We start from the raw sequence: 57,671 nt of genomic DNA, 5'->3' as shown, positions 1-57,671 counted from the left end.
AAGCTATGTCTGAATTCTTGAAGAGTGTTGTCACATGACTCAGCAGTTTGATCGAGCCTTTCATTTAGGTCCTTACTATTTTCTTGAATATTAGTAATAAGAGAATTTAGTTTTAATTGTGCTTCATTTAAAGTTGCATTAATCGCCTCAGCACTTTCCCCACTTGTTGATGCAAGTTTACCAATTTCTTCAGCGACAACTGAGAAGCCTTTCCCGTGTTCACCTGCACGAGCAGCTTCTACTGAAGCGTTGAAAGAAAGCAGTTTCGTTTGAAAGACAATATCATTAATGAGCATAGCTTTAGATTCAACATCCGTAAAAGTAGATAAGAAACCATTAAGGTTAAGAACAATATCATTTAATGACTCAGTAATATCACGACTTGTTGTTAAGCTTGATTGAATATTTTTTTCTAATTTTGCTAAAGAGTGATCACTTCTACTTATTAGATTGTTGATCTCTTTAATGTTTGTTTCGAATGAATTAATCGATCCTGTCGTTTTAGTAATCATTGCACTAATTTCATCACTAGTGGCACTTGTTTGAATAACAGCACTTGCTTGTTCATCTGTACTTTCATCAAGTTGCTCACACGATTCAAAGAATTGAGCGTTTGTTCCAACTATATTCCGCTGTAGATAATCTAGTTTTTGTACAAAAGATTGAAGATTAACTCGATGTTTTCTTCTTTCCTTTACAGCAAAAAATGCAAAAGGAATGAGTGCACTAAAGAAAGAAAGTCCTTGCGTGAAACTCATGTGATTGTAGTAGATGCAAAGCCCTGTGATAGAGGTCGATAAAAATAATGGAGTAATTATATAGCTTAAATTTTTCATGCATTCATTATCGGATGAATGCGTTCCTACTAGAGCGAAATTTTAATGACAAATATCATGATTCAAGTAATCTGAACGATAGATATTATTGAAATTATTGGGTTTTTAAAATCATTTTATTGAACTTTTTAGTGGTTCTATAGATCCTGTTGAATATAGGCTCCAATATAGTTACTTCCACCTTTGATTCGGCCAAACATGGATGATGATTCAAAAATAGCTGAGCGATGATGAATCATAAGTCCAAGCCATGTGTACTTTAAACCTGCTTTTTCCAAGCTAAAATCGATAGAGAAGTCTAAGTAATTCATAAACTTACTGCTACGATAGCCCTTTCCGGAAATATCAAACTCTTCTATATAGGTGATTTGGTCGGCATAAGAAATTCCTTCTGCAAGGCCAAGCCTCCACTTTGTAGGCCAGTGAAACGGAATGAATATTTTAACAGCTAGTGCAAACTCATTACTTCTTTCCTGAACCGCACTTTTAAGATGTCCAACATATTGGGGTAGCAAATAAACTGGAATATTTGCACCTAGAAGTTTATCGGCCATTGGGATTCCATATGCAAAGGAAACCATATCGTTGTTATATTTATCTGTTGCAGTATGAAAAGCAAGGATATCGCTTAGATTTGACGGAGTCGCCATTGCATAGGCTGTTCTTATAAAAGCTTTCGACTTAAGTTTTGTACGTTTAGAAATTTCATATCCATTCTTTTGGGCCAGGTTCGGATCAATGAAGCCGATTCCTAAAAATGTTTCTGTGTTTACTTGGTTACGAATAGTAGAAGTATGGGCCGTTTCATTATCAAGGGCGCTTACTTTTATATGAGTAAGGATATTAAAATCTTTATACACTTTTATAGCGGCCTTAACACCGGTACCAATTTCATAGCCTGGACCAGGATTTGATACATCTAAACCATAGTACTTATTATTAAACTGAGCAGTTCTAATTGTTGCATAGGCATATGGGCGAAAGAAAACTTTCTTCCAAACAAGATCTGCTTCAGTATTTACTGTGAAGTATGTTCTTGTTGAATGGTCTGTGAGGATCTGGGCCCTGGTTCTCCACATTGTTGAGTGAATATACTGTGCTTCTAAACCATAATCAAAGCCAGCTCCTCGAACTGTATTTTGAGTATCTTTTGGAATATCAAAAAAGCGGTACTTTGACATAAGGTTGATATTTAACTTTTTAATAGGTCTATAAAAAGTGAAGTGAGCAGATAGGCCATCGAGTTGAAAATCTCCACGCTTATAATAGAAGAGTGGGATAATGTCAGAAACTTTTTTATCTTTTACTTGAAATGGTATCGATGCATTACGATAACCAAACCCAATACCCCAATATTCTGGACTGTAGTTACTCGCAAAAGTAAATGTAGAGATAAAAATAGTTGTTAAAATTTTTTTCATTATAACCAATCTGTAAATGCGACCCCGAGCCCAACTCGGGTCATATTATAATTGTAATCAATCATCGTTTCACCATAACCAGTAAAGACTTGAAAGTAACCCTTTAAACGTGTTTCCGGTAAAGGGAAAGACCAGTTAACTTCGAGTGCACCCTTGTTATCTTTCTTTAAATTATTTCTAAGCATCCAAGAAAGAGTATGGCCATTAATTTTATGAATTCCTGTTAGTTCAAAGTATCCAAGATAGTCAGTAATATCGGGATTGTCATCACCTGTATAATCAGTCGGTCCATCTTTAGCTTCTTCTTTTATACGATACCAGACCTTGAGCATGAATAGAGTTTTTTGCCATTCAAAAAAGGTTGTTGCAAAGATTCTGTTCCAGCTTCGAGATAATGGTAAATCTTTACCATTCGATTGATGAACAAAACCGAAGTGGTAGTAGTTTTTAAAAATTCGCCAGTCTTCATTAAACGGCTCTAAAGAGATAAATAACTCCGGCTCATAATTAGTATCTCTAAATGCTGCCGAATTTTTCTTATTGTAAAGCTGCCATAATGACTTTTGAGTATAGGCAAAATTTAAATCTGTTTTCGATCCAAAGACATGTGACAATACTGTGAATTTGAAGCTAAGTTGAAATTTTGTTTCGATATTCTTTAACTCATCATCTGATGGGTAGGGCTCCTCATTTGGATCGTGCATATAAGTAATTGGCAAAATGTAATTTGGCCTATGTGCAGTAACTAAAGAGGAAGTACTATTTGAATGATTGTCTTCTTTGATTCTTTGTTCAAGGGATTTTTGTATCTCACTGCTTTCACTAGCAAGAGTTAGCAGGGGTAGAGTAAGAAATATAAGAAAAATCTTGTTCATGTATTTGACTGGTAAAAAATTAATAAATTGAGCCTATTGTCCAATTTTTTAAGGCCCTCTGACAAATATTTCCTTGAATGCAAGAACGCATTGACAATATGAGTAGTTAGGGGCTATAAATAACTCCTACATGCGCACTCGTAGCTCAGCTGGATAGAGTGTCTGACTACGGATCAGAAGGTCGCAGGTTCGACTCCTGCCGAGTGCGCCATGTTTCTCAAGCACCTGTTTTTACAAGCCTATGTCAAATCACGAACAAAGATTTAATGGAATAGCGGCCCTTCTTGGAGCTGAGGCTTTTTCTTTTATAAAAGACTCACATTTTATGATTATCGGTCTTGGTGGAGTTGGGACTTGGTGCGTTGAATCTATTGCGCGCCTTGGAGTTAATAAAATTACTTTGGTCGATCTCGACGATATTTGTGTTTCAAATACAAATCGTCAACTACATGCCCACGATGGGAATTATGGAAAGATGAAGGCCGATGCCCTAAAGGATAGAATCGCTATGATTAATCCTGATTGTGAAGTTATATGTCATTATTGTTTTTTTAATGAAAAGAGTATGGCCAAGATATTTGCTGAGCGCCCGTCTATTATTATCGATACGATTGATGCACCTCGTGAGAAGGCGGTTTTAATTAATGAGTGCTATAAGCGCGATGTTAAAATTGTAAGTTCTGGGGCAATTGGTGGAAAAGTAGATCCAACAATGATTACAGTTGCTGAGCTTTCTAAGACAAAGCAAGACATGCTTTATCGAAAAGTAAGGCAAGAGCTTAAAAAGAAACACCTTTACCCTCTTGGCCGTTCTAAGGCGAAGGTTCAATGCGTCTATTCTCCAGAGCCATCAAAGAAGATTAAAAAGTGCGATATTGATAATACTTCAAAAGCACTTAAGTTAGATTGTGATGGAGGGCTGGGTACCGCAACATACATGACAGGAACAGTAGGCTTCTTGCTAAGCCATATTGCCGTTAAGGAATTATTAAAATAATTTTTCATTGATTATATCTCACCGTAAAGTAAAATTAGTTGACTTGAAAAAGTCCACTGAGGTTATTTTTTAGGAGATATCATGACAAAGTTTTTCTCATTTTTTCTAATATCAATTGCGATGATTTCTTGTGCTTCTGGAAAGAAAGCAAGAGAGTTTGAAATCGATTATAAAATTCTAAATGCTTCAAATAAAATTGAACCAGACTGGTTAGAGAGTGTTGATAATTATAAAGGTGATAAAGATTATCACTACTTCTTATCGCAATCAGAAAATAGAAATAGAAGACTTTGTGTAAAGTCTGCTACCGCCAGATCAACTGCAGTTATTGCTTCTGAAATTTCACAAGAGATTGCTAATGATTATACAGAAGTCACGAATCTTGATGAGGATTCACAAGAAATTAAAACATTTTCTGAGACTCTTACTCAGTCAATAAGAACAAAAGTTTCTGGGGTTCGTGTAAAAGAGCAGTATTGGGAAAAAAGACAAAAAATGAAAGATGAAAAGCTTATTGGTGACCCGTACTATACTTGCTATTCCTTAGTTGGTATTAAAGAAGATACTCTACAAAGAGCAATTCGATATGCACAAGAAAAAGCAATTGCTGTTGCTAATGATTCACACAAAGAAGAGTTGAGACAAAAATTTGAAGACTAAGATCCTTCTGATTTCAATTTTAAGTCTTTATTCATTTGGACAAATAAAGTCGTGTCCTAAGGACTACCTATGTGCAAAGACATGTAGTCTAAGTGAAAAAGAGGCAAGTGAAGACGCTCGAGTCGAGATAGCCAAAAGCTTTCAGGTAAAAGTAAAAGCGAAGTTCGTATCTATTGAAAGCTCGAACGGAAAATTAGATGAAGGTGAGTATTCTGATTTTGTCAGTGAAGAAGTTTCGGAAAACTTATTTGGCGTTGAAATGATTGAATCATTTGTTGATGAGGAATCATACTATTGCGTTTTAATGGGACTTAATACTAAAAAATTTGTTACTAAATTAAAAAGTGATATTTCTGGACTTAAAAAAGATAACGAAGATTTATATAAGACTGGTTATAATCTAGTTCTCTCTAAAATTAGGGCCAATAATAGTGTGATTAAAAAATTAGAGCTATATATGATGACTTTAGCCGATAATTATAAGTCTAAAGTTAAAAAGTATGAATCACGTCCTAAAAAAGAAATTACCTTGCACGTTTATTCACAACCTAAGTTTAACATTGTTGATAAGCTGTTAATAAGTGAGCTTAATAAGAACAATGTATTCTCTGGTAATAGTGATGAACGCTTGAATATAGCTATCGCTTTGATCGATGAATTTTTAAAAGTTGATGGTTTTGTAAAAAAAACATTGGAGATTAACTTCAATAAGAAAAAATTAAATATAACAAAAAGATATACACAAACAGGTCGCTCTGAAAAGGCCATCATTGAAGAAGTCGTTAATGAGTTGATGGATGACTTACCTGATATTTTTGTTGATTTAAAAATTTAATGGAGGATATATGAAAAAGATTTTAACTCTTACACTGCTTTTTACTTTAATTTCATGTGGGGGATTTCAAGCTGAGCGTGTTTCGGGAGATACATCAGATGAGAAGTCATTAGAGATTACTGATGCATGGGTTACACGTGATACTGAAAATTCAGTTGAAACAGTGATTCAAAAAATGAAACAACATAAAGGATTTAAAAATTACCTACTTAAATTAGGAAGGCGTCCTAAAGTATTTGTTGCTGAATTTAGTAATCAAACGGCCGAACCATATTTCCCGTCAGATGATATTTCTGATGAGTTTTTAACTCAATTAAGTGAGTCTGGAGAATATATCTTAATTGATGCTTCTGCTCGTGAGGCCTTATTAAAAGAAATTCAATATCAAAATGATGGAATGGTTAGTCCTGCCGAAGCAAAGAAAATTGGAAATGCTGCCGGTGCTGATATTATGATCTTTGGTAATGTAAGAATGCAACCACGTTCAAGAAGTGGGAAAACATTAAAAGAATACACGATGAATATTCGTATGACTGACATTTCTAGAGGTATCGAAGTTATGAGAACGAGAACACGTGTAAATAAGTACTCTGAAAAATCGAAAGTAGGTTGGTAATTAGTTGAATATTACTAATTTAAAAAAGATTTTAACTCTTTCATTCCTTATTGTTCTTGTCTCATGTGCAGCAAGAAAGGTAAGGGATGAAGGGGATCTCATTTCATCTTTATATAAAAGTAACGATTACAAAAGTGTTGTTGAAAAAATTAACAAAGGTGAAGTCTATAAGCGAGAGGAAGATCGCTTCCTAAAGCAAGCTGAGCTCGGTATTGCTTATTTTAATTTAAAAGATTATGACAATGCTCTTTTGTACCTTAATAATGCTAAAGAGATTGCAAATGAATTATACAAAATTAGTATTACAAATAAAGTAGAGTCTCTTTTTATTGGAGAGGCTACTGACATCTATTACCCAAATCAATTCGAACAGGCCAATATTCGTTTTTATGAAATTCTAGCTCATTATATGAAGAGTAAAGAAGTTACTTCAGATAAGAAAAGGAGATTTCATCAACAGGCAATGGTATCAACTCTAAGAGATTGGAGTGCCTATATCGAAAACTTTAAGGAACAAAATAGAGGACGTGCAATCTATAAGGGATCAACCTTTATTGATCTGATGGGAGTTGTTGTTCATGATACCTATGGTAGGGCCAAAGACCGATCGATCGTAAATAATTTCAAGAAAATAGGAAAGAGAGATCTTATTCAGCAGATGGGATTATATCCTAGCTACAATTCATCACATAAAAAATATCAAGAGGATTATAAGAAGCTACACTTAATGAGTCAGAGTGAGCTTTCAAAGTATATAACAAAAACAGAGACTTATAAGAGCACATACGACTTCTTTAATAGTAGAAAATCATTTAATACTTATATCATTATTTTAAATGGTCACGTCATTAAGAAGACTGCTAAAGTTTATGATTTCCCATTGGGCCTTCCAGTGGGAGTTTATATTTCAAATGACGAGGGAATGGATGACTTTGTAACTTTCTCTCTAAATATGCTCGCTCTCACTAGAGGGGCAGAACCAAAGATTTATTTTGAGTTACCAAAAATCGATTCAACGACTGTCTCAACTCCTAAAAAGATTATAATCAAAAATGCTAACGGTGAGGAACAAGAAAGCGGTTCTTCTGTGCTTATGACCAATACTTCTGAAGTCTTAAGTAGTTCTTTAAAAAATGATGTGGCACTTTTAGAAGCAAAAGTAGGGGCAAGGCTTGCGGCCAAGCATATTGCCCTTTTAACTTCGGCCTACCAGACTTACCGTAGTCTCTATAATAATGGGAACCTTATAGCATATCTCTCCGCAAGTGCAGCTTACGCTGCTGGTAACCGAGCAATTCAAGAATCAGAATTAGCTGACCTACGTTCTTGGTATGGTATTTATGACCATATCCACCTTTATCCGGTTAACCTTGAACCTGGTGAGTATGAGTTATTAATAGATAATAAAAAGTATAAATTTAATCGTGATGATGGTGCTAAGCAAATAGTTCCACTAATTATCAAATAATCCTATTTTGATAAAATAGAATAATGTTAATCAGTATCAGTAAACTATCAATTAAGAGTGACTTCAATAAAGTTCAGGCATTGTTTTCTCTCCATATGTTTTTGTTCTTCTTGGCCAAGGGTTATGAGTTCTTTAAATTCCAATTTAACTTTATTGCGCTCTTTGGAATTATCTTTTCCGTAATTCTTTATCGACTCTATTATCGAATGCAAAAAAATGTACACTATTCTTTTTGGACTTTAAGTGTTGTTGTTGGTCTCTTTATCATTTTTTATATCTTGAGATCCCTATATTATTACAATGATTTCTCATTATTTTTTCTCTATACAATGTCTTTGATGCTGCTTGGAGTTCTTTGTTTTTCTTTATATACACCTGTTTTTTATCCTGTCATAAGTTGGTGGGAGTATGACTTTAGATATCGTAATGATTTAAAGACATGTGTTTACTCGGAAGGTCTTGATGGAGTGGAGGGAAGGCTCGTTGATCTACGCCGAAAAGCTGGAGGCCTAACATTGTTCGACGATTTAAAGATTGGCCAAAAGCTAGAAATTGAACCGCTAACTGCAAGCATTGATGGACGCTTGAGCGTTGAGGTGGTATCTAAAAGACAACACTCGATAGGACGACCTTTTACATATGGTGTAAGGTTTCATAACGCAGATGAAACTTCTCGTCGTCGTTATGGTGAGTTAGAAAAATATTGGAATTTTGAGCGTAAGGCCAAAAAAGATAAAAAATTTAAATCATGAGTATTAAATCACACATTTGGAATATGAACTTAGCGCTTAAAGAAGCGGAACTCGCTTTTAAGGCGGGAGAGGTTCCTGTTGGGGCAATCATTGTAGATGAAAATGATAATGTGATAGCTCGTGCTCATAATTTAAAAGAATATCAAAAAGACACAACGGCCCATGCAGAAATTCTCGCCATTAGAGAAGCTAGTGAAAAACTTGGTGATTGGCGACTTCTTAATTGTACAATCTATATAACGCTTGAGCCTTGTCCTATGTGTTTATATGCAATTTTACAGGCACGTTTCAAAAATGTTGTTTTTGGGGCTTATGATCAAAAGGCCGGCTCTGTCTCTCTCGGTTACAGCTTTCAAAAAGATAAACGCTTTAATCATAAATTTTCTATTATTGGTGGCGTTGAACACTTTAAATGCTCGAAAGTATTATCAGATTTCTTCAAATTACGTCGAAAAACTTATCGAAAACGTCAAAGTTAAAGCTCTAGTGTTTACATTCTGGCGATATTTATCGAACATAAATATATGTTTAAATTTATCTTTACGGCACTATTTGCATTATCATGTATCGCCAATTCTATGTTTTTTGAAGTTGACTCCATCAACTTAAATAGAGCGCTGGGAAGTGACTTTCTTGGTGGTGTTGCTCACGCTAGAGATGTGTATATAAAATACGACGCTGTTGAGTTTGATTTAACTGAGAATGGTGAGCTTTTTCTTGTTAACACTTACTTATTTAATAATCGTATTAATTTTCAAAAAGATAATTTAAACCTTACGACTCATCTTCCACAATTTACTGAGATTGATTTACTCAATATGATTTATGCGAAAGAAGCTAAAATCGAATTTTCAGAAACTGGCTTTTTTGCAAGTGGCCCACAGCTAAGTGTTGGTGCTGAGCAATTTCTTTTTGATATCAAAGATGTTGATATTAAATGTCAAAGTGATGAGTTTACATTTAACTTAGATGAAATCTGTTTAAAAGATATGCACATTAAGCCACTTGAAGGTAAGGAATTTGCAATCGTGGAAATTACTCAAAGTGGTGCTAGCCAATCTAATGTAAATATTCGCGGAAAGGAAGTTGCATTTGAAGAAGATTCAATAGTCATCGATGCGCAGAGCGCTTCTGGTAACCTTTTAAATAGTTCAATCAATTTTAAAAATATTAATATTGATTGTTATAAAGATCCCAATTTAACAACTTTTAATCTTGATATGATCTTCGCAGGTTGTTTAGAAGAGTCACAAATTGCTGGAAAGGAGATTAAGCTACTTAGAGAGGGGATGCCATTTAATGTTTTTGATGGACAGCTTTATTTTGAAAAGGAGCACCTTGGACTAATCGCTAATCAACTAGAGGCCCAAACTAAAAATGGTGAATTTACTTTCACTAAGATAGAGGCACGTTGTGTAAAAATAGATCCATCTGATAAGGAAGTGGATGCTGTTTCAATTTATGAAGGATGTCTTAGAAGATCTGACTTTAGTATTCAAAAGATAAGTGAAGATAAGAAAGATTCTGCTAAAAATCGTATTAGGGATCTAAAGATTACTGTTGCTGATGGCCACTTTAATATGACGGCCAAGCTAAAATCTCTTTTCACTTTTAAATTTAAGGCCGCTGGAAAACTCGATGTTCATCCAGAGCAACGTGAGGTGAGAATTAAAGTTAACCGAGCAAGAGTAGCAGGTATGACAGCAACAAAATTCGTTTTGAAATTTGTGATGAAATTCATTAATTCCGACTCAGTGAGTCTCAAAGGTGAGACGATTATCATTAAATACTAGCTTTCATTGACATCATGCTAAGATAAATATTATATTCATGTTCGGTAGCCGGTCAGACAAATGCAGCGGGGCTAACTCCGCCAGGTCGGGAACGAAGCAACGGTAACTTTTGTTGCATTGTGTTTGTATCGGCTGCCCCTTTCCAATACCTATAATTTTTCCTATAGTTAACAAGTAAAATTTTTAAATCATATAAAGTGATGGTGCTTAATGTCATATCAGGTCTTGGCCAGAAAATATCGTCCTGCAAAATTTCAAGATTTTGTTGGGCAAGAACATATCGTTAAAACAATAGTTAATTCGCTAAGAGAAGATCGACTAGGTCATGCCTATATCTTTTCTGGTACGCGTGGAATTGGTAAAACAACGATAGCCAGAATTTTTGCAAAAGCCCTAAGATGTGAAACTCGTGATGAGAACCAGAACCCATGTGGTGAATGTAGTGCGTGTCAGGACTTTGATTCTGCGGCTTCAATGAATGTCGTTGAAATCGATGGTGCATCTAATAATAGTGTTGATGATGTAAGAGAGCTGATTAGTAATATTTCTTATCTTCCATCTAGTGGAAAGTATAAAGTTTATATTATTGATGAAGTTCACATGTTATCAAATAGTGCCTTCAATGCCCTTCTAAAAACTTTAGAGGAGCCACCGGAACATGCCGTATTCTTAATGGCGACAACTGAGCCAGAAAAGCTTCTTGGAACAGTTCTTTCAAGATGTCAGCGTTTCGACTTTGTAAATGCAACAGTTGAAGAGCTTAAGTCTCATATTATTCATATTGCGCAGCTTGAAAATATTGTTTTTGCTAATTCAGAGTTAATTGAAACACTAGCGAAGCTAGGTAATGGTTCATTTAGGGATACACTTTCTTTATTTGATCAAGTTTTAAGCTTTTCGTTTGGTCAAGAAATTACAGAGGATATCTTTGCTCAGGCCCTTGGGATCGCAAAGCTAAGTTCAATTAAAACATTAATTGATTCTACTCTTTCAGAAAATATTGAGGAGCTGACTAATACATTTAATGCTCTAATTTCACAAAATATCTCTCTACAAAATATCGTAAAGTCTTTACTTGAAAATCTATTTTCAATTGTAATTGCAAAAGATTTTAATGATAAGTCGAGAGTCCTTTCAAAAGTAGACGGAGATATATTTGATCGTATATCACGGGCAGAACTTTACTGGGTATATGAAACACTTGCTAAAGACTTTTCGTGGACGCTTGAATCAATTATTCCAACAGATGCAACACTTCTTGCTATGAGAAAGGTTGCATTAAGACATCAGATAATTGCAGACACTCAAGTGGAGGATAGCACGGGAAAGCCTAAGGCCCAAGTTGTGGCCGTGACTGAAGAAGTAGCTACTGAAGAAGTTCAACCACAATCTAGCCCCACACCTGAGACTGAAGTTGAGGAAGCTTTAACAGAAGAAGCCCCGAAGCCTCATAAAATTATTTTTGATGATCCTATAGAACCACAAAAAGAATCTAGTGAAGAGACACAAGAACCAGAAGTAGATGATACTAAATCCATTGAGGACGAAGTTGTTATTGAAGGCCCTAAGTCTTGGGACGGCTTTCTTCAATTTCTAGCAAAGACTTCACCTGTAATGGGTGCGAATATGGAGCAGGGGAATTTAATTGGTGAATTAGTTGTTCAGTTAGACAAGGTATCCCTACTTATCGGTTACCCTACTGGTGCAAAAGTTTTCTTTGATCATATGAATAATCAGGAAACGCTTGAAAAGGTTAGAGAGCATCTTAGAAAATATTTTCAAGTGCAAGAGATTGATTTATCAATTGAGCTAGTCGAAAAAAAGAAAGCTGAAGAAACAGACTTTAAATCAAAATTTGAAATTAATATAGAGAATGAAAATATTGAAAAACAAAATCAAAGAAAGGAAATTGAAGGTGATGAAATGCTTCAGTTGGCCAGTTCAATATTTAACTCTAAAATTGATAAAATAATCTTAAATGAAGATGAATAAAATTGGAGAATAAAATGGCAAAGGGAATGCAAGGCCTAATGAAACAGGCACAGCAAATGCAGCAAAAAATTAGTACACTTCAAAAAGAGCTTGAAAAGCGTGAACTAGAGGTTTCTTCAGGTGGTGGTGCTATCAAAATTAAAATCACTGGTAAGCAAGAGATTCAAGCTATCACGATTGATCCTGAAGCAGTAGATCCAAATGATGTTGAAACTCTTGAAGATCTTGTTTTAACTGCAGTTAACCAGGCAATTAAAGAATCTCAAGATATGGTTTCAAATGCGATGAGCAAAGTTACTGGTGGACTAAATATTCCAGGACTTTTCTAAGGCTAAAACTTAATGAAACTACCTGAAAGAATTAATAACCTTGTTGATTCATTTTCTAAAGTGCCAGGCATTGGAGAAAAGAGTGCTTTAAGACACGTTCTTAGCTTAGCAAAGTGGACTAAGGAAGAATTAGGAGACTTTGCTGTTGCACTAAATGAATTAGCAGAGTTAAAAAAATGTAATCAATGTGGTGTCTTTGCAGATGAAGATATCTGTGCTGTTTGTAGCGATATCCATCGTAAAGAATCAACTGAGATTTGTATTGTTGAATCGATAACTGATTACATGGCCATTGAGAGAAGTGGCCAATACAGAGGGCTGTATCATGTTCTAGGAGGAGTACTAAATCCTCTTTTAGGTGTTGGTCCATCGGAGTTAAACATTGATAAGCTTAAGAAGCGTGTTGATGTTCTCGGTATCAAATCTGTAATTTTAGCTATTGGTCCATCTGTTGAGGGTGATGCAACTTGTAGTTATATTAAATCGGTTCTTTCAGATGATGTTAATGTTGATAGAATTGGCTTTGGGATTCCTATGGGTGGGAATCTCGACTACTTAGATACAATGACTATATCTAAGGCATTAGAAAATAAAACCAAAATGTAAGGAAGGTTTATGGATAACATCGAAGTCGTTATTCAAGAGTTTTTTAGAGAGTATAGTGGACTAGATTCTCTAGTAAATAGTGGCTTAATTGTTTGTCGTCAGGATGGTATTCCACTATATTCGTTTAAAAGTGTTGAAACTGATTTCGATAGTGATACTGCTGGTGCTCTTATTGCAGGTGTTTGGCAGGCAAGTTCAGTTCTTTCACAATTTATCCCTGAAGAAACGCAAGACGAATTTAGATTCAATTACGCAACTTCTTCAAAAGGGATTTATATTACAAAGCTCTCAGGTCTCTTTGATGATATCTATCTAAGTCTTATTTATTTTGATGTGGATAATCCGGCAAAGTTAAAAGCAAGAATTAGAAGTATTGAATCAAAGCTTCCAGAATTTATTGAAGCACATATATCAGGGGATAGTGATCCAAATGAAGTTTTTCTATTCGATGATATAAGTGATAACGAAGTCGATGACCTCTTTGCAGGCGTTTTAGGATAACGGGGGCCACATGTCTTTTGTAAATTATAATACGAAGGAAATTAATTGTAAGATCGTTTATTACGGGCCAGGACTTGGTGGTAAGACAACGAATATTCAATATATTTATCAGAAAACTGCTGGTGGTAGTAAAGGAGAGATGGTTTCTCTTGACTCAGAAAATGAAAGAACAATTTTCTTTGATTTCTTACCGCTTGATCTAGGTGAAATAAGAGGTTTTAAAACTCGCTTTCACTTATATACAGTTCCAGGACAAGTCTTTTATGAGTCATCACGCAAGCTAATTCTACGTGGGGTTGATGGTGTGATCTTTGTCGCCGACTCTCAGCTTGAGAGAATGGAAGCCAATATTGAATCACTTAAAAGTCTTGAAGCAAACCTTACTGAGCAAGGTTATGATATTGATCAGATTCCAATTGTGTTCCAGTGGAATAAAAGAGATCTTCCAAATGTTACGCCTGTTGAGGACATGAATCAAACACTCAATGCAGATGAAAGGCCGGCCTTTGATGCTGTAGCTGTTAAAGGTATTGGAGTTTTTGAAACTCTTAAAACAATGTCAAAATTAGTATTGATGAATTTAAAGGGCGGCTTAAAAGAGTAGCCCTTTATACTTTAGAAAGTGAATATGGGCCTCAATTAAAGCCTCTTGGCAGTAGAAAGAAGATCTTCTTCCAATAAGGTGATGACCATCTAAAATACCAAGTTTGATACCTCTTTCAAAATAGTATGGAAATAATGAGCTTTCTGTATCAACAACTCCGTCATTATCTTTTTTACTTCTTATAAACATCTTCATGAGAATCATCCAAAGGTGACTTTCATACCATTTTGCTGAGAAGCCAATCGAGGTATAGAAAATATTTTGATTAAGCTTTTGGTGGTTATTTCTCAGCCATGGCCTACGAAAAGTAGAAGAAAGTGACTTCTGCATTTCTTTTGCTAAGATATCCTTTTTGCCATCAATTAATTGATAAAGCTTTGAGTCTGAAAAATTATGTATGAGATTTAGCGTTTTGATAAATTTCTTATTAAACGAATTAGAGCCTAGAATTGGTGAGGCTATTGTTGAAAGACCTACAATAGCATCTTGCTCTTCACTATAATCAACTAGGTAGTGGAGCGAGTCTAGACCTCCCTTAGAAAAGGCGATCAACCATAGCTTTTCATTAGGGTTATCACTTACATATTTTGAAATTTGTTTACGCAGTGACTTTGCATTCTTTAAGCAATTATCAAAACCATTAACTTCCGGTGTGTAATATTTAATATTAAATTTTGTTTTAAGGTGTTGGCATGCGCGTTCAAAGGAAGGTGTTGAAAACAACTCATTAAAAACACCTGGAATTAAGACAATAGTAATGTCTGTTTTTGGTTCTTCTAAATTTGAAATATAATTTGGATGGTACTTAGCATATTCAACTTCGTTATAAATGATTTTAAATATTTCTTCATCTGATAGATCAATTGGTTTGCGAGATTTGAGGTCATTGAAGAACCTATAATTAACTTTATCAAAGTCAAATTTATTGTCGAAGCTTTTAAAATTTGTAAGTGAATGTATATAGCGAGCTGAAGAAAAGCTGATCCATGCACTAGATGTGACAAGGTTTCGCATCAGTTTAACGGCATCATTTGGAGAGAGATTATTCTTAACTAAATTGAATCTTTCAACTATATCAGACTTTGTTAATTCTTTAGCAGAGTTTAAAAAAGATTTAGAATAATTCTTTCTCGCGCTATAAGCATTAACACGATTCTTAAAATCTAAAACTTTTGATTCAATATATTTATTTAAAATTAAATCAGTATCTCTCATAGTACTTTTAAATTCCTTGCGCTAGATGTAAAATTTTGGCATTGGTAGTGTATACAAGTCAAATGAATGAAAGATTTTAAAAGTTTGTTCACTTTTTTCATGAATTTTATAACTGCTAACTACTTATAAAATAAGGTTATTTAATGGTTGAAGAATATAAAGAGCACTATTCCGTCTTAAAGAAAGAATGTCTCGACTATCTTTATTTAGACAAAGAAGAACATGATCAGTTGCTTTTTGCTGACTGTACATTTGGGGCCGGCGGCCACTCTTTGGCGATTGTTAAAAGGGAGCATAAGGCCAAGCTTATATCTTTTGACCAAGATCCTGATGCTTTAAAGAACGGTCGTGAATTGATTAAGAAGAATGGAGTTGAAGATAGACTCTTCCTACACGACTCCAACTTTTGCCACTTTAAAAATATTGTCATGGATAATCATGCTGATCTTGTCGAAGCAAACGGCGGGCTAAATGGTGTTCTTCTTGATCTAGGAGTTTCTTCTCATCATTTTGATGAAGGTTCTCGTGGGTTTTCATTTCGTGTTGACGCTCCGCTTGATATGCGTATGGACTACGATAATGACAATATTCAAACGGCCAAAGATATTATCAATCGTTATTCAGCGCAAGATCTGGCCAACCTATTTAGAGATTACGGCGAAGAAAAGTATGCGTGGAGAATTGCTGAGCGCATAGTTCTTGAGCGAGATAAGAATGGTTCGATTAATACAACATTTCAATTGGCCGATTTAATTAAAGATTGCTATCCAAAAAAATTACAATTTGGTCGAATTCATCCGGCGACAAAATGCTTTCAAGCACTGCGTATAGAAGTTAATCGCGAGTTGGATGTAATAACTGACGTAATTAATCAGGTGCTACCATTATTAAAGATTGGTGGTAGAATATTAATTATAAGTTTTCATTCTTTAGAAGATAGAATTGTGAAGAAGCTTTTTAAAGATTATGAAAAAAATGGACTTGGTGAGATGCTTTTTGAAAATGAAGTAAAAAAGCCAATTATTCCAAGTGATGACGAGATTGCTGAAAACTCTCGCTCAAGAAGCGCAAAACTTAGAGTGCTTAAGCGTGTTGCAAGCAAGAAGTCGAAAAATAAATATGAGAAGTTTTCAAAGATTGAAAATTTATAACAATAGGAGATTGTTAAATGGCCTCAAGGATGAGTCGAACAAAATCTAAGAAGGAAGGTATTGGAAATAAGATCAAGGGAGTTGTTCTTAGTTCACAAGGTTTACCAATTGTTCTTAGTTTAGTTGTGATTACAGTTTTATTCGTACTTTTTAGAATGAAAGGGATTGAGCTTAATTATGAGATCGCAACTGTAAAAAAAGAAGTAGAGAGAATTAAAGTTGAGGGAAAAGAGTTAAAAGCTAAAAAAGCTAGACTTCTATCTGTATCTAATTTGAGAAAGATGGCCCGTAATTATAACTTAGCACAGCCGAAGCAACATCAAATCATTGTTGTTCCAGCTAAGAAGTAAGTGTAGTGAGTGATAATAATTTAAAAAACAGATTAAAAGTTATATACGCAATTTTTACAATTGCTTTTGTTGCAATACTCGTAAAAGCATTTCGTATTCAAGTTGTTGATCGTGGACACTTATTATCACAATCAAAAAAACAATTTTTTAGAGAAAGAAAAGTCTTTCCGAGACGTGGTCATATTTATGATCGCAATGGAAACCCTCTCGCAATTAATATTAGAACCTACTCAATCTTTACTATTCCAAAGAATATCTCAGATAAGAAAGTTTATGAAAAACTTAAGGTAATTCTTCCTGAGATGGAGCTTGATGGTATCGCAAAGAAGGCTCTTGAGAGAAATCGATTTACTTGGATTACAAGAAAGTCAAAGCTGACAGAAGAACAAGTTACACAGATTAAAAAGCTTAAGGGGATTTATATTGAAGAAATTCCAAAGCGTATTTATCCAAATCACGAGCTTGCTGCACAAACTTTAGGCTTTGTTGGACTCGATAATAATGGACTGGCAGGAATTGAGCATCGCTTTGATAAAGAACTCAGAGGTGAGCCTCAAATTATTAAATACTTTAAAGACAATAAAGGTCGTCCTGTAAGATACGTTAGTCAAAATATTCCAACAGAAAGAGCAAACGATGTTTACCTTTCTATAGATAAGGAAGTTCAAGCAGTAGCTGAAAAGGCGATTAAAGAAGCTGTTGAAAAAGTTGATGCAAAACGTGGCGGTGTCGGTGTCATGGATGCTGAGACCGGTGAAATTATTGCTATGGCCAATTATCCTACATTCGATCCAAATGATGTTAGTGATTCGAAGGGAAGTGATCGTAAGCTTGCTTTTATTAGTGACCCATTTGAACCAGGATCAACTCTTAAGGTTTTAACACTTGCTTCGGCCCTAGAAAATAAAGTTGTACGACCTGATACTAATTATTATTGTGAACAAGGCCGCCTTAAGGTTGAAGATCATATTATTAAGGAAGCTGAATCGAGAAAAAAGTTTGAGTGGTTATCTGTTGAAGAGATCCTTATGTACTCTTCAAATATTGGAACAACGAAAATTGCATTTGATTTAACTTTTCCAAAACTTAAGAAGACACTAAATGATTTTAAAATTGGTGAAAAAACGGGAATTGAACTTCCGGCCGAATCTCGTGGAATTTTTACTGATGATAAAAACGTATCTCCACTTTCTTTAAGTAATATTAGCTTTGGTCAAGGTGTTGCAACAACAGGGATTCAAATGCTGGCTGCTTTTGCTGCAATCTCGAATGATGGTGTTTATGTAAAGCCAACTATCTTAAAAGTTGATGATCCTAAGAAAGTAAAATCAAAAAGAGTTATCCCAGTAGATGTTGCTAAATCAATTACTAAGATGATGGTAAATACAGTTGATCGTGGTACAGCAAGAAAAGGAAAAATTCCTTACTTTAAGATCGCTGCAAAAACTTCAACTGCTCAAAGAGCTGATAATAATGGACGCTATACGGGTTATATTCCTGGCTTCCTAGGCTTTCCGGTTGGAGTTAAAAAGAAATTTGTCGTTTACTCATATGTTGATAAACCAGCACGAGGTAAGTCATATTACGGAAATTCGGTCGCCGGGCCTGTTTTTAGAAAAGTGACAGAATATCTTCTCTATAAGAACAAAGAGTTTGAAGGTCTTGCCGAAAATGAGACTTATAAAAATGATATGGCCTTTGATTCTGTAAAACGTGTTCAGTCTGCAAAACGCTACACTGGTAGGGGTTCTGTTCCTAACTTTGTTGGACTTGATAAGAAGTCAGCAATGGCCCTTGCTCAAAAGTTAGAAATCGATCTAAGTCATATTGGTGTGGGGGTTGTTCTGGAGCAAACTCCTGAAGCTGGTAGTTCTCGCGATGGCGATGTCGTTGTAAAACTAAAGTACGCCCCACCTACATATGAATGATTTAATTAATAAGTACAATATTCTTTTGGAAGGTCTTACTGACCTTACGACAAACTTAGATCAAGCAAAGCCGTGTGATATCGCTTTTTATCGAATACATGATAACGAGAAAGCTGTTGAACTATTTCGCCAACGTTATCAAAAAGGTCGTGCCGGACTAGTCATTACGAATCGAGAAGTTGCAGATGTTGATACACTCGTTGTTGACGAGTGTGATTTTTATAAATTACAAGAAGAGTTGGTTGAGGAGCTGTATCCAATTAATCGTGAAGTAAAGTTAATTGGAATAACAGGTACTAACGGAAAGTCTTCTGTTGCTCACCTTTGTCAGCTTATTCTTAATGCTAACGGCTTAAGTGCATGTAGTATAGGAACCGTTGGTGTCATTAAAGGTGAAGATGAAGTGCTGGAAAGTCTATCTGCGACGACGCCATCTTTTATTGATTTAAGAAGAATCATTTTTAAGCTTAAGGATATTAATTACTTCTGTTTAGAAGTAAGTTCTCATGCGCTGGAGCAGGAGAGAGTTAAGAAGATGAAGTTTGATTCAATTGGCTGGACAAACTTTACTCAAGACCATCTCGATTATCATGGAACGATGGAGTCCTATTTTAATGCTAAAGCAAAACTTGCAAATTATAGTGATTCAAATTTTTTCATACCTCGTACTCAAGAAAATGAATTCAAGTCTAAGCTTAAATTTAACTTAGCTTCTTGTGTTGAAAATATTTATGGTGAGGAGTTTAACCTCAGCTACAATGTCGATAATTTAGAGTTAGCATTCGCTCTTTGTGATAAAGCCTCTAGCTTAAAATTAAATAGAAAAATAAAACTATCTTTACCTAAGGGAAGATTTAATCTTTTTAGAAAGGGCGATAGTGTATTCATAGTGGATTATGCTCATACTCCTGATGCTATTGTAAATATTTGTCGTGAAACTAAGAAACATTTTGGATCATATGACATTGTTACAATCTTTGGCTGTGGTGGGGATCGTGATCGTACAAAGCGTCCAAAAATGCTTTCAGCTGCATTGGAGTTCAGTGATAAGGTTGTTGTAACAAGTGACAATCCAAGAAATGAAGATCCGAATGAGATTATTAAAGATATTCTTAAAGGTAATAAAGAAGTCGTAGATATTATTGTTGATCGCAAAGAGGCCATACATACTTATGTAAAAGAATATGAACGTCCTACCGCAGTAATTATTGCTGGAAAAGGACATGAAGAATATCAAGATATTAAAGGTGTGAAATATCATTTTAGTGATATTGAAGAAGTAAAGAGTGCATTAGGGGAATTATGTTAATTTCTGATTTAAATAAAGTTTCAGGTCTTATTAAAAATATTGGTAATGATAGAGATATTGATATTTTATTATCAACAGACTCTCGTATGCCTGAAGATAAGAACACATTTATTGCTCTAAAAGGCGAGCGTTTTGATGCTTATAATTTTATTGAAGATGCGATAAAGAACGGCGCAAAAGCAATTGTCTTAACTCACTCTAAAGAAAGAGAAGAAGAGATAAAAGAACTTTATGAAAAGTATAAAGAGATATGTTTCTTTTTAGTTGAAGATAGCCTTTCTTTCTTACAAGAAGCAGCTAAGTTTCGAATTGTTGAGTGGAAGAATCATGGTGGTTTCGTTTTTGGACTTACTGGTTCTAATGGGAAGACGACTACGAAAGAGCTACTTTACTCGTTAGCAAAATCATTTCTTCACGATGCAGTTATATGTACACAAGGTAATTTAAATAATCATATTGGTGTCCCTCTAACTATATTTTCTATTAAAGATGAACATAAGTTTGCCATTGTTGAAATGGGAACTAATCACTTTGGCGAGATTGAAGTACTTTGTAAAATTGCACAACCTGACTACGGTTATATTACAAATATTGGTCATGCCCATACTGAATTTCTAATTGATCTTAATGGTGTTCTGACAGAAAAGTCTGCGCTTTATCGTTGGATTAACGACCATGGTAAAAAATTCTTTTTAAATTTAGAAGATGAGAAACTAGCAACTTTAGATGTTACAGAAAAAGTTGTACCTGTAAGTAAGGATAATGTTTACGAATTTGAAAGTGAGTTTATTAAAGAGTCTTATAATCGCTGGAATGTACAATCTTCATGTTTTGTTTTAGAAAATATTTTTTCACTGAGTTTATTTCACGAGTTAAAAAAACTAAGGCTTCCTGAAAATAAAAGGGCCCAGTGGATTAATGTTGATCATTCAAAAATATATTTAGATGCCTACAATGCAAACCCAACTTCAATGAGGCTTGCAATCAGAGAGTTTGCCAAGCAAGTTCCAGATACTAAAAATGTTATCTTCATAATTGGTGATATGAATGAATTAGGCGATAAGACCCAAGAGCATCACGAGAGCATTGCCGAGTTATTAAATGATCTAGGTATTAAAAACTCAATTTTCATTGGCCGATTTGCTAATTTTTACCAAAATAAATTTGGCGGTGCGTCCGAAACTTATATAAATCTTGAAGATTTTATCTCAAATTGGCCTACAGTATTAAATTCGTATGATTATATTTTTTTAAAAGCTTCTCGTTCTTTACAACTAGAGAGGCTAATAGATATAACTATGTAATATAATTTAAAAACTAGGTGATTACATGCTGTATCATTTCCTCTATCCCCTAAGGGATGAATTCTTTGCTTTTAACATTTTTAAATACATCACATTTAGAACAGTTGTGGCCTTCTTGCTTGCAACAGTTATCTCAATTATTTGGGGTAAGTATTTTATTGGATTCATGCAGCGTAAGCAGTTTGGCCAAGTTATACGTGATGATGGCCCAGAGTCTCATTTAAAAAAAGCAGGTACACCTACAATGGGTGGTGTCTTTATTTTGGGGACAATCTTATTAACACTGTTAATAACTGGAAATTTTAATTCAGTTCCAGTTCTTATAACCTGTGGTGTAACTGCATCCTATTTTGTGCTCGGCTTTATCGACGACTATGCAAAGATTTCTAAAGGAAATACAAAAGGTGTTTCGGCCAAAGGTAAACTTGTGTGGCAGTTTGCAACCGCCCTAATTGCTGTCTTTGCTATGGTACATTTCAATGTTATTGACACCCAACTATTTGTTCCATTTGTTAAAGGGCCAGTTTTTAACCTGATGAGCTTCTTTGTAATTTTCGGAGCTATCGTTATCGTTGGTTCTAGTAATGCTGTTAATTTAACAGATGGATTAGATGGATTAGCAATTGGTCCAATTATTACATCTGCTGCAACTCTTGGATTTATTGCTTATGCAACTGGTCACAGAGAGATTGCGTCATACCTTTTTGTGCCATACGTTGAAAATGTTGGAGAATTAGCTGTCATTGGTGCTGCAATCGTCGGTGCAGGCGTTGGATTTTTGTGGTATAACACATACCCAGCTCAGATTTTTATGGGTGACGTGGGGTCCCTTGCCTTAGGTGGTACACTAGGAACAATGGCCGTACTAACAAGAAGTGAATTACTTTTCGTTATTATTGGTGGTGTTTTTGTTGCTGAGGCCGTATCGGTGATCTTACAAGTTGCTTCTTACAAAACTCGTAAGAAGAGAATATTTAAGATGGCCCCGATACATCACCACTTTGAGCTATTGGGATGGGCCGAGCCTAAAGTAATTGTTAGATTTTGGATTATAAGTATATTTTTAGCGATTCTAGCGATCGCAACATTAAAAATGAGGTAGAGAATGGAGAGATTTAGAAACAAGAATATCCTAATCGTTGGTATTGGAAAAACTGGTTTCAGACTCATAAATTTCTTTAATCGTCTTGACTGTAATATTCGTGTAACAGATATCAAACCGATTTTTGATCTTAATAAAGCTGTAAAGAAACTACGTAAGATTAAACCTGCAGTTGAAATGACTTTTGGTGAACACTTAGATGACGACTTTATCAACGCAGATGTTGTTGTGTATTCAGGTTCTGTTGATCCAAATATGCCTCAACTAGAATTAGCAAGAAGAGAGGGGAAAGAAGTTTACTCTGAATTCGCTCTTGGAAATAAGCTATGTCGTAAGCCAATCATTGCTGTTTGTGGATCTCACGGTCGCACAACTGTAGCACACATGATTGGATTTACTCTAAGACAAGATGGAAAGAATGTATTTGTTGGTGGAACAAGCGAAAGCCCATTTATCGAATACTCAATGCTGCCAAATAAAGATGAAATTGACTACGTTGTTGTCGAGGTTTCAGCAGTTCAAATGAGACGTCTAACTGACTTCCATCCTAAGATGGTTGTCTTTACAGATATCGCAGACACTTACCCACAAGGACAATTCACGTCAATGGGTGAGTACATGGAAACAAAGTTAAGTATCATCAAGACTCTATCTCCTGATGACACTTTAATTGTTAATTTCGACAAGCTTGCAAATAATAGCTTCTTTAGAAATGCAAATTGCCAGACTTATTGGTACTCAAGAAGATCATTCGTTAAACTTGGTGTAATGGAAGAGATTCAAGGAACACACTTCCACGATCGTCGTATCCATTCAAATATCAATTATCACTCAGAGTTTGTTGTTAAGAAGATGAGAATCATTGGTCAAAATAACCGTGAAAACTTACTTGCTGCAATTACTGCATGTAAGGCACTAGATCTTTCTGATGAAGCAATTCAAACATGTGTAACGAAATTCCCTGGAATCCCACACAGAATTGAATTCTTAATGGAAAAGAATGGTGTTTCTTTCTATAACGACTCAAAAGCAACAGATATGAGAACACTTGTTGAGACAACTAAGGCGTTTAAAACTCCGGTTATCTTAATTGCTGGTGGGAAAGATATCGAAGATCTTGAGTATGAAGCATTTACTGATGAGCTAATTCAAACAACAAGAATCATCGTTCTTGTTGGTGAAGCAAAAGAAAGAATGAACCGCGCACTTGGGGAGCATCCACAAACTTTCATTGTTGGATCGTTTGAAGAGTCTGTTCTCTTTGCTTATCAAAAGTCGAGAACTGGTGACACGATTATTCTTTCACCAGGTAACCCTGCTACGGACTTCTTTAGGGATTACGAGGAAAGAGGGAATTACTTCAAAAAACTAGTTTACCAACTATAATTACTGAGATGCCCCTTTCATAGGGGCATTTTTTTTATGCCTAATACAGAACAGGTTTTAAGTCATATGATCTCGTCATGAAGGTTCTGTTATTTTTTATTTTTGTTTCTATTTTTTCTACTCAAATTAAAGCTGATCAAGATTATGTGAAAGTCTGTCAAAACCTCGTGGACAAGAGGCTTTCAAAATACAATCAATTTCGTTTTAAAAAACAATGCACGCAAATTACATCTAAGTATCAGTTTCAATGTTTAACTGAAGTCTTGGACAATCGAAGAGCGATCTCTCTTGTAGAGTTTAATGCATGTACTTATGTTAGAAGTGCTGAAACCTTGGCAAGCATTCATGAAGTGGCCAAGTACTATCACAGTCGTGTGAATATCTTTCATGTGACAGTTGCGGCCTTGGTGCAAAATGAAAAAGAGAAGAATTGTGTTTTAAATATAATTCAAAAAGAAGGGCTTGATCCCTTCAATGCCTACACATGTTTTGATGAAAGAGGGATTGACCCAATTAGGCATTTCGCGCAAATGTATATCAAATAGCCTGACGCGTAGTTTCCTATATTTCTAATGCATCGAATACAATCTTCATATATGATTAATATATGAACTCTATTGAAAACACGGATCGTTTTGGAAAACTATTTTTAATTATCACATCAATTATTGTTGGTGTTGGTATCGTCATGGTTTATTCTTCATCCTATATGTTCTCAAAAGAAGTTTACGGAACAAGCCTTCACTTCTTCTCAAGACAAATTCTCTTTGCCCTAATGGGGGTGGGGATGGCCTATGTTGTGGCAAAGACTAAGTATCAGTTCTGGATAAAGTTTTCATTCCACTTGAATCTTATAGTTGCCTTCCTATTAGTCCTTACATTTATACCTGGATTAGGTGTTGTTGCTAAAGGTGCCAATCGTTGGATTAACTTAGGATTTGGTTCATTACAACCGGGTGAACTTGCAAAGTATACGATACTTATGATGTCGCTTTTCTTTTTTGAAAATTATGAAAAGTTAAACCTTAAAAATCGTTTAAAATATGCGGCCAATATTGGATTAGTTCTCTTGCTATTACTCTTACAACCTGACTTTGGAACATTCTTTATTTGTGCCTTAGGTATGGGCTTTACATGTTTTATTTCGAATTTCAGTCGTAAATATTTCTACATCATGGGAGTCGTTGGAACAATTCTTTCATCACTTATACTTGTTGCTCAACCTTACCGTGTAAAAAGGTTAATGGCCTTTTTAGATCCTTGGGCAAATCCAAGAGGAAGCGGTTTCCAAGTTATCCAGTCTTGGATTGGTTTTGCTAATGGTGGCTTCTTTGGAAAGGGAATTGGTAATAGTTTAGAAAAGTTATTCTTTCTGCCTGAGGCCCATAATGATTTTATCTTTTCGGTTATTGGTGAAGAGTTTGGCTTTCTAGGAGTTCTCGCATTTGTTGTTCTCTTTGTTGCATTCACTCATACTGGATTTAGGTTAGCTCTTTCTTTAAAAGACGATATAGCTAAAAAAATGGTCATGTCCATTATTTTCATTATTGGTGTTCAAGCTTGTTTAAATATGGGGGTTGTTCTTGGATTACTTCCAACAAAGGGACTTAACCTTCCATTCGTTAGCTATGGTGGATCATCACTTATGAGTAATTTAATTGCTATCGGTGTAATCTTCTCTTGTGTGTCACGTCAACAAGCGATGTCAGGCAATAAACCGTTTTTTTCTCAACAATAGCCAATATATGCGCTAAATTTAGAAGAAGTAATCTTGTGAAAAGGAACAAGTATGAATATTAATATTCAAAATATTAGCGTGCATTTTATTGGTATTGGTGGAATTGGGATGAGCGGTATCGCTGAAATTCTACTGAGCCTTGGGTATAAAGTAACGGGTTCAGATATTAGTGAGTCTGCCAATGTTGCTCGTTTAAGAGAATTAGGTGCTAATGTTTTCATTGGACATAAGCGTGAAAATATAATTGATAACACGACAGTGGTTGTTTATTCATCTGCTGTAAATGAATCTAATCCTGAAATGCAGATGGCCCGTGAAAAGCAAATTCCTATTATGAGAAGAGCGGAAATGTTGGCGGAGCTCATGAGACTTAAAAGAGGAATCGCAATTGCGGGAACTCATGGTAAGACGACAACAACAAGCTTTCTTGCGACAATCTTACAAGCTAGTAATTACGAACCAACTTATATTATTGGTGGTATTGTTTCTAATCTCGCGGGACACGCAAAGGTTGGAGCTGGTGAGTACCTTGTTGCAGAAGCAGATGAGTCTGATGGTTCTTTTCTTATGTTAAATCCAATTATGTCTGTTGTAACAAATATTGACCTCGATCATATGGATCACTACGGTAGTGAAGATGTTCTTATGGATAGTTTTGAAGAGTTTATTAACAAAGTTCCCTTCTACGGGATCTCTTCACTTAATGCAGATGATGAAAGACTTATGAGTCTTGTTCCACATATAAAAAAACCAATTGTTACTTTTGGAATTGAAAAGCCAGCAGATTATCAAGCTGTCGATATTAAAATGTCTGATCTATGTTCAGAGTTTGACTTAATCGTTGGTCCTGAAAACTTAGGTCGCTTTATAATTAATCTTCCAGGTAAGCACAATGTACAAAATGCACTTGGAGCAATCTCTATCGCTCATAAAATGGGTGTTCCTGTAGATATGATTAGAAGTTCAATTAGAAGCTTTGAAAATGTTGGTCGTCGTTTTCAATTACTGTATAAGAACGAAGATGTAGAGATTCTTGATGATTATGGCCATCATCCAACTGAGATAGCTAAAACTCTAAACACATTAAAAGAAATTAGAGAGCATAAGAAGATTGCTATTTTTGAGCCACATCGTTTCTCTCGAACAAAAGATTGTTGGAATGAATTTCTACACTGTTTCAACGACGTTGATGAGTTATATATGTGTCCAATTTACCCAGCTAGTGAAGTCCCTATTCCAGGAATTACATCAGATAGACTTGTCGAAGATATTAATAAACTTCATCCAGGGCTTGCTAAAACAATTGAACTTAAAGATTTAGATACAATTATTAAGTCTAATAAGAATTCAACAATTATGACATTGGGTGCTGGCTCAATTGGTCGAGTCATTAGAGAATGGGTTTTAGATAACGATCGAAATGAATAAAATTAAAGATTTATTAGCTGATATTCCAAATATTGAAATCGAAATTGATAAGGATTTATCAAAATATTCAACAATGCGACTTCAGTCTAAGGGTGACTTTATTACTGTAAAAGACCTTAATGGTCTTAAGGCCGTTGTAAGAACACTTACTAAAAATAATATTAACTACATGGTGTTAGGCTTAGGTGCTAATCAACTCTTAAATGAAAAAATTGAACATCCAATAATTAATCTGGACTTTAATTATGATCGCCGTATCTTAGATCAGTATAATGAAAGCTATATTCTTCCTGCTTCTGTGAAGCTTTCAAGTTTAACTTCTCATGCTTCTAAGTTTGGGAATATGCGCTGGGAAGTAATAACTGGAATTCCTGCAACCTTAGGTGGTGCCGTTTTTATGAATGCAGGAACAGGTCTTGGTTGGATTAGTGAAATTATAAATAGAGTTTGGTATATCGATAAGGAAGGTAACGAGTATCTTCATGAAGCAACTAATGATAGTTTTTCATATCGCCAAAATAATTTTTTAAAGACTGGGGATATAATTTATCAAGTCGAGCTTGTCTCAAAAGGACAAGACGTAAACCTTGGTGAGAAAATACGTAACTACCTTCTTATGAGAAATAAGTCACAACCATTAAAGGAAAAAACTTGTGGAAGTGTCTTTAAAAATATCGTAGGAGATAAGCGAACTTGCACTGCAGGACAATTTATTGATATACTTAATTTGAAAGGTTTACAAGTTGGTGACGTTCGAGTGAGTAATCTTCATGGAAATTTCATGGAGAATTTCGATAAAGCGACGGCCAGCGATGTTAAAGCACTTATAAAAATTGTACAGGATGAACTTTATCTAAACTATGGTTTAAAGTTTGAGCCTGAAGTCAGGATAGACATTTAATGAAAAAAGCTATTTCAATTATTTCACTTCTTCTTTTGAGTGCTTCTGCATCAGCAGTTTCACAGCCAAATGAGAAGATCAAATATAAGACGGCTTTTGGTAAATGTCCTTCACGTGCTGCTGGAACACTAACTCTTAAGTTAGTAAAAGACTTCGAAAGAAACCGTTCTTTAAGAAGTATGAAGAATCTAGTTGCAGCAGATAAATTAAAAGAAAAACACTTTCTGTCAGACTATACGATTAAGTATAATCCGATGGAAGGAATGCTTAACTTTATCTATGAATGTCCATCTCCATTAATGAAAGTACAAATCTACAAAGAAAATGGAATGGAATCTTACGAAGCAATACTTGTTGATAATGGTCAATTATTTGATCCAACATATGAAATTCTTTTAAGAACAGAAAAGAAATTAAATTACTCTCTTCCTTATCTTGCAATCCCTGTTGGGGAAATGGATAAGAATGTTCAAAAAAACATCACACGTATTATCGCAGATCTTGATCTTGTATTTAGAAAGTTAATTTCTGAAGTTATTATTAGCGATGATAAAGAGTTAACAATGATTCTTTCTATTAAAGGGAAGCCTTCAAGTGTCTTTATGGGCAAAGATGAATGGCCACTTAAGGTTGAAAAGTTGACTCAAATCATTGGTTATATGAACAAGAAAAAGAAAATTCCATCTGTGATAAATATTACAAATTCCAAAAAAGTTGTTGTCAAGTTCAACGACTAATTCTAAAATTTCATTATATGCGGTAAAAATTGCCGTTAGATTTCTTTATTAACAGAATGATTCTGTAAGAAAAAACTAGAGAAAGGATTCTCAATGAAAGAAAAAAACATCGTTGTCGGTTTAGACGTTGGTACAACTAAAGTCTGCACAATCGTAGGTATCCAAAATATTTCTAATCAAAACACTGGTAAAGCCGAGCTTGAAATCATTGGTATTGGTACTCATCCAAGTCATGGTTTAAAGAAGGGTAGTGTTGTAAATATCGATAAAACGGTCCGTTCAATTCATAATTCTTTAGAAGAAGCGAGACTAATGGCCGGAGTTGATATCCATAGTGCAACTATTGGAATTGCTGGTAGCCATATTTATAGCTTTAATAGCTCAGGTGTTGTTGCTGTAAAAGGTAATGAAATTTCACAAGATGATGTTGATCGCGTACTTGAAGCTGCTAAAGCAGTTGTTATGCCAAGTGATCGTGAAATCATTCACGTTATTGCACAAGAGTATAAGGTTGATAATACAACTGGAATCAAAAATCCAATTGGTATGTGTGGAACTCGACTTGAGGCCCACGTACATATTGTTACAGGTTCAATCTCACTAATTCAAAATCTCGTTAAATGTGTGGAGCATACTGGGATAAAAGTAGAGAATGTTACACTTCAACCAATTGCATCTTCTGAATCTGTTCTTTCTCCTGAAGAAAAAGAAATGGGAACTCTACTTGTTGATATTGGTGGTGGGACAACTGATCTTGCTCTTTGGAAAGATGGGGCCCTTGTTCATACACAAGTTATTCCTGTCGGAGGAAACCATTTCACAAATGATCTTGCTGTAGCACTTAAGATCCCACATGCAGAAGCAGAAAGAATTAAAATTAACCATGGTTCTGTTCTACCTGAACAGGTTAATCAATCAGCACATATAACAGTACAAGGTATCTCTGGAACTAAGCCAAGAGAAGTACAACTAAATACAGTTGCAAATGTACTTGGAGCAAGAGCTGAAGAACTATTTGATCTTATAAAAAATATAATTAGAGAAAAGAACCTAGGAGATGACATCAGTGGTGGCGTAGTCCTAACTGGTGGTGGTGCAATGATTAAAGGAATGCCAGATATTGGTGAGTACCTTTTAGAGCGTCCACTTAAAATTGGTTTTCCAATCGCTTTTGGTGGCATGACAAATATTATGCAAAACCCAAAGTTTTCTACAGTTTTAGGTCTTCTACTTGAAGCTTCAAAAGGTAAGGAAGTAGACGTAGAAGAGGAAGAAGATATTAATCAAATAGATATTGTAAGTAAATTATCAGGGTCTATTAAATCAGTATTTAGAGAAATTTTTTAAATAAGGGGGAACTTATGTTCGAAATTTCTGACAACAACGAATTAAAATTAACTGAAGGCGCGAAAATTCGCGTTGTTGGTGTTGGTGGCGGTGGGTGTAATGCCGTAAACACAATGATTAAGGCCGGTCTAACTGGTGTTGAATATATTGTTGCTAACACTGACTCACAAGCACTTGCAGTTAACCTTGCACCAACTAAAGTACAACTTGGTGTTGAGTTAACAAAAGGTCTTGGAGCTGGGGCAAACCCTGAAGTTGGTCGTAAAGCAGCTCTAGATGAGTATGAAATGCTTAGCCAGGTTCTTGAAGGATCTGACATGGTATTTATTACTGCCGGTATGGGCGGTGGAACAGGAACTGGTGCAGCTCCTGTACTTGCAAAACTTGCACGTGAATTAGGTGCACTAACTGTAGGTGTTGTGACTAAACCATTTATCTTCGAAGGTAAGAAGAGAATGAGACAGGCATCAACAGGTATTCAAACTCTTGAGGAAAATGTTGATTCACTAATCACAATTCCAAACCAGAGACTTCTTCAATTAGCTGGTGAAAGCCTTTCTCTTGTTGAAACTTTCATGAAAGCTGACGAAGTTTTATTAAATGCTGTTAGAGGTATTTCTGACCTAATCAATACGACTGGTCATATCAATGCTGACTTTGCTGACGTTTCAACAGTTATGTCTAATAAAGGTCTAGCTCTAATGGGTACAGGTCTTTGTTCAGGGCCAGATAGAGCAATTAAGGCCGCTAATGAAGCAATCTCTTCACCACTACTTGAGGATATCTCAATTGATGGTGCAACAGGTATCATCATTAATATCACTGGTGGTTCTTCTATGACTATGCATGAAGTCAATGAAGCAGCGACTCTAATTATGGAAGCAGCTGATGAAGATGCTGAAGTAATCTTTGGATCAGTTGTTGATGATGAACTTGAAGATAATATCAAGGTTACTGTTATTGCAACTGGACTTGGTGGACGTGAAGCAACTGTTAATGTGGCTCCACAACAAGAGGTTAGAAGACCTGTTGTTCAAGAAGCTAAACCAGTATATGTGGCACCAGCGACACCAGCTACTCCTGTAGTTGAAGAAAAGCCAGTTTTTGAACAACCAGTAGTACAACCAACTGTACAACAAGCTGCTTATCATGAAGCTCCTATTCAATCGAACCCACAAGTAGATGCGATGAGAGAAATTCAAGTGGAAGCACAACGTGAGCAACAAGCTCAAGAATCAGCAAGATCTCACTCATTTGATGGTGATAACTCAGAGACTTCTCAAAGACCTAGCTTAACTGATTCAATCAGAGAGGCTGCATCTCAATACGAAGCATCTAAATCTGAAGTTGATCCATGGGCAAATGAGAAAGTGTTAACAGGTAATAATTCTGCTGCTGAAAAATCTGATCGTCCTAAATCAATTGCTGAAAAACTTGGTTTTATCAACTTTGATGAAGATGAACTTGATACTCCTTCTTATTTAAGAAAAGAGGAGACTCCACAAACTTCTGGAAATGAAACTTTTCGCCAAGTAGAGCGATAGGATTCCCCCCAAAGTATATTGATGGAAACATCAAAAAAAGGGCCCTCAATAGGGCCCTTTCTTTTTTAAAATATATAAAATTATAAAGAAATTGTTTTAAGAATATTTGATTTAAAAGGTTCTAATAGTTCTGCCGTATCAATCTTAAAATCTTCTGGCAGCTTAATGAGAAGTTTTGAATTATTATGTGGAATATTTCTTAGGACAAGTCTGAAGTTTCCTTCCCAATCCTGCCAACTTAATTCATACTGCCAGCGACTAAATTGCCCGCCTCCAAATTTTGAATCTCTTTTTTCAGGCATAAGTGCATCAATCGTATAAGATACTTTTTGTTTTAAGCCAGCTGAAGTTAAGTCTTTTTCACAATCTCTTATTAATCGATCGTGCTTAGAATCGAATACAACATTTGGCTTATTTGTTTCCATGATTTGATTGATTTGGCCTTTTAGGATTTCTAGATCGTTCACTACGCTCTCCCTTATTTTTGTATTTTAAGTCTTTGTCTCATTTCATCTTCTATTTCTTTTTGCACATGTAATTGAACATAGGTTTCGATCAAGTCACTTTCCACATCAATTTTGTACTCACATAGAATAAAGGTTGGAATTTTATCATTATCCCAAGTCTCTTTTTTAAAATTATAAATATAGACACCTTTTTCAGGTGTATCACTAGTTGTTCTCTCGTTCGTAATTGCTACCCATTCATGTCTCGAATACAGATTGAAGTGATCGCGACAAAGATGAAGAGAGTCGACATTAAAGTAATCATTTTCAACGAGTTCTTTTTCACAAATACTACATAACCCAAGAATTTTTTCTTGTGGCTTATTCTTTTCTAGTAAGCTGTTTATCTTATCCGTGAGTTTTCCGTCTTGAGTTTCTTCTTTTTGAATCTCTTTTCGAAATGCGATAAATGCAAAGACGCCTATAAGTAGAAAAAGCGCAATCGCAATGATTACAAGTAATGCAATGATGATAACCGAGTTGTCCATGTAATTAGTTTAATGGAGTTAGCAAATATGAACAATGGCCAGAGGCCTATATCCAAGGATATTTTGAAAATATCTTCTAACCGCTACTCGAATACGTTCACTTCGTTGATCAATAGTTCCCTTTTCATTGAAGTAATCAAAGCAAATTTCTTGTAGTTGACTAATTTGCTCTTCTTCATATGGAATTCCCATGGTCGTTATGTGAACTCTTTGCTGGGAGCGAGCAATACTATTCTTCGATATAGAAACGAAGACTGTACCTAGCGTTGCCATTTTTCGTCTTTCTGAGATCTTCTCTCTTTGGATCACAATACGATTTCCATGAATGAGAATCGGAGGGATTTCTTGTGAGTGATTAATTTTAATTTTACCATTTAAAGATATTGAGATGTTGTCGTGATTTTTAATTTCGATAACTTCAGCCGTTGGTAGAATTGATTTGATATATTCACAGTGTTTTCTTATAAAATAAGTTTCTCCGTGAATAGGAACAGCTATTGTAGGTTGATAGCTATCATAAACATCTTTAAGGTCAGCTTTTCCTGGATGTCCTGAAGCATGAATTAAACCATTATAGTGAGTGATTACCTCACAACCTTTCTCTGTAATTTCGTTGTATAAAAGTGCTAGTTTCTTTTCATTTCCAGGAATTGCTTTTGAACTAAAGATAAAAGTATCTGTTTCATTTAACTTATAATACTTATCACTAGTACTTGTAATTCTCTTTACTGTTCCTCTAAATTCACCCTGACTTCCTGAACATAGAATAATATGTTTCTTTTTTAAGTCATTTACGCTTTCAACTTCACGAACAATGCCATGATCATTAAAGATTTCACAATCTCTAGCAATTTGTGTGTATTTTAGTAAAGAGCGGCCATACGGAACTACTTTTAATTTAAGCTCTTTTGCGATATTGAATATTGATTGTAGACGATGAATATTAGAAGCAAAGCATGTGATAAAGACTCGTCCTTTTGCTTCTGATATAAAAGTGTATAGATCCTTTTTAAGTTCGGATTCTGAAGTCGTTCTTTCGTTGTTGCTTACGATATTTGTTGAATCTAGCATCGCAAGTCGCTTACTGTAGTTCTTTGATAATAAATTTATCTTCTCTAATTCAATAGGTTCTTCAAATTCAGAGTTAAAGTCACACTTAAAGTCCGATATAAAGAGAATACCAGTGTCAATTTCTTTGATTCCAAGATGGATTCCCTTTGTGTTTGGAATTGAATGGTTAACATGAATCGAGTCAATTTCTATTTCATTTATAACAAGTTTACTTTCAAGCTTGTTGATTTTTTTTGAAAGATCTAAGTACGACAATTTGTCTTCTATAAGCTCTTTTGCAAACGTTGGGGCAAAGACGTCTGCCTCAGGAAACCTCTCAATATAATGTGAAATTGCACCAATATGATCTTCGTGTCCGTGAGTAATAATGAGAGCATTAATGTCAATATCTATATTCTTTAAATCAGGAATAAGATAATTGATATCAAAGCAGTCTTCGTAGGGGAATAGAATTCCACTGTCGATAATAATATTGGTATTCTTATAAGAAACTAGAGTCGCATTAGATCCGATTTGTCCAACACCACCAAGAGGTGAAATATTTAAACTAGACATTAAGATCCTTTCGTTGTGTTTAGTAGTAGTTCGAATTCCTTATTATGATCAATGAACTGCGAAAGCCTAGCTGCTAAAATCTCAGATGCAACATCAGTCTCTTCACCAACAATAAAGTCAGCATACTGTCTCTGTGGTGCTAGGAATTTTTCATACATTGGCCGTACACTGTCATAGTATTGATTGATAACACTTTCTAAACTTCTTCCTCTTTCAGCTACATCCCGATTAAGTCTACGAGTAAAACGAATATCTGCTTCGACATGAAGAAAGCAGCGAATATCTAGTTTCTCTCTGATCTCCTGATCAAAGAGAGTAAAAATACCTTCAAAAAGAACTACTGGAGTTGGATTTAAAGTTGTTGTTGAAGTTGTACGACTACTAGTTTTAAAGTCGTAGTTTGGAACTTCAATTGATTCATCATTTTTTAGTGCCGTGATATGTTCCTGAAGGAGTGCCCAGTCAAATGCTTTCGGATGGTCATAATTTGGTCGTCCTGATTTTGTATAATGCTCTTTTGGTTGCTCTGGTAGATAGTAAGAGTCCATTGATAAGACAGACACTTTGTCTTTTGGTAGTTTTGAAATTACTTTTGAAGCAAAAGTAGTTTTTCCTGAACCTGAACCACCAGTGATTCCAATTAGCTTCATAGATGACCTTTGTTTTAATGTTTTCAGTAACTTAACATAGATTGAGTTCACATCAAATAAAAGAGGTGATAATCTTATAATAATTACATTTGTGTCATTCGTCAGGGATATTCGATGTTTAGATTTTTATCTTTTTTACTATTTATTTTCCTATCTTCAATGGGTTATGGCGCAAGCCTTAATATCGCAATTTCGTCATCTCCAAATAGCTTGAGTCCTTTTTTTTCAACTGATGCAAATTCACAAAATATCAATCGCCTTGTTAACGCTTCACTTATTGATTTTGATAGTAATATGCAGCCGATTTGCCAATTGTGTGAATCATTCAAAGAATATCGTACAGTAGATTCATATAAGATTCGATTCAAACTAAAATCAAATCTTAAATTTTCAAATGGTGCAACTTTGACGTCGAAAGATGTGGAAAAGTCTCATTTTTATTTTACAGAAACAGAGAAAATTAAATCGATATTCCGTTTTGCCTTTGGAAATATTAAAGAGGTTAAAATTATCGATGAGCTTACTTTTGAATTAATCTATAAGGGCTTTGGACTTGATCACTTACCAAATTTAGTATTATTTAAAATTATCCAAATTCCTAATTATGAAAAACTTGAGAAAGTTGAAATGTCAGATATCATCGGCGCGGGTGACTATAAGATTGCAAAGATTGCACCTTTGCAAATTGACTTAAAATCGTTAAAAGCAGATCACTACGATCTGAACTTTGTTGTCGTAAAAGATGAGACAACTCTTTCATTAAAGCTGATTAAAGGTGAGATCGATTTATCTGTCGCCAATATTTCTCCTCGAAAAGTAAATTACTTAGAAAAGAATAGTGATGTAAATGTTCAGAAGGTTCTAGGGACAGACTATAATTATATTGGACTTAATCAGAAAAAAGAGCTTCTCCAAAATAAAAATGTGCGAAAGGCATTAAGTCACCTTATCCCAAGAACTAAAATTATTAAGTATAAGTTTAAAGATAATGCTGTTGCTTCAAATGGACTCTTTGCAGAATCATTTAAGAATTTTTATATCGATACACCTGTGGATGACTTCAATCCGAAAAAGGCCTTTGAGCTTTTTAATAAAGCAGGTTTTGAGAGAAAAAATGGTGTTTGGTATGATAATAATGGCAAGACTTTTTCTCTGACTTGGAAGACGAGTAGTAATAAGTTTCAACAAGAATTAGTGACAATTATTAAGAATGAGTTTGAGAAATTTGGCCTAGTCGTAAATGTCGTACCTCAAGAATGGGGAACTTTCCTTAGAGGCATTAAAAGAGGAGAATACGATCTTTATTTAGGGCGCTGGGTAGGATTTACAGGTCAGGATATGCTTAAATTCGCATTTTACTCTGAAAATATGGCCCCAAAAGGTGCAAATCGTGTCTTTTTTGATAATAAGGATTTTGATAATTTAATTAAGAAGGCCGAACAGACTATCAATAAGAAAAAAGAAGTCGCTCTATATAAGAAGGCCAATCAAGTAGTAAACGAACAATACCCATATATTAGCTTATGGCATCCAAATGTCATTTGGGTGATGAGTAAGTGTATAAAGCTTAAAGAAATTTATCCTAATGGAAATTTTCTAGTCTTAAAGGAAATTGAGAATGTCTGTAAAAACTGAAATCTTTAAAATTGTAACGATTGAATTTCAAAGTAGCTCACAATGTGAAGAGGTGAATAAGATCGCTCTTAATGAATTTGAAGTTGATGGAATTGAAGAGTTCTCAATGGAAGAAGAGCGTGTTGATGAGATTCTTGGTGAGAGAGCATATTCTGGTGGAGATGTCCCTGAATCAGTAATTGATGAAGTCGTTGATATCTCAGATGATCAAGATGTTAAGAAGTTTAATTATTTCTTTTTTCAGGGAGATATTAATAGGGCCCATGAATTTGCGAAAGCAATTGATGGGATGGACTTAACAATTGAAGTTAAAGATGAGGAGTATTCAGACTGGAATGAAGTATGGAAAAAGCACTATGCTCCAATTGAGGTAACTCCTGAACTAAGTGTTATTCCGGAGTGGTTCAAAGAAGAAGATTATAAAAAAAATAATAATAATATTTATATCATTCCAGGAATGGGCTTTGGCACAGGAGAACACGAAACAACATACTTGTGTCTAAAGCACTTTATGTCGGTAAAGGACTCTTTTAAAGAGAAAGACCTTTGTTTAGACTTTGGTTGTGGTTCAGGTATTTTAGGAATAGGTGCTATTAAGAAAAGTGATATGTTAGTCGACTTTGTCGATATTGATCCTGCTGCTCTTGATAATTGTCACGAAAACCTTAAGTTGAATTTGAATGAAGACCGTCTAAATGGTCATCGTCTTATTGCAAGAAAACGGTTCAATCTAGATGACAAATATAAACTTGTTTTTGCTAATATTCTTATGCATGTTCTTGTATCTGAAAAAGAAGTACTTTTAGACTCACTGGCTGATGGGGGCCATATCATCCTTTCCGGTATTCTAAATGAACAAGTTGATGCAGTTATTGAAGAATATAAATCTTTAAAGAAAATCGATGTATTATCTAAAGGTGATTGGTCTGCAATTCTTCTAAGAAAGGAGTAATTCATGCGCGCTATTTATATTCGAGATGATCTCTCTCCATCAATCGATGGAATACTTAGCTTTTCTGATGATCGTAGCCATCACTTAATTAAGTCCGTACGGGTTAAAAAGGGTGATGAGGTACTACTTTTAGATGGAAAAGGTGGACGCTATACAAGTGAAGTGATTAACTGCACGAAGCGTGAAGTTTCACTAAAGGTATTAGCATTTGAGAAGATTGAGAAGTTCACACATATCGATTTAGCAATAGGGCTTCCTAAAAGAGAAGCTTTTGAAAGCTCTCTTAAGAACGCAACACAAGTCGGTATCTCAGAAATTTATCCTTTTCAAGCGGACTACTCAAATTGGTCAATAAAGAATCTTGATCGAGTGAATTCGGTTATTGAAAGCTCGCTTATTCAATCAAATAATCCTTACTTTCCTGTTGTACATCACGAGACAGCAAGTCTTGATGCTTTATTCGAAATCTTTCATCAATACGATTATATTTTTTTAACGACGTTATCTCGTTCAAATGGTATGGATATTGAAAGTATTGACAGTATAAAAGATAAACGTATTTTAATTATCATTGGACCAGAAGGTGGACTTTCTAGTCGTGAAGAAGAGTTAATGTTAAAAGAGAATAATGTTATGGGACTTAAACTTGCAACACCTATTCTTAAAACAGAAAGTGCAGTCCTAACTATCGTAGGCTATGTACTTGGAAAATTTGATGTTAAATAAAAAATGTGTCATCCTATTATAAGAGGGCCCAGGGATGAATTTAGAATCACAAAATAGTAAGAAACCAATTCGCTTAAATGACTTAGAAGACTTTGATGACTTTGGAATTGAAGATATTCCTTTTAAACCTATTAATGAAGGTCTTGGTTTCCATCATGGAAAGGCCAGTAAAGAAGTTTTAAAAAGTGCACGTGTTGAAGTTACTCCATCACAATCACATGTAAATAACTTCAATAAAGTTCTTGGTCGCGAAAAAGAGATGAGTGTTCCTTCTGAACTTGAAGCTTTTTATCGTAAAGGTACAGAGTCTGAAATTCCTAAAGTAAACCGTGAAATTGAAATAAAGAATAAGTCACAAGATGTTTCTATTACAAGAAGATTTACTTCTTACGTAATTGATATGAGTGTGTCTCTTGTTATTTTTGCTGTTACTTTGGCCGCAATGTTTTTAGTAAGTGGACTTCCAATAGAGTCATTTATTGAAATTACGCTTCTAAACTCAAACTATAGATTTCTAATTGCACTATTTGTACTAATCCATATTATTTATCGTATTACATCTGTCTATAGACCTACATTAGGACAATATATTTGTGGACTTAAGCCAAAGCTATCAAATGAAGCAGCATTCAATACGATTATTGAAAGAACTCTTTTTGAGTTTATATCAATCCCGCTTCTAGGGCTTCCATATATATTGGGGTTAGATAAGAAGTTCTTCGGAAATAGCTTAAAAAAGAGTAAGTAATGAAATATCAACAGGCCAAGGAATTTGTAGAGAGTCACTTTAGTGAGAAGAGAATTGTCTTCACTAATGGTTGCTTTGATATTCTTCATCGTGGTCATTTAATGTATTTAAATGAAGCGAAGAAACTTGGTGATATTCTCATTATTGGACTCAATTCAGATAGTAGTGTTAAGCGCTTAAAAGGTGAAGATCGTCCTGTAAATTCAGAAGGCGATCGTCTGTTTATGCTTGAAAACTTAAAGTCTGTAGATAAGGTTTTTCTTTTTGATGAAGATACACCCTATGATCTGATAAGTGCTGTTCTACCAAGCGTCCTTGTTAAAGGTGGAGATTGGGCAATTGATCAAATTGTTGGTCACGATATTGTTACAGCTAATGGTGGACAAGTTTTAAGCTTGAATTTTGAAGATGGCTACTCAACGACTAATCTAATTGAAAAGATCCAAGGCCGCTCTTAAGTGTATATTCATTTTCTAAATGAAATCGCGATTATTTCGAATGATATTTCTGATACCGAATTGGCATTAGCTCATATCTTAAAAACAATTAAGGCCACATTAAAGTTCGGCTATCCTGTTCTAATAAAATTTAATGATGCAAATATCGATTCTACGAAACTTCGTAGTAAACATTATGTTGCCAACACTGAATTTGTATTTATTAATATTTCATTAAAAAATCGCTTTCCTGTTGAAAGAAATTTTTAATCACCGACTGAAATGGTCGAGTATATGCTTGATTTGAATGATTGGTTATCTTAAAAAAAAGTAAAATATCTTCCACTTTTTTCTCAAGAATATTTCCGAGTAACCGTTATGGGTATTGCAGCCAGATGGGTCTGGTTGTTTTGGGATTTTATTTGTTGAGACAAGGAGTTTCAGCGTTAATTACACAAGGAGGTTGCTTATTCGAGGAGAATAGTAATGGGATTAAGAATTAACACGAACACACAGTCAATTGCAGCACAAAGAAGTTTAGGACAAGTTAAGAGAACACAAGATGAATCTTTAAACAAACTTTCATCAGGTTCAAGAATTAATAAGGCCAGTGACGATGCTGCAGGACTTGCGATATCTGAAAAGTTAAGAGCGAATATTAGAGGTACTCAACAAGCTGCAAGAAACGCGGGTGATGGTATCTCAATGATTCAGATCGCTGAAGGTGGAATGAACGAAGTATCAAATATTTTAGTTCGTTTAAGAGAACTTTCAGTACAGTCTGCATCGGATACAATTGGTGATACTGAACGTGAATTTACTGATAAAGAATTCCAACAACTAACAAAAGAAGTTGATAGAATTGCAGAGTCAGTACAGTTTAACGGAACGACACTAATTAACGGTGAAGGTGAAGATAAGGAATTCCAAATTGGTCTTAATAATGATGAGACAAATGACAGAATTGCATTCAAGCCATCAGCAGTATCAGTTAAAACAGAAGATCTAGGAATTGGAGGTCTTTCTGTTGCAACAAAAGGTGACGCTCAATCTAACCTTGAAGCTATCGATAAGGCAATGACATCTGTATCAGGTGGACGCGCGGAACTAGGGGCATTACAAAATAGACTACAGTCTACAATTAATAACCTAGAAATCTCTAATGAGAATATGAGTGCCGCTAATTCACGTATTAGAGATACTGATGTAGCAGCAGAGTCTGCAAACTTAGCTAAGGCGAATATCCTTACTAGTTCTGCAACTTCTGTTCTTTCGCAAGCAAACGCTTCGAGCCAATCTGCACTAAGACTGATCGGTTAAGTAAAAATCTAAATCGAAAGCAACATCTAAAAGTAAGGGCCTTCTTTAGAAGGCCCTTATTATTTTCTATGGTAAGAATATTGAAGTAAAAAAATAGACCACGCTTTCACGTGGCCCACTAGAATCTTGAAAGAGCAGAAACTCAGGAGAGAGGATCGCTCAGTCCTAATTATATTCATAATACCTATTTCAAAATATGATCCTAATCATTTATTAGTGACAAAAAATACTGTCGATTATTATCCAAGTTTTAAGTAATTATTATTGATATCTTGATCTGTAACTACTTGAGTTTATAGGATATTTTCTACTTTTTTTAAATTATCCGAGGTATCCACTAAAGTATTTAACCGAGTGTAACGAACAGGTATTTGTGAACACTAATTTTGTCTGAAAGCTATATTTAGTAGGACGTGAGGAAAGGAGAAAAAAATGGGTTTACGTATTGCAACTAATACAGCTGCACAAATGGTGCAGAAAAACATTAAACAGACAGGAAAAGCCTCTGGAGAGGCCCTGCAGAAATTATCGAGTGGTAAGAGGATTAATAAGTCTGCTGACGATGCTGCCGGTTTAGCGATCGCTAAGAATATGGAAGCTCAGGTAAAGGGCTTACGTCAGGCATCTCGAAACGCAAATGATGGTATTTCGATGGTTCAGACCGCGGAAGGGGCCATGAATGAAACAAGTAATATTTTAGTAAGGTTAAGAGAGCTATCAGTACAAGCTGCGTCTGATACGATTGGTGATACTGAACGTGGCTTTCTAGATAAAGAATATCAACAATTAGTTAAAGAGGTAGATCGTATTGCAGAGTCTACAAAATTTGGTTCCCTATCATTACTTAATGGGTCGGGTTCAGAAATGGATATTCAGGTAGGTACTTTTGCAGGTGAGAATGGACAGATTCAATATGATCCATCTCAGACGAACGCTACAGCATCAGCTCTCAATATCTCTGGCTTAAGTGTCGCATCCAAAGATGATGCTAGATCATCGATGGAAAATGTCGATGAAGCTATTACGAGCTTATCAGAGCAAAGAGCGAATCTCGGTGCTGTTCAGTCAAGACTACAGTCTTCTGTAAACAATTTAGAGATTCAGGCAACGAATCTAGATGCTTCTAGATCGGTAATTGAAGATGCAGATGTGGCCTATGAGTCATCGCAACTTGCTTCTTCTAATATTGCTAAGCAAGCAGGAATTGCATCTTTAGCGCAAGCTAATAATATTAATTCATCTGCACTTAGATTAGTAGGTTAATAAAAATGGGGGACATCCCTCCACTCCTTTCTTAAATAATTAAAGCGGTCTCGCGCAGGAGAGAAGCGAGACCGTATTTTTTGACGGAAGAAGTGATATAGGAATTGAGAGCTAAATGAATACAAAGAAGTTTGAACAAGATATTATCGAGTCCATCAAAGAAGGCAGTGAAGTCATAATTTGGGATGTTATTAGTCATAATATTGTTAGGCTTCCAGTTAAAATTAAAAGCCTCAATGCCTTTTCTAAACAGATCTTTTTATCGATTGAAGATGGCCTTAGAGATAGCTTAGCACACTTCGTACGAGGACCAGGTCTGCTGAAATTTTATATTCCCGATTTGCAGTTGATCTTTATCAGCGAGCTAAATGCTTCACATGGTAATAGTCTTGAAATTTCATATCCAATTAAAGAAAAGCGATTAGAGAGAAGAGAATATGAGCGTTTCGAGCCACTCATCCCACTCTATAGTTGTTTTCAAAATATTAAGTATGAGATTTTTGATATAAGCGAAGGCGGAGTTTCATTTGTCTTAGGGGCTTCTCAATATGAGCAGATCTTTAGTGGAAAGAATCAAACTCTAAATTTTGAAGTTGTTTTTGGAAATGAAAAAATTCATGTAAAAGGAAATGTCGTTAATAAGAAGAAAATAAAACCTTATCAAATATCTAGATTTCCATATGGTGCCTTTCGTATCGCAGTAGCAATTGAGAATAATCCAGATTTTCGTAAACATGTTAAGAAGTTACAAAATGGTTGTGACAAACTAATGAAAGATCTTCTTTGATTATCTGTGCTATTCCGATATGATATTTTTATGAGCAGCTTTGTGATATCTGATGTCCACGTGAAATGGGATCAAAAAAATTCTGAATATCTTAAAAAATTTCTATCTATAAATTTTAATGAAAATGATCGTATTTATTTTCTAGGAGATATCTTTGATTTAATGGTTGGAAGCTACCAGGAATACGAAAAGCAATATGATTGGTTCTTTAATAGAGTAAAGGAAATCACTTCTCTTGGTATACCAATTTATTATGTCCAAGGTAATCATGACTTTCACATTGAAGATTTACTTACTGATAATGGGATTATTGTAAAGACTAAACCCTTCGTTGAAATAATTAATAATCAAAAGGTTCTCTTTTGTCATGGTGATGAAATTGAAATAGAAAATTTTAGTTACCAGGTTTGGCGTGCATTTATTAGAAGTTATCCATTGGCCTTGATTTCTAAGTATGTTTTTAATTATAAAATTGTGAAAGCAATAGGTGATTATCTATCTCATAAAAGTAGACAACGTAATGAGAAAAGGTACGGACAGACTCAACTCAATGGAAGTATACGAGATAAATTTCGAAAGAGTGCTCAGATTGCCTCAAATGAATACAATGTTGATGTTATAATATGTGGACACAGTCACTATCAAGATGAGTTTATAACTGAAACATTTTCATATTATAATTGTGGCTATGTTCCTTCTTCAAATAAATATTTGATGATTAATGAAAAATATCAATTTAAAGTACTAGGTTAAAATTAACGACGTCCGTATTTGAATTTTTCTTTTAACGTTCTAAAATAATTTCTTTCTTCATTAATGTAGAAGTTTACATGACTACTTCTAGACTTCTTTATTTGAATTTCATCTTTTGGTTCAAGTTTGAATTCTTTTTGTCCATCAATTGTTAAGTAGATATCGTCTTGACCACGTGGAATTATAATACTTAAGGTTTCATTATCAGGTAGTACCATTGGCCTATGAGTAAGAGCATGTGGACAAATTGGTGTGAGGACAACTCCCCTTACACTAGGATGTAAGATTGGTCCATTTGCTGCTAAAGAGTAAGCAGTGGAACCAATTGGTGTACTGACGATGAGGCCATCACCGGCCAAGTTATAAATGCTCTCGCCATTTGCTTCGAGTTCGAGATTAAACATTCGTGAAATACCTGATTTTGTAATCACGGCATCGTTTAAAAAGTTAAGCTTAATTTTCTTTTGTCCTGGTCTTGTGATCTCGGCTTGATACATCTGAACTTTACGAGTTTTGAGTTTTCCTTTAAGGGCCATCTCTAGGCCATCGTAAAAATCATGTTTAGCAAATTCAGCAATAAACCCCAGATTTCCCATGTTAATTCCAAAGATATTTAACTTTTTTATATCTTTAGTTCTTGCTGCGCCTATAAGAGTACCATCGCCACCAAGAGTAATGAGAATTTTACACTTATCAGTAATTTTATCTCTACTTATGAAGTTAAAATCTTCAGATTTACAATTCTTAAAAATTTTTAAGATTCTTGCCTCTTGTGATTTTTCAAAGAATACATCAACTTTTCTTCTCTTAAGCCAATTTGTTAGATTTGGTAGGACGGTTGTAAACTCTGAGACCACTTTAGGCTTTAAGATAATTGCTACTTTGTTTGCTAACGCCATTTATTCCTCTACTGTAACTTCATTTATAAAGTTATTGATATCATCAAAAGGTTTTTGAATTACTTTGCATCCATATAATGAAGCACGTTCTACAATTTGTTCAGAGCTATAAGCTGTTATTATGTAGAATATATTTGATATTTCATCTTCATTATACTTTGTTTTGGATTCTTCTATTATATCAAAACCAGTAATATCTTGAAGCATTAAATCGCAAATAATTCGGTTATAATTATTAGATTTAATAAGTTCGATTGCTTCTTTACCACTTGCTGTAGACATTACTTCTACGCCTTTTCGCCTTAGTAATGTAACAATAGTTTTTTGAATTAGTAGCTCATCTTCAACGACTAGGATTTTCATTGTGTACCTTGGGGATGCTTATTTGAAAGTGCGCACCGTTGTTGTTGGAAACTAGTGAGATATCACTATTGATTTTCTTTGTTAGATTTTTGCAAATTGCCAACCCTAGACCCGTTCCTGTCTCTTTTGTTGTAAAGAACGGTTTAAAGATATTACTCTTTAGGTTGTCTGGTACTCCTGGCCCGTTATCTATTATATCGATAAGGATATTTTGAGATGACTCGCTAATGAGAATGTCTATCTTTGAGTTCTCTACTTTATTCTCACTCAGTGCTTGGGAACTGTTGATAAGTAAATTGAATATAACTTGGCTTAAGAGTGTTCCATTAGACATTATTTCAATATCATTTTCCATTCGGAAGTTTACTTTATGAGAGCGAGACTCGGATTTAGTTAAAATAATAGTTTCTGAAATTAAATTCTTTAACGAAATTGAAGTGAACTCTTCATCATCTTTATACAGATTTGAAAACTCTTGAATGATTGCCTGTGATCGTTTCACGCTATTTGAAATATGAGAGAGTGTATCTTTAATATCTAAATCATTGGTCTGATCAATAAGTAAATTATGTGACAGATCAATACCAAATAGAGGATTACTAAGTTCGTGTCTAAGAGTGTTTAACAATTCTCCCATTAACAAAATTCTCTCATGATGTAGAGAACTTGTGTCTTGTTGATGGTCTTCAATTGCAATTTGATTAATTAGAACATTGTCTTCTTCAATAATGAATGAGTCGATAGGGAAGTTTTTTAAAATTCGATCACTTTCTAGTTTAGAATGCCTGCTACTCTCAATTGTAATAATATTAAATAATTTGGGAATAGATTTGGTAATTAGATCATTAAATATAGATCGATCTATATCAGCAATAGGAAATAGATCATTACGTGATAAAAGTATAATTAGGTTGTAATCACGAAAAGAAAGTTCTTTCGCCAAGAAGTGCCCATCAAGTTGAATATCTTTATTTAATAATTCTTTTTGATCAAATGATTTGTTTTTACTCTTTCTTACCTTGGCAAAGAGTGTGTTGAAGAATGTTGGTTCTTGATAGGCTTCATAGTATTCATCATTCTTGTATGTGATTGAATATATATTGGTTGTGCCTTTTTGATGAATCAAAATCTGTGCCGAGCTAAATCCGTTTAAACCTTCCGAAGTCGTTAAGTATTTTAGAAATGAACGAATATTATCCTTCTTTTTAAATTGGTACTCTTTTTCGACTTTTGAAAGAAGCTCAATGGAATCGCGGAGTTTGTCGAGTACGAAATCTTGTGAATTCAATAGAACGAATTTCTTACTATTAACCTTGAGCTCAATCTCGGAGTTGTTGATTTTTTTTATTTGTAATTGTGAGTTTTTTTTTGAAGTCGTTATAAAAGTGCTGTCTTGAAACTTATTTTCCAAGACAGCCTTATCAGTATAGATATTTAAAAATTTATTTTTGACTCTTGAATGAGTGGTATTGCTTTTATTTTCCACTGTTTAAGGTTATCTATTAGTTCATACTCTAGCAAGTCGGAAAGCATCACAATATCATTGTTTTCACGAGCTGGTATTAGTGCTTTAATGACTGAAAAGAGATGGATTTCAAGGTTCTTAATAACTTCTTTATTTGTAAAGTAATCCTTATTAGCTTTTCTTGCAGTCGCATGAATTCTTGTGATTAAGTGAACATAAAGATCAAGTAACTCTATTAGATCAGCAAAGAAGAGATTTGCCTGATCAATATTGCCTTTATTGAATTCATCAGTCGTTATTAAGATCTTATCAATTAACTCGTCGATATATCGATTACAATCTTCTAGTGCTTCAAATGCTAATTCATATGAGTTTTTGATTTGAAGACTAGGATACCCCAACTCTTCTAGTGTGTAGTCTAGCAGCTCACCAACTTCATTAATTGGAAATGACTTACCTTCAATGAGTACTCCTGTAATTGACTCATTTGCTGAAATACCATCTGTTTCAATTGCTGTTATGGCCTGTCTAAGGGAAATTGAATTTCCATCCAAAGAAAAGCTATCGTTTCCTAGTTCTAATGTGATCATATATTTTCCCTTGCCTCTTGCTTGGCCTTGTTAATGAGTGAGCATTTTTCGAAGAATTCGTAAAGAACACTACACATAAGAGAGATCTCATTATATGTGTAGAATGCAGCTTCTGATAAGTTCACAAGATTGCTTCCTTGTAGATTGTTCTTTGCAACTTTTGCAAAATCAATTACAGGAGATAGCAGAGGATAAGAAGTCGCTACAAGATCACTTAAACGATCAATTTCATCCAGCTTTGCCGAGAATTTTTTAATTTCTTCCAAACTAGGAGTATTCTTACTAATTTCTTCAATAATATATCTTGAGTATTTTTTCCCGAACTCCGAAAGCTCATATAGAGTCTCAATTCCCTTAATATGTGTACTCAATTGTGCTTTAGTTTGAAGATTAAAAGAAGGGATATCCATGCTAGTGTTAACTTCAGTAAAAATGCTAGTCCACGCAATGTGATAGAAATTTCGCATAACTTCTTTTGCATCTTGTTCCTTGTGTAATAATTCGTTAATGATTAAATCACCATTATCAAGCATGTCTGATTGATATAGTTTTACCCTGCTAAGTGAGAGGGAAGAACACGAGTTGTTGAGTTCTTCGATATCGATTCTATTTTTCTTTAATAACTGACCAATACATTGATGTGTGATGTTGTAAGGTACATCGTTATGACATTTGTACTCCTTACATTCATCCTTAGGAAAGCATGGCGCACACTCTGTTTTTGGTGCTAGATTATAGTTGTCTAATGCATAGGGAGTTGTTTCATGTGGTCTAACCGTACCAAGAGAAATTGTTAGAGTCTTAATGTTTTTGAAGCTTAATAGGTTTCCAATCATTGAGTCATGGCCAACAAATAGAAATGAGTTGTCTACTTTAGTATATAGCTCTTTTAAATCGAGACCAATCCAAGCTTCAACTCTTTCTTTATACGGTTTAATAAGCTCTGAATTTAATATTTCATCTGTTGATTTTTGGTCTTGGTTGGCACCACAAATATAAATTTTAACTTGATCATCTTTTTTAAGCGTTTGATATATAACCTCAACCCAGCGATTTGCTTTCCACATTTTTCTTTCGTTTGAGGCAAATGGATGAATTAATAAATTGGTTTTCTTTTTATTGGAAAACTCTTTGTTACTTAAGTGAGTAAGTTTCTTTGTCGTACCGATGATTGAAGAAAATAGATCGACTAAGTTATATGGGTTTAGGTCTCCTCTCATAACTGTGGAGTAAAGATATTGCGACCATCTATCCGTAATCACTCTTTCATGTAGTTCATTAAAATGAGGACCGACTTTATTTTTTGAGTCTATTAATGAATGAAGATAGGTTGCAGACTTTGAAAATGCGAGATTAATCGAAACCTCAATGTTTTGATCGTTTATTTGTTTGAGCTGCTTTTTTAGGTTTGTAAGCGCCTCTCTGACATTATCAACGCCTACCATTGCTGATTTATGCTCAATAGAAATAACTTCATCAAAGACTTTTTCTAGTAAGAACATAATCGGTGTAGCGAATTTTTTACGCGCAATTAAGATAATTTTATAGTCGGGATGATTTTCTCTAAGCAGCTTCACTGCATGTGATGTTTGTAGAAGATCTCCAATTCGAGTTGTTTGAATGATGGCTATAGTCTTTTTTGTATCCGCTTCATTTTTTAAGGCGTTCATAGATTTCTCCTATTCCTCTTCTAAAACAGAGCATAGATATAAAAATGACATATCATCTTCACTCAAGTTTTCTCTTTTAACTTGTTTCTCTTGTATTCTTTCAAGTTCTTTAAAGAATTCTGTCTTTAAAGTGTTAGGATCTTGCTTCATTTAATAATTCCTTTGTAGATTCTTGACGTAATCTACTGCGACTTTCTCTAATTAGATTTGAAACCTCTTTGATTTGTTCAAATTGTATTTGTAAGTCATTTTTTAATGCGATTAAAATATGCTCAACTTCTGGTAGTGTCGGATTTTCGATATTATTAATTTTTGCTCTATAAAATAAAAATGGTAGTGCACAGTAATCGGATGTGCGTCCCATGTATGAAGTTATTTCTGTTAATTTATGCTGTAGTTTAACGGCATCTTGTGCCAGAGTCGCTTTTATCGCAGCTAAAACGTGCTTTGAAGAATTTAAAAGCTCTGCTTGTGCTTGTTCTATCCAATTTGAAGTAAAATTTAGGTCACTTTCTATAATACCATGACCTGATAAAGAATTTCTTTCGATTTTACGATACAAGAAATCTCTTGAAAGATATCTTTCAAGTTCGATCTCTGTGTCCATGCGGCCTTCTATATTCTTGTAGAATACACCTAGTTCATCATGTCTGATTTGATATATCGAAACATCAGTGTTTTCTAGCTTCTTAACATCTTTATTGAGAAAGAACTTATCAAGTGCATAAACTATATGTTCAGACTTTATGATTTCATTATTTCTAACTTGTTTTTCTGTATGTGCACTTGGTCCATAGGCAAAGTCACGATCCTTTACTCTTGGTGTAATAATAATGCTCTCTTGATTTGTTGACCCTTGTTTTAAAAATGGAGAAGGTCCCATTGACAGCTCAATTGTAGGTACATCTAAGATGTCGGCCATATGTTTGATGGCAGTGTCAGGTGTAATTAGAAGATCACAATTAATTAAAACTGAAGGTAGAGCACTGAATTGAGCTTCAATAGTAACGGCTTTATTATCGAGTTCTAAGTTTATTTTATTAGCATAGGATCTTTCATCAGTAGTAGGTGCTATAACTAAAAGTGGAATTGTGTCTTCTTTGCTATTTAGCTTATTAATCAAATTGATAAGCTCTTGCCTTTCAATCATTTTATTAATATTTGATGCTGTTAGTTGAATTGCAACTAGTTTTGGTTCAACTTTACCTTCGGCCTTTCTCATCTTTAAAAAGTTTTGGTGACAAATTTTATTATATTCATTTGATACATGTAGAGCATTGAATGAATTATTCTCTTCAATACCTACCATCTTGTGATAGCAGTCATTAAAGTTAAGTGGTGCAAATTTTTGTTGAGTTAATACATCATTGAAAACGACGGCCCACTCGTTTGAATACTTTACATTGCAATTTAAATCGAATTGAATTCCTTTGAAATCTTTGTTTAGGTATGATGCAAGACTTGTTGAAATTCGATCATTAGAGTAGTTAATTACTAAATTCCAGCTTTTATTAATCTCTTTTATAGTTTTACCAAATTCATCAAGAGCAAATCCATTTGAATAGATCTTGTTTTTCTTGTAGCTTACAATCTTCTTCCTATCTAAAGAGATAATATTATTTACACCGTTAAGAAGCTTGGCCGATTTATCAAATTCTTTATTGATTAAAACAGTAATGTTAGCATCAGGATTATTATTCTTTATGGAAGAAATAAGTCTTCCCATTTGGAAAATATCACCATGTCTTTTGAAGTTGATAATAAGTATATCTTTCATCTATTCCTCTTATCCTTGCTTGATAACTGCATCAAATGCTAGGAGTAAAAAATCATTTTTATTTTTAAATTGGTTTGTTTGATAAATGCTACTTTCAATATATTGATCAATACTTTTGTCTTGTTCAGCGTTATATAAAAGTGCCTTCAGTTCACTCGACTTGATATGTTCAATACAATCGCTGATCTTGTCACTTGCTTCAAAGTCTAAGAATGCTTTGTAAAAAGTATTGTAGAGTGAGAACGACGGAGCATGTGTTAGAATTGTTGGCTTCTGTGACAAGAATGAAGCGACATTCTTTTCTTTGTAAATGCTTTCGACATTATCTGTCGCATAGACTTCAATATTCTTATTTGGGAAAAGGTTGTTTTTTATACATTCTGTATATGTTTGCTCATTTGGTTCAATTACAATAACTTTGTAATCTTGTCCGTGGTAGGTTTCTAAAAGCTTACAGGCTTCGTAAACATGGTAGGCAAATCCTAAACCTAGTATTAATAAATTTTTATTTTCTTTAAGTTGATGCTCAATATTGGCGATTAATTTCTTAGCTTCTTTTGCTGGGTGATAGTTCGAATGAAGATGTACACCATTAATAACGGGTACTTTCAAATTACTACGAGATTGCTTAATCTCATAAGAGTGAATATCTAAAAAAGAAAGTGATTTTGCAGGAATTGCTTGTGCTGATTCTTTTATTAATTCCATAATTTCCTCGTCCTAAGGCCCAATGGTCTTTTGTATAAGTGAAGCTCTATCCTAGAGCTCCACCACATTATACTATAGTTTCGATTAAGGGGGCAAACTGGTCTAGTATTACCTGTTTTTTACATTGTTCAGGTTGTAACCCTGGAATTGTTGACGCTTTTTAAATACTGTTGAGATCTCTTTAGTAGTTGACTCTTTTGCTTTGGCCAAGAGATTTAAACACTCTTTATCTAGTCTTTGGTTTTCTTGAACTAGTTCTGTAACATCGCCAATCCATGCTTTGAAGATATCCATATCTTCTTGTGGATAAACGGTTTTATTATTTTGCAGTTCGCTTTCAATATCATCTTGGAGAAGGCGAATGATATTAATCAATCTTTCTCTGTTTTCTGAAATTTGTTCAACCAGATCATAACGGCTATTTTGACATGAGTTAATCATGGACTTCGTTGAGTTAACAAGAAGCCCCATGAGGTCTAGATGTCTGGTGATCTTGTTAAAGACTTCCATTGTTGCCATTACTTGGCCTTCTGTTCAACTCTAAGTTGCTTAACGGCCTCTTGCCATCCTTCATAAAGAGTAGTCAGAACTTCTAACACACTTTTAAGTGGCTCTTTATCAATTTTGATATTTGCTTGTGTGCTTGAAAAAAGCATAAAGTCATATAGTGAAGAAAGTTCTTTAGCTACATCTCCACCAACTTCAAAATCTAGACTGCTATTAAGCTCGATAATAATATCCTGAAGCTTACCAATATATTGTCCTTTTCCAGCAATATCTTTCTTCTCAATTGCTTCAATTGACCTTTTGCAATTTTTAATAGCAGCTTGATAAAGCATAAGTAAGATTTGTTCTTTACTAGCTGTTTTAACAGATGTTTGTTTGTAGGCTCCTAAACCGTAACTCATTTACTTCTCCTTAATTACCCCATTGGCTGAGGTCCGCCAAGGCCAGCACCTTGAGAGCGAATCCTAGACATGGTTCCTTCTAAGCGTGAAAATTTATCTTTTAAGTTTTTCTCTTTTTGTTGAAGCATGTTCTCTCTTTGAGCAATCCTTCTATCAATTGTTTCAATATTATTTTCTAGTGATCTCTTTCTTGAAGAAAGTAGTCCATTTGGAAACTGAAGAAGTTGTCCAACTGTTTCTTTAAGGTTGTCGATGAACCCATTAGTTTTTGTCCCGTCTTCATATCGACCAGTTAGTACTTCAGCAATATGGTCGTAGTCTTTTTCCATTACTGTTTGAAATTTCTTTTGATCAAAATCAAGTAAACCTTCTCTTGTAAACTGAATCCCCAGTTCTCCGATACGAGAAGTGCTACCATCTTTTAGTGGAATATCCTTAAATATGGCATTTCTTAATCTTGATTCAATGGACTGAAGTAGGATGTCTCCACCAAGGGTTCTCGACGTATCAGTTGTTTCGTCCATTGTGTTTTGCTGTTTAATAAATGTGAATACACCATTTATTTGATCAATTAGTGACTTAACTTTTTCTCCGATCTTTCCAGCATCTTCACTGATATTAATTGTGAATTCTTCTCCTGGTTTCGCTTTTTTTAGATCTAGCGTTACACCTGGAATTAGTTCTGCAGCTTTATTTTCAGGTAATTCAATTTCAAAGCCATCAAGTGCAACAACTGCATCTTGGGCCTCTCTCTCAAATTCTATATAAAAATCTTGTTCACCATCGACGAAGTAGAAGTGTGGGAAATCTGCTTTATTAATATCACCTGTGTCCTTAAGCGAGAGGATCAGGCGCCACGGAGTATCTGATTCTGAGCCATCATTAATTACGCTGGCCCTAAGTCCTGATTCATCATCTCTATTAATTAGCTTGGCTACTGATTTTAAAGATGCATTATCTGCATCAATATATATTTCTTTTGTATCACCGTTTGGTAGTGAGTATTGAATGAAGCCTACTCCGATATAACTTTCCTCTGGATCGGCAAATCCACTTGTCATGGCAGATGATTTTTGAGCAAGTTGTTTTACTTCGAATTGATAGGTTGCAGGCTCTGCAACGTTTTTGTCTGCTGTTATTCCAACGATATCATCATTACCAATAACGCTTAATTCTCTTAAGGATCTAGCGCTACCGTTTTGGAGGAGGGTCCCACGCATGCCTTCAACAAGGGATGTCAGCTCTTGAACAAGAGCTTTCTTGTCGGCGACTTTACCCTTACGTACTTCCATATTTTGAATTGGAATACGTTCAGCCTTCATAATTTGCTGAACAATATCCTTAGGAAGTCCGGTGTTAATGGAGCCCATTGCTATCGACAAAAATCCTCCTGATTTTAAATGTGAAAATCCTTTTCACACTTGTCTCCGACTCTGATTTTATCACACTTGAGGTTTTTTTTCCGTCGCATCATTAGTGGAATAATTTTCTAGGCAAGGCTTCTTCGTCATTTGATGTTTTAGGGGCTATAATAGATAAATCCCTGAAAATAAAAAACCCGCCTTGTGGGCGGGTACTTTTCGAGAAAGTAATTTTTTTGGGATTGGGATTTTGTACTAAATTTATCGGGTATTATGGTGAAAACTTTAGAGAAAAAGTCGGATATTTACATTGAAAAGGCAAAATTCTTGTTTTTTCGACTAGTTACATATTTTACATTCTTATTATTGCCAATTTATCTGCAAAAGGAAGTTAATCTTGCACCGATTTGGCAAATCATCGCAATGATTTTCTTTTCAATGTTTATTGTTTCCCAGTGGTTTCTACTTGGAAAAGAAATTGATCATCGATTTAAGATTTATTTTAAAGTAAATTCCTCCATCGATAGAGTTGTGTATCGACTATTCATGGGGATGTTCTTCATGGCGATCTACTTCAATCTATTAAGCTTACTACCACATAAGTGGAGTTATAATATTTTTTGGGTAACTTGGGTTGTAATGGGGCTGTTTTACTCTTGGCCTACAAGAGGAAAAATTATTAAAGAGTCAGTATCAACGAATTTTCATGAATATCGCTACTTAGATAAATTTGAAAAAACGGTACTTTTTTTAACAGTCGTCATGTTCTTTACTTCGCTACCACAATTACCAAATTTATTTTCAACAAGTTCTTTAAGACTTTTTTTTGATCCAAGTGAAAGAGTGTCTGGGGCATTCTGGAATTTTATATCAATTAATTATATTCCATTTAGTAAGTACCCGAAGCTCTTAAACCTTTCATGGTCGATTCACTTCTACTATGTGACGATGTCGTTATTTCTAATGACATTCTATGCACTTCTTCGAAATTTTGTTTCAAGAAGATTGTCACTTTTAGGTGTCTTTGCATTAGTTTCTTCGTGGTCATTCTCAAAGATATTGGCCAATAATTACGGTTTTACTCTTTTAACGACTTTCTCAGTGGTATGGGTATGGTCTACCCTTTGGTCAACTAAGAGTTCTACGTACCGATCAGGGCTTTTTATAGGGCTCCTAGGTGCGTGGGGGACAGTAATTGATAAATCCAATATTATCCTGCTAGTTGTCCAACTATTATTGATTCATTTTGTCTTTTTTAAAGAGGAAACAGCTTGGTATAAGAGACAGTTTTTTAAGTACACGCTTCTTGGAGTTTTCTTATCGACATCTCTCTTTTTCTTATCTACTAGTACAATCTCTGTTGAGATGATTGAAAGTGTAAATATTATTTCTTCAGAAATTTCTAGACTGGTTTCACGTAAGTCATTCTTTGTCCTGTCTTTTTTTGGTCTAGTTATTTTTATGTATAAGATTCTTGCCCAAACTCGTAGTGAGAAGCATAAGGTATTAAATATTTCACATGACTCTTCAATTAAGGTCGCTATCTCAATTCTATGCTTACTCCTGATTGATCTGCTATTTAGTTCAAGAACCTTTCAGGACTTTTCGATTCTATGGCTTTTAGCTTTCTTCAGTGTCCTACTTATAGAAGTAATCTTTCAAAAGATTAGAGGACTTAGAAGCTCTAGGAATATGATCTACGCAGTCTATATTATTATATGTCTGCTAGATTCACACTTTGAAGGCCGAGTTAAGATTTTACTTAGAACGATTGGAGCAATTGACTAATTTCCTAAGACTTAAATTTATTTATTTATATGAGAATTAAACTATAATTAAATTAACGTTAACGATGAAAGGGAGTTTCATCTGTTTAAGTCTCATATAACAAGACAATTGTTCGAAGAGTTTTCTGATTCCTACAAAATGCGTAAAGACGCAACCACTTCCCATCCATTTGTATTTGTCGATCCAGCTGATAGCAGTATCAAGCTGATTGCTAGTTCATTTACTTATGATGATGGTGAAGAATATGGTGCGATTCTGGCAAGTAGTAGTGAATTAGAATTTATGGTTACTTCCGAGTAAACCTCTTCTACCTTGTTGAAATAACTATTGTTGTGCTTTGTGCATAAGGGAAATCCATCCCTCTAAATCTTACTTCAATTATTCGAAAAATATTATTGACAAGCTTCAAAAGCACTTTGAAATGTGCATATGTGGATAAGTTGCTATTTTTTGTTGGTAAGTTTACTTGCGACCTGTCAAAACCTGTCATCACATTGCAACATGAATGGTAAAGTGTTGAAAATAAGGGAATTCATTAGTAAAAGTTAATTTAATGAAAAATAACCAAGCATTATGGTCAAGTGTGGATAACTCTGTTAATAATGTTAGTAAAAAACCTGAGTCAATAAGTTTTTTCACAAAAGAAATTTTTTTTTCGAGCTCAGATGTAAGAAAAATGTCGGCTACTTACAAAAAACGACTTTTTCAGTTTTTTGAATAATGTTAGTCTAATGTTTTATATAAGGTTTAGTTAATGACGTTTAAAGTTAAAGATTATTATTACAATAAGGCCAAGAAAGAGAATTTTCTGGCCCGCTCAATTTATAAGCTAGAAGAGATTGATAAGAAGTATAAGGTTATCGAAAAGGGTAATAATGTACTTGATCTTGGCTACTATCCTGGTTCGTGGATGCAGTATACAAGCAAGAAGATTGGGCCGGAGGGTTTTGCGGTTGGTATCGATATTAAACCAGTCAATAAAAAACTTTTGGGAGTGAAAAACGTAAGGCTGTTTGAGAAGTCTATTTTCGATGTAACGACTGTCGAAGAACTTGAATTCGATCGTAAATTTGATGTCGTTATATCTGATATGGCCCCTAATACAACTGGTGTACGCTCTGTTGATCAACTTAGAAGTTTAAATTTAATAGAACAAGTTTTTGCACATTTAGATGTATTCTTAAGAAAGGATGGAAACTTCGTAATTAAAGTATTTGATGGCCATGAGGCCCAAGTCTTTCTAAAATCACAAAGAAGTATTTTTAAAGAATTCCATTTTCTTAAACCGAAATCAACACGTTCGGTAAGTAAGGAGTTCTTTGTGATTGGTAAGGGCTATAAAGGTGTTCAAGTATAGGTTTTTGTATAAGTATTTATTAGTTTTAGCTCCGCTCGCTTTAATAGGATATTTTTTAGTAGGAAAAGATGAGCAAAAGAAAATAGAAGTTAAGCCAAAGGCAAGTGTCATCGATAATCAACAATTGAGGCACTACCTTTCGAGCCAGCTTTTAGATCCTAAAACTCCATTCAAACAAACAATTTCACATAATTCTAATTCTTATAAGGTTAATTATTCAACAGATCCTAAATTAGAAAGCTTTGTAAGGAAGCGTCTTCGTTACTATCGTCCAGACAAGGCAGCAGTAGTTGTTATGGATAATAATAATGGCAATCTTCTTGTTAGTATTGGATTTACACGTCAAGGGAAGGTATTTGATTATCTTCTCCCTTTTACTGGTACGCATCCTGCTGCAAGTGTATTTAAAATTGTAACGAGTGCTGACCTGATCAATAATGAAGACTTTGATATTCACGACAAATTTAAATATCGTGGTCGTGGAACGACTTTATACAAGTATCAGTTGAAAAATAAGAAAACTCGTTGGCAGAGAACGACTTCATTTGATAGGGCATTTGCTTATTCTAATAATGTTATCTTTGGAAAGGCCGCAATTAATAATACAACTCCGGAAGAGCTTGAGGATATGGCCAAAAGACTTGGTTTTAATGATAGCTTGATGAAAGAGATTGATTTAGCTAAGTCTACTTTTGAAATTCCTCAGACAGATTATGCCATGGCCGAGATTGCTTCTGGCTTTAATAAGCGAACTCAGATTTCACCTGTTCACTGTGCGGTTTTATCAAGTGTAGTCGCTAATGGGGGAGTTCTTCAATATCCTCGCCTTGCAACGAACCTTGTTGATGAGCAAAACCAGACGGTTTGGGAAAATGAAGTTCGAAAAGAACAAGTCATCGGTCTAGAGACAGCAAAGGAGCTCGCTGAGTTAATGCAGGGGACGATTAAACGAGGTACAGCAAGAAGAACATTTAGAAGATATATGAGCAGACGAATCTCTAATAAGCTTGAAATTGGAGGTAAAACAGGATCTATTACTGGGGGCTTTCCATTTGGTAAAAGAGATTGGTTTACTTCTTATGCTAAACCTAAAAAGAATTTAGACGATAAGGGTATCTCTGTGTGTATTATGATTATCAACTACGAAAAGTGGTATGTTAAATCAACTA

Annotated in this window: 60 protein-coding genes, 1 tRNA gene and 1 other RNA gene (2 of these 62 cut by a window edge); 43 read left to right on the top strand and 19 right to left on the bottom strand. The window is 34.7% G+C overall.

Annotated elements, in window-relative coordinates; all coding sequences use genetic code 11:
- The 3 genes from M902_RS09555 to M902_RS09545 all read right to left on the bottom strand — a co-directional run.
- On the bottom strand, positions 1-836 hold the 5' portion of the coding sequence (locus M902_RS09555) for a bacteriohemerythrin (protein ID WP_021267736.1). 661 nt of this gene lie to the left of the window's left edge; 836 of the gene's 1,497 nt are visible here — the first part of the coding sequence; the start codon lies at positions 834-836; its stop codon lies off the left edge, out of view.
- A gap of 137 nt (positions 837-973) precedes the next feature.
- Positions 974-2,257, bottom strand: coding sequence for a MipA/OmpV family protein (locus M902_RS09550; RefSeq protein ID WP_021267653.1), 1,284 nt, complete (start codon positions 2,255-2,257; stop codon positions 974-976).
- Positions 2,257-3,132: a phospholipase A gene (locus tag M902_RS09545; RefSeq protein ID WP_021267573.1), complete on the bottom strand. Its 876-nt coding sequence runs from the start codon at positions 3,130-3,132 to the stop codon at positions 2,257-2,259. The genes M902_RS09550 and M902_RS09545 overlap by 1 nt, the downstream gene beginning before the upstream one ends.
- Positions 3,133-3,266: 134 nt before the next feature.
- Between M902_RS09545 and M902_RS09540 the strand changes: the two genes are divergently transcribed.
- From M902_RS09540 to M902_RS09475, 15 genes are all read left to right on the top strand, one after another.
- A tRNA-Arg gene (locus M902_RS09540) sits at positions 3,267-3,343 on the top strand.
- A 30-nt stretch (positions 3,344-3,373) separates the two neighbouring features.
- On the top strand, positions 3,374-4,129 hold the full coding sequence (locus tag M902_RS09535; protein WP_021267506.1) for a ThiF family adenylyltransferase: 756 nt from the start codon (positions 3,374-3,376) through the stop codon (positions 4,127-4,129).
- A gap of 81 nt (positions 4,130-4,210) precedes the next feature.
- Positions 4,211-4,789 (top strand): hypothetical protein, encoded by a 579-nt coding sequence (locus tag M902_RS09530; protein ID WP_021267411.1) that lies wholly within the window; start codon positions 4,211-4,213, stop codon positions 4,787-4,789.
- Positions 4,779-5,624 carry an LPP20 family lipoprotein gene (locus tag M902_RS09525; protein WP_021267710.1) on the top strand — a complete coding sequence of 282 codons (846 nt, stop codon included), beginning with the start codon at positions 4,779-4,781 and terminating at the stop codon, positions 5,622-5,624. Before M902_RS09530 ends, M902_RS09525 begins: the two co-directional genes overlap by 11 nt.
- A 10-nt stretch (positions 5,625-5,634) precedes the next feature.
- A complete protein-coding gene (locus M902_RS09520; RefSeq protein ID WP_021267637.1) occupies positions 5,635-6,240 on the top strand; it encodes a CsgG/HfaB family protein in 606 nt (201 codons plus the stop codon).
- Positions 6,241-6,244: 4 nt separating this feature from the next.
- Complete coding sequence (locus tag M902_RS09515; RefSeq protein WP_021267517.1) at positions 6,245-7,708, top strand: hypothetical protein; 1,464 nt, start codon at positions 6,245-6,247, stop codon at positions 7,706-7,708.
- A 23-nt stretch (positions 7,709-7,731) separates the two neighbouring features.
- Positions 7,732-8,460 (top strand): PilZ domain-containing protein, encoded by a 729-nt coding sequence (locus M902_RS09510; protein ID WP_021267599.1) that lies wholly within the window; start codon positions 7,732-7,734, stop codon positions 8,458-8,460.
- The gene (locus M902_RS09505; protein WP_052607426.1) at positions 8,457-8,939 is read left to right on the top strand and encodes a nucleoside deaminase; all 483 of its coding nucleotides are present in this window, start codon (positions 8,457-8,459) and stop codon (positions 8,937-8,939) included. Before M902_RS09510 ends, M902_RS09505 begins: the two co-directional genes overlap by 4 nt.
- Positions 8,940-8,984: 45 nt before the next feature.
- A complete protein-coding gene (locus tag M902_RS09500; RefSeq protein WP_040314556.1) occupies positions 8,985-10,253 on the top strand; it encodes a hypothetical protein in 1,269 nt (422 codons plus the stop codon).
- Positions 10,254-10,296: 43 nt separating this feature from the next.
- An RNA gene (gene ffs / locus M902_RS16355) (signal recognition particle sRNA small type) lies at positions 10,297-10,393 on the top strand.
- 70 nt (positions 10,394-10,463) lie between these two features.
- Positions 10,464-12,245, top strand: a complete 1,782-nt coding sequence (dnaX, locus tag M902_RS15970; protein ID WP_021267560.1) for a DNA polymerase III subunit gamma/tau — start codon at positions 10,464-10,466, stop codon at positions 12,243-12,245.
- Between the two features lie 14 nt (positions 12,246-12,259).
- Complete coding sequence (locus tag M902_RS09490) at positions 12,260-12,574, top strand: YbaB/EbfC family nucleoid-associated protein (protein ID WP_021267713.1); 315 nt, start codon at positions 12,260-12,262, stop codon at positions 12,572-12,574.
- Between the two features lie 12 nt (positions 12,575-12,586).
- Entirely contained in the window at positions 12,587-13,180 is a 594-nt protein-coding gene (gene recR, locus M902_RS09485; RefSeq protein WP_021267471.1) for a recombination mediator RecR, read from the top strand.
- A 9-nt stretch (positions 13,181-13,189) separates the two neighbouring features.
- Positions 13,190-13,681 carry a hypothetical protein gene (locus tag M902_RS09480; RefSeq protein ID WP_021267545.1) on the top strand — a complete coding sequence of 164 codons (492 nt, stop codon included), beginning with the start codon at positions 13,190-13,192 and terminating at the stop codon, positions 13,679-13,681.
- Positions 13,682-13,691: 10 nt separating this feature from the next.
- The gene (locus tag M902_RS09475; RefSeq protein ID WP_021267730.1) at positions 13,692-14,285 is read left to right on the top strand and encodes an ATP/GTP-binding protein; all 594 of its coding nucleotides are present in this window, start codon (positions 13,692-13,694) and stop codon (positions 14,283-14,285) included.
- Here M902_RS09475 and M902_RS09470 read toward each other — a convergent pair.
- The gene (locus M902_RS09470; RefSeq protein WP_021267655.1) at positions 14,274-15,500 is read right to left on the bottom strand and encodes a triacylglycerol lipase; all 1,227 of its coding nucleotides are present in this window, start codon (positions 15,498-15,500) and stop codon (positions 14,274-14,276) included. The two genes, M902_RS09475 and M902_RS09470, sit on opposite strands and share 12 nt — an antisense overlap.
- A 143-nt stretch (positions 15,501-15,643) precedes the next feature.
- On the opposite strand from M902_RS09470, the gene rsmH reads away from it, so the two are divergent.
- The 14 genes from rsmH to ftsZ all read left to right on the top strand — a co-directional run bounded on the left by rsmH (position 15,644) and on the right by ftsZ (position 31,725).
- Positions 15,644-16,651: a 16S rRNA (cytosine(1402)-N(4))-methyltransferase RsmH gene (rsmH, locus tag M902_RS09465; protein ID WP_021267491.1), complete on the top strand. Its 1,008-nt coding sequence runs from the start codon at positions 15,644-15,646 to the stop codon at positions 16,649-16,651.
- Between the two features lie 17 nt (positions 16,652-16,668).
- Positions 16,669-17,001, top strand: coding sequence for a septum formation initiator (locus M902_RS09460; RefSeq protein WP_021267577.1), 333 nt, complete (start codon positions 16,669-16,671; stop codon positions 16,999-17,001).
- Between the two features lie 5 nt (positions 17,002-17,006).
- Positions 17,007-18,929 carry a penicillin-binding transpeptidase domain-containing protein gene (locus M902_RS09455; RefSeq protein ID WP_021267430.1) on the top strand — a complete coding sequence of 641 codons (1,923 nt, stop codon included), beginning with the start codon at positions 17,007-17,009 and terminating at the stop codon, positions 18,927-18,929.
- Positions 18,922-20,238: a Mur ligase family protein gene (locus M902_RS09450; protein WP_021267448.1), complete on the top strand. Its 1,317-nt coding sequence runs from the start codon at positions 18,922-18,924 to the stop codon at positions 20,236-20,238. The genes M902_RS09455 and M902_RS09450 overlap by 8 nt, the downstream gene beginning before the upstream one ends.
- Positions 20,232-21,542, top strand: a complete 1,311-nt coding sequence (murF, locus tag M902_RS09445; RefSeq protein WP_021267408.1) for a UDP-N-acetylmuramoyl-tripeptide--D-alanyl-D-alanine ligase — start codon at positions 20,232-20,234, stop codon at positions 21,540-21,542. The genes M902_RS09450 and murF overlap by 7 nt, the downstream gene beginning before the upstream one ends.
- 25 nt (positions 21,543-21,567) lie before the next feature.
- On the top strand, positions 21,568-22,644 hold the full coding sequence (mraY, locus tag M902_RS09440) for a phospho-N-acetylmuramoyl-pentapeptide-transferase (RefSeq protein ID WP_021267563.1): 1,077 nt from the start codon (positions 21,568-21,570) through the stop codon (positions 22,642-22,644).
- 3 nt (positions 22,645-22,647) lie between these two features.
- Positions 22,648-24,030, top strand: a complete 1,383-nt coding sequence (gene murD / locus M902_RS09435; protein ID WP_021267585.1) for a UDP-N-acetylmuramoyl-L-alanine--D-glutamate ligase — start codon at positions 22,648-22,650, stop codon at positions 24,028-24,030.
- Positions 24,031-24,107: 77 nt separating this feature from the next.
- Positions 24,108-24,575 (top strand): hypothetical protein, encoded by a 468-nt coding sequence (locus M902_RS09430; protein WP_021267674.1) that lies wholly within the window; start codon positions 24,108-24,110, stop codon positions 24,573-24,575.
- 62 nt (positions 24,576-24,637) lie between these two features.
- Positions 24,638-25,768, top strand: a complete 1,131-nt coding sequence (ftsW, locus tag M902_RS09425) for a putative lipid II flippase FtsW (RefSeq protein WP_021267464.1) — start codon at positions 24,638-24,640, stop codon at positions 25,766-25,768.
- Positions 25,769-25,819: 51 nt separating this feature from the next.
- Positions 25,820-27,196: a UDP-N-acetylmuramate--L-alanine ligase gene (gene murC, locus M902_RS09420; RefSeq protein WP_021267569.1), complete on the top strand. Its 1,377-nt coding sequence runs from the start codon at positions 25,820-25,822 to the stop codon at positions 27,194-27,196.
- Positions 27,189-28,097, top strand: a complete 909-nt coding sequence (gene murB, locus M902_RS15965; RefSeq protein WP_021267436.1) for a UDP-N-acetylmuramate dehydrogenase — start codon at positions 27,189-27,191, stop codon at positions 28,095-28,097. The genes murC and murB overlap by 8 nt, the downstream gene beginning before the upstream one ends.
- Entirely contained in the window at positions 28,097-28,834 is a 738-nt protein-coding gene (locus M902_RS09410) for a hypothetical protein (RefSeq protein ID WP_021267533.1), read from the top strand. Before murB ends, M902_RS09410 begins: the two co-directional genes overlap by 1 nt.
- A gap of 93 nt (positions 28,835-28,927) precedes the next feature.
- Positions 28,928-30,181, top strand: coding sequence for a cell division protein FtsA (ftsA, locus tag M902_RS09405; RefSeq protein WP_021267553.1), 1,254 nt, complete (start codon positions 28,928-28,930; stop codon positions 30,179-30,181).
- Between the two features lie 14 nt (positions 30,182-30,195).
- Positions 30,196-31,725, top strand: a complete 1,530-nt coding sequence (ftsZ, locus tag M902_RS15960; protein ID WP_021267431.1) for a cell division protein FtsZ — start codon at positions 30,196-30,198, stop codon at positions 31,723-31,725.
- An 80-nt stretch (positions 31,726-31,805) separates the two neighbouring features.
- On the opposite strand, the gene M902_RS09395 is transcribed toward ftsZ, so the two are convergent.
- The 4 genes from M902_RS09395 to udk are packed head-to-tail and all read right to left on the bottom strand — an operon-like array spanning position 31,806 to position 34,995.
- Positions 31,806-32,192 (bottom strand): hypothetical protein, encoded by a 387-nt coding sequence (locus M902_RS09395; protein WP_021267735.1) that lies wholly within the window; start codon positions 32,190-32,192, stop codon positions 31,806-31,808.
- Between the two features lie 11 nt (positions 32,193-32,203).
- Positions 32,204-32,719, bottom strand: coding sequence for a hypothetical protein (locus M902_RS09390; RefSeq protein ID WP_021267635.1), 516 nt, complete (start codon positions 32,717-32,719; stop codon positions 32,204-32,206).
- 18 nt (positions 32,720-32,737) lie between these two features.
- Positions 32,738-34,345 carry a ribonuclease J gene (locus M902_RS09385; protein WP_021267502.1) on the bottom strand — a complete coding sequence of 536 codons (1,608 nt, stop codon included), beginning with the start codon at positions 34,343-34,345 and terminating at the stop codon, positions 32,738-32,740.
- The gene (gene udk, locus M902_RS09380; RefSeq protein WP_021267476.1) at positions 34,345-34,995 is read right to left on the bottom strand and encodes a uridine kinase; all 651 of its coding nucleotides are present in this window, start codon (positions 34,993-34,995) and stop codon (positions 34,345-34,347) included. The genes M902_RS09385 and udk overlap by 1 nt, the downstream gene beginning before the upstream one ends.
- 114 nt (positions 34,996-35,109) lie before the next feature.
- Between udk and M902_RS09375 the strand changes: the two genes are divergently transcribed.
- The 10 genes from M902_RS09375 (at position 35,110) to M902_RS09330 (ending at position 43,616) form a co-directional block, all read left to right on the top strand.
- Positions 35,110-36,630 (top strand): ABC transporter substrate-binding protein, encoded by a 1,521-nt coding sequence (locus tag M902_RS09375; RefSeq protein WP_021267441.1) that lies wholly within the window; start codon positions 35,110-35,112, stop codon positions 36,628-36,630.
- Complete coding sequence (locus M902_RS15955) at positions 36,614-37,582, top strand: 50S ribosomal protein L11 methyltransferase (RefSeq protein WP_021267626.1); 969 nt, start codon at positions 36,614-36,616, stop codon at positions 37,580-37,582. The genes M902_RS09375 and M902_RS15955 overlap by 17 nt, the downstream gene beginning before the upstream one ends.
- Positions 37,583-37,585: 3 nt before the next feature.
- The gene (locus M902_RS09365) at positions 37,586-38,308 is read left to right on the top strand and encodes a 16S rRNA (uracil(1498)-N(3))-methyltransferase (RefSeq protein ID WP_021267584.1); all 723 of its coding nucleotides are present in this window, start codon (positions 37,586-37,588) and stop codon (positions 38,306-38,308) included.
- A gap of 34 nt (positions 38,309-38,342) precedes the next feature.
- Positions 38,343-39,056: an RDD family protein gene (locus M902_RS09360; protein ID WP_021267648.1), complete on the top strand. Its 714-nt coding sequence runs from the start codon at positions 38,343-38,345 to the stop codon at positions 39,054-39,056.
- Positions 39,056-39,514, top strand: a complete 459-nt coding sequence (gene rfaE2, locus M902_RS09355; protein WP_021267700.1) for a D-glycero-beta-D-manno-heptose 1-phosphate adenylyltransferase — start codon at positions 39,056-39,058, stop codon at positions 39,512-39,514. Before M902_RS09360 ends, rfaE2 begins: the two co-directional genes overlap by 1 nt.
- Positions 39,515-39,763, top strand: a complete 249-nt coding sequence (locus tag M902_RS09350) for a hypothetical protein (RefSeq protein ID WP_040314555.1) — start codon at positions 39,515-39,517, stop codon at positions 39,761-39,763.
- A gap of 216 nt (positions 39,764-39,979) precedes the next feature.
- Positions 39,980-40,813, top strand: a complete 834-nt coding sequence (locus M902_RS09345; protein WP_021267426.1) for a flagellin — start codon at positions 39,980-39,982, stop codon at positions 40,811-40,813.
- A gap of 432 nt (positions 40,814-41,245) precedes the next feature.
- Positions 41,246-42,076, top strand: coding sequence for a flagellin (locus M902_RS09340; RefSeq protein ID WP_021267542.1), 831 nt, complete (start codon positions 41,246-41,248; stop codon positions 42,074-42,076).
- Between the two features lie 115 nt (positions 42,077-42,191).
- Positions 42,192-42,863 (top strand): PilZ domain-containing protein, encoded by a 672-nt coding sequence (locus tag M902_RS09335; protein ID WP_021267661.1) that lies wholly within the window; start codon positions 42,192-42,194, stop codon positions 42,861-42,863.
- Between the two features lie 30 nt (positions 42,864-42,893).
- Positions 42,894-43,616, top strand: a complete 723-nt coding sequence (locus M902_RS09330) for a UDP-2,3-diacylglucosamine diphosphatase (protein ID WP_084710510.1) — start codon at positions 42,894-42,896, stop codon at positions 43,614-43,616.
- A 2-nt stretch (positions 43,617-43,618) separates the two neighbouring features.
- Here the strand turns inward: M902_RS09330 and M902_RS09325 are convergent, their stop codons facing one another.
- The 11 genes from M902_RS09325 to fliD all read right to left on the bottom strand — a co-directional run bounded on the left by M902_RS09325 (position 43,619) and on the right by fliD (position 53,378).
- The gene (locus M902_RS09325) at positions 43,619-44,515 is read right to left on the bottom strand and encodes an NAD(+)/NADH kinase (RefSeq protein ID WP_021267504.1); all 897 of its coding nucleotides are present in this window, start codon (positions 44,513-44,515) and stop codon (positions 43,619-43,621) included.
- Positions 44,516-44,878, bottom strand: coding sequence for a response regulator (locus tag M902_RS09320; protein ID WP_021267617.1), 363 nt, complete (start codon positions 44,876-44,878; stop codon positions 44,516-44,518).
- Complete coding sequence (locus tag M902_RS09315) at positions 44,859-46,289, bottom strand: sensor histidine kinase (protein ID WP_021267481.1); 1,431 nt, start codon at positions 46,287-46,289, stop codon at positions 44,859-44,861. Before M902_RS09315 ends, M902_RS09320 begins: the two co-directional genes overlap by 20 nt.
- 23 nt (positions 46,290-46,312) lie before the next feature.
- Positions 46,313-46,933 (bottom strand): hypothetical protein, encoded by a 621-nt coding sequence (locus M902_RS09310; protein ID WP_021267712.1) that lies wholly within the window; start codon positions 46,931-46,933, stop codon positions 46,313-46,315.
- Positions 46,930-48,603: a glycosyltransferase family 9 protein gene (locus M902_RS09305; protein WP_021267621.1), complete on the bottom strand. Its 1,674-nt coding sequence runs from the start codon at positions 48,601-48,603 to the stop codon at positions 46,930-46,932. The genes M902_RS09310 and M902_RS09305 overlap by 4 nt, the downstream gene beginning before the upstream one ends.
- Before the next feature lie 9 nt (positions 48,604-48,612).
- Positions 48,613-48,753, bottom strand: coding sequence for a hypothetical protein (locus M902_RS16525; protein ID WP_021267432.1), 141 nt, complete (start codon positions 48,751-48,753; stop codon positions 48,613-48,615).
- Positions 48,737-50,380 carry a glycosyltransferase family 9 protein gene (locus M902_RS09300; RefSeq protein ID WP_021267412.1) on the bottom strand — a complete coding sequence of 548 codons (1,644 nt, stop codon included), beginning with the start codon at positions 50,378-50,380 and terminating at the stop codon, positions 48,737-48,739. Before M902_RS09300 ends, M902_RS16525 begins: the two co-directional genes overlap by 17 nt.
- Positions 50,381-50,389: 9 nt before the next feature.
- The gene (locus M902_RS09295; RefSeq protein ID WP_021267633.1) at positions 50,390-51,088 is read right to left on the bottom strand and encodes a hypothetical protein; all 699 of its coding nucleotides are present in this window, start codon (positions 51,086-51,088) and stop codon (positions 50,390-50,392) included.
- A gap of 108 nt (positions 51,089-51,196) precedes the next feature.
- On the bottom strand, positions 51,197-51,607 hold the full coding sequence (locus tag M902_RS09290) for a hypothetical protein (protein ID WP_021267742.1): 411 nt from the start codon (positions 51,605-51,607) through the stop codon (positions 51,197-51,199).
- On the bottom strand, positions 51,607-51,996 hold the full coding sequence (gene fliS, locus M902_RS09285; RefSeq protein WP_021267487.1) for a flagellar export chaperone FliS: 390 nt from the start codon (positions 51,994-51,996) through the stop codon (positions 51,607-51,609). The genes M902_RS09290 and fliS overlap by 1 nt, the downstream gene beginning before the upstream one ends.
- Positions 51,997-52,010: 14 nt before the next feature.
- Entirely contained in the window at positions 52,011-53,378 is a 1,368-nt protein-coding gene (fliD, locus tag M902_RS09280) for a flagellar filament capping protein FliD (protein ID WP_021267751.1), read from the bottom strand.
- 345 nt (positions 53,379-53,723) lie between these two features.
- Here fliD and M902_RS09275 point away from each other — a divergent pair, with 345 nt between their 5' ends.
- The 4 genes from M902_RS09275 to M902_RS09260 form a co-directional block, all read left to right on the top strand.
- Positions 53,724-55,145: a hypothetical protein gene (locus M902_RS09275; RefSeq protein ID WP_156979798.1), complete on the top strand. Its 1,422-nt coding sequence runs from the start codon at positions 53,724-53,726 to the stop codon at positions 55,143-55,145.
- 138 nt (positions 55,146-55,283) lie between these two features.
- Positions 55,284-55,445: a hypothetical protein gene (locus M902_RS09270; RefSeq protein WP_156979796.1), complete on the top strand. Its 162-nt coding sequence runs from the start codon at positions 55,284-55,286 to the stop codon at positions 55,443-55,445.
- A gap of 454 nt (positions 55,446-55,899) precedes the next feature.
- Positions 55,900-56,502 carry an RlmE family RNA methyltransferase gene (locus M902_RS09265; protein WP_021267437.1) on the top strand — a complete coding sequence of 201 codons (603 nt, stop codon included), beginning with the start codon at positions 55,900-55,902 and terminating at the stop codon, positions 56,500-56,502.
- A 4-nt stretch (positions 56,503-56,506) separates the two neighbouring features.
- Positions 56,507-57,671, top strand: the 5' portion of a protein-coding gene (locus M902_RS09260) for a penicillin-binding transpeptidase domain-containing protein (protein WP_021267446.1). Its footprint extends 47 nt past the window's final position; only the first 1,165 of its 1,212 coding nucleotides appear in the window; the start codon lies at positions 56,507-56,509; its stop codon lies off the right edge, out of view.

The sequence above is a fragment of the Bacteriovorax sp. BAL6_X genome (assembly GCF_000443995.1).
Classification (GTDB): Bacteria; Bdellovibrionota; Bacteriovoracia; order Bacteriovoracales; family Bacteriovoracaceae; genus Halobacteriovorax_A.
Note: the sequence above shows the minus strand (reverse complement) of the source record. Positions and strands in the feature narration are given on the sequence as shown.

Bases quoted from the DNA above. Each gene is read 5' to 3' on its own strand.
- M902_RS09510 (WP_021267599.1), top strand. From the start codon at position 7,732: ATGTTAATCAGTATCAGTAAACTATCAATTAAGAGTGACTTCAATAAA.
- udk (WP_021267476.1), bottom strand. From the start codon at position 34,995: ATGAAGCTAATTGGAATCACTGGTGGTTCAGGTTCAGGAAAAACTACT.
- rsmH (WP_021267491.1), top strand. From the start codon at position 15,644: ATGGTTGAAGAATATAAAGAGCACTATTCCGTCTTAAAGAAAGAATGT.
- M902_RS09325 (WP_021267504.1), bottom strand. From the start codon at position 44,515: ATGGCGTTAGCAAACAAAGTAGCAATTATCTTAAAGCCTAAAGTGGTC.
- murC (WP_021267569.1), top strand. From the start codon at position 25,820: ATGAATATTAATATTCAAAATATTAGCGTGCATTTTATTGGTATTGGT.
- murF (WP_021267408.1), top strand. From the start codon at position 20,232: ATGTTAATTTCTGATTTAAATAAAGTTTCAGGTCTTATTAAAAATATT.
- M902_RS09290 (WP_021267742.1), bottom strand. From the start codon at position 51,607: ATGGCAACAATGGAAGTCTTTAACAAGATCACCAGACATCTAGACCTC.
- dnaX (WP_021267560.1), top strand. From the start codon at position 10,464: ATGTCATATCAGGTCTTGGCCAGAAAATATCGTCCTGCAAAATTTCAA.
- fliS (WP_021267487.1), bottom strand. From the start codon at position 51,996: ATGAGTTACGGTTTAGGAGCCTACAAACAAACATCTGTTAAAACAGCT.
- M902_RS09335 (WP_021267661.1), top strand. From the start codon at position 42,192: ATGAATACAAAGAAGTTTGAACAAGATATTATCGAGTCCATCAAAGAA.
- M902_RS09475 (WP_021267730.1), top strand. From the start codon at position 13,692: ATGTCTTTTGTAAATTATAATACGAAGGAAATTAATTGTAAGATCGTT.
- M902_RS09530 (WP_021267411.1), top strand. From the start codon at position 4,211: ATGACAAAGTTTTTCTCATTTTTTCTAATATCAATTGCGATGATTTCT.
- M902_RS09385 (WP_021267502.1), bottom strand. From the start codon at position 34,345: ATGTCTAGTTTAAATATTTCACCTCTTGGTGGTGTTGGACAAATCGGA.
- M902_RS09300 (WP_021267412.1), bottom strand. From the start codon at position 50,380: ATGAAAGATATACTTATTATCAACTTCAAAAGACATGGTGATATTTTC.
- ftsW (WP_021267464.1), top strand. From the start codon at position 24,638: ATGAACTCTATTGAAAACACGGATCGTTTTGGAAAACTATTTTTAATT.
- M902_RS09535 (WP_021267506.1), top strand. From the start codon at position 3,374: ATGTCAAATCACGAACAAAGATTTAATGGAATAGCGGCCCTTCTTGGA.
- M902_RS09460 (WP_021267577.1), top strand. From the start codon at position 16,669: ATGGCCTCAAGGATGAGTCGAACAAAATCTAAGAAGGAAGGTATTGGA.
- M902_RS09270 (WP_156979796.1), top strand. From the start codon at position 55,284: ATGCGTAAAGACGCAACCACTTCCCATCCATTTGTATTTGTCGATCCA.
- M902_RS09375 (WP_021267441.1), top strand. From the start codon at position 35,110: ATGTTTAGATTTTTATCTTTTTTACTATTTATTTTCCTATCTTCAATG.
- M902_RS09340 (WP_021267542.1), top strand. From the start codon at position 41,246: ATGGGTTTACGTATTGCAACTAATACAGCTGCACAAATGGTGCAGAAA.
- M902_RS09390 (WP_021267635.1), bottom strand. From the start codon at position 32,719: ATGGACAACTCGGTTATCATCATTGCATTACTTGTAATCATTGCGATT.
- murD (WP_021267585.1), top strand. From the start codon at position 22,648: ATGGAGAGATTTAGAAACAAGAATATCCTAATCGTTGGTATTGGAAAA.
- M902_RS09410 (WP_021267533.1), top strand. From the start codon at position 28,097: ATGAAAAAAGCTATTTCAATTATTTCACTTCTTCTTTTGAGTGCTTCT.
- M902_RS09480 (WP_021267545.1), top strand. From the start codon at position 13,190: ATGGATAACATCGAAGTCGTTATTCAAGAGTTTTTTAGAGAGTATAGT.
- recR (WP_021267471.1), top strand. From the start codon at position 12,587: ATGAAACTACCTGAAAGAATTAATAACCTTGTTGATTCATTTTCTAAA.
- M902_RS09330 (WP_084710510.1), top strand. From the start codon at position 42,894: ATGAGCAGCTTTGTGATATCTGATGTCCACGTGAAATGGGATCAAAAA.
- rfaE2 (WP_021267700.1), top strand. From the start codon at position 39,056: ATGAAATATCAACAGGCCAAGGAATTTGTAGAGAGTCACTTTAGTGAG.
- M902_RS09360 (WP_021267648.1), top strand. From the start codon at position 38,343: ATGAATTTAGAATCACAAAATAGTAAGAAACCAATTCGCTTAAATGAC.
- M902_RS09450 (WP_021267448.1), top strand. From the start codon at position 18,922: ATGAATGATTTAATTAATAAGTACAATATTCTTTTGGAAGGTCTTACT.
- M902_RS09550 (WP_021267653.1), bottom strand. From the start codon at position 2,257: ATGAAAAAAATTTTAACAACTATTTTTATCTCTACATTTACTTTTGCG.
- M902_RS09320 (WP_021267617.1), bottom strand. From the start codon at position 44,878: ATGAAAATCCTAGTCGTTGAAGATGAGCTACTAATTCAAAAAACTATT.
- M902_RS16525 (WP_021267432.1), bottom strand. From the start codon at position 48,753: ATGAAGCAAGATCCTAACACTTTAAAGACAGAATTCTTTAAAGAACTT.
- M902_RS09295 (WP_021267633.1), bottom strand. From the start codon at position 51,088: ATGGAATTAATAAAAGAATCAGCACAAGCAATTCCTGCAAAATCACTT.
- M902_RS09310 (WP_021267712.1), bottom strand. From the start codon at position 46,933: ATGATCACATTAGAACTAGGAAACGATAGCTTTTCTTTGGATGGAAAT.
- M902_RS09345 (WP_021267426.1), top strand. From the start codon at position 39,980: ATGGGATTAAGAATTAACACGAACACACAGTCAATTGCAGCACAAAGA.
- M902_RS09365 (WP_021267584.1), top strand. From the start codon at position 37,586: ATGCGCGCTATTTATATTCGAGATGATCTCTCTCCATCAATCGATGGA.
- ftsA (WP_021267553.1), top strand. From the start codon at position 28,928: ATGAAAGAAAAAAACATCGTTGTCGGTTTAGACGTTGGTACAACTAAA.
- mraY (WP_021267563.1), top strand. From the start codon at position 21,568: ATGCTGTATCATTTCCTCTATCCCCTAAGGGATGAATTCTTTGCTTTT.
- murB (WP_021267436.1), top strand. From the start codon at position 27,189: ATGAATAAAATTAAAGATTTATTAGCTGATATTCCAAATATTGAAATC.
- M902_RS09430 (WP_021267674.1), top strand. From the start codon at position 24,108: ATGAAGGTTCTGTTATTTTTTATTTTTGTTTCTATTTTTTCTACTCAA.
- M902_RS09505 (WP_052607426.1), top strand. From the start codon at position 8,457: ATGAGTATTAAATCACACATTTGGAATATGAACTTAGCGCTTAAAGAA.
- M902_RS09545 (WP_021267573.1), bottom strand. From the start codon at position 3,132: ATGAACAAGATTTTTCTTATATTTCTTACTCTACCCCTGCTAACTCTT.
- M902_RS09265 (WP_021267437.1), top strand. From the start codon at position 55,900: ATGACGTTTAAAGTTAAAGATTATTATTACAATAAGGCCAAGAAAGAG.
- M902_RS09520 (WP_021267637.1), top strand. From the start codon at position 5,635: ATGAAAAAGATTTTAACTCTTACACTGCTTTTTACTTTAATTTCATGT.
- ftsZ (WP_021267431.1), top strand. From the start codon at position 30,196: ATGTTCGAAATTTCTGACAACAACGAATTAAAATTAACTGAAGGCGCG.
- M902_RS09490 (WP_021267713.1), top strand. From the start codon at position 12,260: ATGGCAAAGGGAATGCAAGGCCTAATGAAACAGGCACAGCAAATGCAG.
- M902_RS09305 (WP_021267621.1), bottom strand. From the start codon at position 48,603: ATGAACGCCTTAAAAAATGAAGCGGATACAAAAAAGACTATAGCCATC.
- M902_RS09500 (WP_040314556.1), top strand. From the start codon at position 8,985: ATGTTTAAATTTATCTTTACGGCACTATTTGCATTATCATGTATCGCC.
- M902_RS15955 (WP_021267626.1), top strand. From the start codon at position 36,614: ATGTCTGTAAAAACTGAAATCTTTAAAATTGTAACGATTGAATTTCAA.
- M902_RS09470 (WP_021267655.1), bottom strand. From the start codon at position 15,500: ATGAGAGATACTGATTTAATTTTAAATAAATATATTGAATCAAAAGTT.